Consider the following 56938-nt stretch of genomic DNA (forward strand, 5'->3'; position numbering starts at 1 on the left):
GGTATAAAGAAGTGATTGCTACGAATGGCGGCTGCCTGAAGAAGTAATCTAACACTGGACGAATTTTTTGAGAAGATTTTGATTTAAATAGTACTGAAAGTTAATTCATTTAATGAGCAACTTTTATTGTTCTTATTTTTTTAAATGTGATGTGTAAGCTAAAAGCTACACATCACATAGTTTTATTTTTAGATTAAAATATCACCTGTAGAACTTCCTATATAGCTTGGTATGGATTTAAATTTTCCTGTGTTATTGGTAATTCTTAAAGAAGAATACCCAGCCATTAGTCTATGGCCAACCCAACGGACATCAATCACTTTTTCCTTTGATTTTTCATTCAATAAAAGAAGGTATCCCATGAAGTTTACCCATTGATTTTGAGTGAGTATTTTTGTTCCGTAGGCATGTATAGATCTACCGCTATTAAATACATTGAATACAATATTCCAGTAAGCCGATGTTTTTCTTAAGGCATCAACACTTGATGTAGATCTTTTTTTTGCTAAAAAATCTATCATTGGTAAATGGTGAACCACATCATTTATTTTAATAAGAGATAGGATAGATAGCTCCTCATCACGGCTTAGCTCTTTTATTATTCTCTCGAATGTTATTGGCGTAAGATTTTCTTTTGGTAATTCTATTACAATTCGCTTTCCATTGCTCCCAGGGGTATCTGTGTATTTACTTAAGAAGAAACTCACTCTATCGTTAGGGTTGTTTAGAAGTGGATCTATGCGTGAAATAGCAAGTATATCATTTATTGGTGTTTTTATAATGTTCATCACCATTATTTCACCTTTATTCCGGTAAGGGATTGATACAATTCTAACGCAAACTGATCTGTCATTCCAGAAATAAAGTCAATTACTAGGTGGGCCCGTAAATTCCATTCCTTAAAGTTATCATCTTTGTGCTTTTTTATCTCCGATTCATATGCTTTTAAATATTTGTCAGGTAGGGTTCGGTATAGACGTGATACAACTTTACTTAATGATTTATTTTTCTTTTTCTGAATAAGGGATTGGAAATCTGAATTTTTTATTTCTAATATCGGAGCATAACAATTAAGTATTCCAGTAATAATACTGTAGCCAGATAGTTCGGTCATTTCCACTTCGGGAGCAGAGAAAATGAATTCTCGAGTAAAACTCTTCAGCTCGCAGAGAACTTTAATAACATCTTTGCTACTTTCCTCTTCGACTAATAAAGGACAGTTCCGTTTTAAATTTATTATATTTTCTAAGTCATCGAAAAACATGTTTGCAGCTTTTTCAACTAATAAGCGAGATAGAGTGGTTTTGAATTCTGTAAATTGTGATATTTTTTTGTTTTGCTGATTTCCTTTGGCGATTTCTATTAGCTTTAATATTTCTGAATTCGGGTTTGATGAATCAATTTCAATGTTTTTAATTAAATGATTATATAGTTCATCTGCTTTTACAACACCTTTCTCAATACCATCATCAATGTCACTGGTACAATAGGATATGTCATCAGCTGCTTCCATGATAAATGTTAACGGATGTCGGCTATTATTTGGGAGATGTAAAGATTTCCAAGTATCTTCTATTATATCTACTTCAGTAGAAAAATATCCAATCTTTGATGAGAGATGGTTGTCATCTATTTTTTTGTAATTAGATCCACCGTATGTGTATTCTAAGGAAGCTGCTATTTGGGTATAGGTGAAATTGAAGCCTGTAAGACCATCCTCGCCTTGAAGTTTTGTTGCAATTCTTATTGCTTGAGGATTTCCATCAAAAGCAGTGAAATCGGTCAAACATAGTTTTTCTTTTATTTTATTGCTCAGCTCTTTAGTTTCATTTTCTACTATTTCGGCTTTCAATAAAATATCTAGGATACGTTTGTCGTTGTTAAACCACTCGGATATTGTTGACTCACCAAAGTGACCAAATGGTGGGTTTCCAATATCATGCATTAAGCATGTGGTTTCAACAATGGAATTAATTGATTTTTCATTGTCTATCCAGAATTTATTATTCTCATTGTCTTGGAGAGAGGATGATTTTATTTTTTTTGTAATGGCATGCGTAATGTAGGCGCCAATATGTGCTACTTCTAATGAATGAGATAAACGGCTCCTTACAGCTGAGTTACTCTCTAAAGAAAAGACTTGTGCTTTTTGTTGCATTCTTCGAAATGGTGCGGAATAAATCAATCTACCCTTGTCACTTAAAAAAGCATCTTCTAAATCATACTTTGAACGCATATCAACTTTGTCAGCACTAATCATATTGCGAAGTAAATTCATTTTCATTCCTTAAGTATTAACTTATTGATTTTTTAAATAAAAATCGCCTGATAAAATGGGAGTTATTTTCTATATTAGTTTATAAATATTTTCTTATATTATAAGAAAGATACTAGTGAGCAAAAGGATATCGGTAAAGTTGATACTGCAATAGTAACCAAATAACTCGATGTCATAGTAAACATATGAGGTCGGAAATCAAGCACTAACGACTTAGTGCCTTACTTAGGAGGGAAAACATGTTTGCCCTCTGTTAAACCACATTCACCAGCCGCTGAATAAACCCGCGCAGCCACATCAGCGCGGCGTCGCTGTTATGGCGCTGATGCCACAATAAAGCGACCTCAAACGGCGGAACGTCAACCGGAACCGGGCTTGCGGTCAAACCCCAGGTTTTCTGCCAGCCGGCTGACAGTCCTGCCGGGACGGTAGCCAGTGTCGGCATCTGCATTAGCAGACCCGGTAGTGCCGCAAAATGCGGTGTTGTGTAGCTAATGTGGCGCGTTTGCCCGAGTTTCGCCAGGAGAGTGTCTATCTGGCTGCTGTTGGCTTCGCGATAGCTGACCAGCACGTGCTGGTGGGCGGCATACTCTTCCAGCGACAGCGGGACGCTGGCCTCAATGTGCTGCGGGTGCCAGAGCGTCACAAAATTCATGCTGGTCAACACTTCACGCTCCAGCCAGCGGGCGCTTTGGTTCGCCACGCTGATCGCCATATCCAGCTCGCCGCCTTCCAGCCTTTGGGCGTCGGTAAACGGGTCGCTGGCGACAACGTTAATGCGCATCCCCGGTGCGTCCTGCTTCAGCGCGGGGATGAGTTTTGGCATCAGCCACATTTCCACCCAATCGGTCATGCCGATGGTCACGGTCGCTTTGGCGCTGGCCGGGCAAAACTCGGCCTGCTGGAAAAGCGCGCTTTGCAGCTGCTCCAGCAGAGGCATCAGCTCGGTATGCAGTTCACTTGCGCGCGCGGTGGGCTGCATGCGGTGGCCGCTGCGAATAAACAGCGGGTCGTCGAACATATCCCGCAATCTTGCCAGCGCGCCGCTGACCGCAGGCTGCCCGAGGTGCAGTTTGTCGGCCGCCAGCGAGACGCTTTGCTCGCGGAACAGCACGGCAAAAGCGATCAGCAGATTGAGATCGATTTTGCGGAAATCATTTTCTTTGATAGTCATTATTTCTCCAATCAATTGGCGTGATGATACGCCCGACGGGATACTGGCGGCAAGTTGAACACCTGCCTGGAGAATAAAATGAAAACTTTGCTCATGCTGCTAACGCTTTTAGGCGGCACAATATCCGTTTCTGTCCTGGCCACGCCGCAGGCTATAACTCAGCAGCAATCGCCTGGATATTACCGCATGATGCTGGGGGACTGGCAAATTACGGCGGTGTCGGACGGCACCGTAGTGGTACCGCTGGATAAATTGCTGACGCACATTACGCCGCAGAAACTGCGCCAGCGTATGGCGGCGGACGCAATGACGCCCGCCGCAGAAACGTCGATCAATGCCTTTGTTATCAATACGGGGCGCGAATTGATTCTGGTTGATACAGGCGCCGGGGAATTATTTGGCTCTGCCGGTGGGCACCTGCTGGAGAATCTACGGGCGGCAGGTATTGCCCCTGAAGATATTTCTCTGGTGCTGCTAACCCATATTCATGCCGATCATTCCGGCGGGGTGGAATACCGCGGTAAGCCTGCTTTCCCCAAGGCGACGGTTCGCGTGGAACAGAAAGACGTCGATTTCTGGCTCAACCCCGCTCACCTCAGCGACGTTGAGCCTGGGCAGCGGCATACCTTTGCTGAATCTGAACGTTCGCTGCGCCCGGTGATTGATGCCGGTAAGCTCACCACTTTTCATGCTCCGACAGAAATTCTGCCTGGCATAGAAGCCATTCCTGCTGCAGGGCACACGCCGGGCAGCGTGATTTATCGTGTTAGCCGGGGCGGCCAAAATATGCTGATGTGGGGCGATATCATTCATGCTAAAGCGGTGCAGATGCCCGATCCGGAAGTGGCGATTCATTTCGATGTTAACCAGCAGCAGGCGGTTGCCACGCGTGAGAAGGTGTTAAAACTGGCGGCCCAGGAAGGCGACTGGGTTGCGGCGGCGCACATTGCTTTCCCGGGGATTGGTCATGTAAAAGAAGAAGGCAAAGCCTGGCGCTGGGTGCCGGTAAACTACAGTAGCCGAGCGAATTGAGAGCGAAAGGCGCCACATAAACGTGGCGCCAGGCGTTTTTAAAAGATCATTTTGAATACGCCGGTCACCACCAGCAGCCCGATGAGGAAGATAATCAGAATGGCCCATAAAATAATTTTCATTAGCGCTCCTTACCTTTTGGTTGGCTCTTGTTGAGTATAGGCAAGGATCAGTGGACGGGGGAGTTGCCTCCCCGTAGACGGAATAATTGAGAAAAAGAATGCTACTTAGATTTAACGCTGGGGTTTAGCTGCCGCGAGCAGGAAGATCATTGGCCGTTCGGCCTCTTCTGCCAGTGCGGGGTTGAGGGCAATTTGTTCGGCCTCGGGGCCCCATTCGTCGAGCTTTTCAATCACAAAGCCGCTTTCAATCAGGGCGTTAATCCAGGTGGCCAGCTTGCGGTGCTGTTTCTTCACGCCTTCGGCAAACCAGTTGCTGAGGCGCTCACCTTCCTGCTGATAATGATTCACTGGCCAACTGCGTTGCCCGGTCTGATCCTGCAGCCACGTCTGCGCCGCAGGAGCGGTGTAGATCGGGTGCTCGGCGGTAAAGACCAGCTTGCCTCCCGGCACCAGAGCCTGTTCAAGCGTGGCAAACAGCGGGCGAATGTCATCCAGGTAATGAAGCGCCAGAGAGCTGTAGGCCAGATCGATACTGTTCGCTGGCAGTTGCAGAGTGGAAAGATCTTCCTGGCGGTAGTCGATGCCTGGACCTTCGGTCATTTCACGAGCTTTGGCGAGCATGCGCGTCGATACATCCAGCCCGACCGTTTTTGCCGCACCAGCATCTCTTGCGTAGCGGCAAAACCAGCCGTAGCCGCAGCCTAAATCCAGCACCTGCTTGCCAGCCAGCGGCGGCAGCATCGCCTGAACTTTTGCCCATTCAGGCGCGCCATCCAGACCTTTTACAGAGCGGTCCAGCGTGGCATAACCGGCAAAAAAGGCCGGATCGTCATAGATATTTTGCGTCATAAATCCTCCGCGTTTATCAGGCCATCATTGGCCAGCAGGAATTTTAGACGCGACGCCGCCGGAAAGAAAACCGGCTCCGACGGCAAAACCGTTAAAAACCGAAATGACTCAGCTCGGGATGATCGTCCGGGCGGCGGCCCAGCGGCCAGAAGAAGGCTCGCTCGCTCTCTTTGATCGGCGTGTCGTTGATACAGGCGTGGCGGTTAATCATCAGGCCCTGCTCGTCAAACTCCCAGTTTTCGTTGCCGAAGCTGCGGAACCAGTTGCCAGAATCATCGTGCCATTCATAGGCGAAGCGCACCGCAATACGGTTCCCGTCGTGCGCCCAGATCTCTTTGATCAGCCGGTAGTCCAGCTCTCGCTGCCACTTGCGAGTTAAAAAGCCGACGACGGCTTCGCGGCCATCAACAAACTCAGCCCGGTTACGCCAGTGGGTATTCAGGGCGTAAACCTGCGAGACGCGTTCGGGATCGCGGCTGTTCCAGGCGTCTTCCGCCAGGCGAACTTTTTGTTTTGCCGTCTCGAGCGTAAATGGGGGAACCGGGGGTTTTACTGTCATGGTCTGCTCCTGTGAATGTGTAGACAGGTCTGTCTACATCTCTAAGCTAGCCTGGGTAGACAGATTTGTCTACATGCGTCATGATAGTTTTTTAACAGGAGAAATCATGCCTACTGCAGCGACCCCCGGCGCCCGCGATCGTATTCTGCACACCGCGCACGATTTGTTTTACCGTGACGGCATTCGCGCCACCGGCATAGACAGAATCATCAAAGAAGCCAGCGTCACCAAAGTGACCTTCTACCGGCATTTTCCGGCCAAAGACGACCTGATCCGTGCTTTTCTGGATTATCGCCATCAGCGCTGGATGGTGTGGTTTAGCCGCATGCTGGAAGCGCAAACCGGCGAAGGGAAAGGGCTGGCGGAAGCGTTAAGGGCTACCTTGCAAAACTGGTTTGACGATGAGGCGTTTCGCGGCTGTGCATTTATTAATTCGGCGGTAGAAATGGCCGAGGCGCTGCCGGACACGCTGCCGATTGCCCGCGCTCACAAGCAGGCGATGGTGGAATGTCTGGCCGGTTATTTGCCCGATAATGCAGGTGGCAGGCAGCAGGCAGAAATGCTGGCGCTGGTGATTGACGGCGCGATAGTTAAAGCCCAGCGCGATGGTAGCGGCGAAGAGGCGCTTCTGCTGCTGCGGGCGTGGCTGGCGTTGCTGCCCGCAGCCGAGGATTAATCCTCTTTTTGCCGGTGCTTAAACCACAGGCGGACGGCCACGACCAGCACCACGGCAACAATAAGCCAAATCCAGTGGCGTAGGTGAGTATCCAGGCTGTGCAGCCACGGGCCGACGACTTCGCCGCCAAGATAGCCAAGCGTCGTAAACAGCGTGGCCCACAGAATGGCTCCGCAGATATTCAGCGGAATAAACAGCTTTGGCGGAAGTTTGCTGGCGCCGATGATAATCGGCCCGACGATGCGAAACCCGTACATAAAGCGGCTGCCAATCACGAACAAATACGGATGGCGGTTGATCAGCGCCTGCGCTTTGGCCACTTTCTTTTGATGCTTCTTAAAGCGAGCCAGCAGGGCGCTGCCGAAGTGCCTGCCGACCAGGAACAGCACCTGATCGCCAATCATGCCGCCGAGCGCGACAGACAGGACGACTAATGGGAAGGTTAAAAGCCCCTGATGCGCGGCCACGCCGCCTAACAGGGTAATGGTTTCCCCCTCTGCCATACTGCCGATAATCAGCGCGGCGTAGCCATACTGTTCTATTAAGCCATTGATATCCATTAAGCTGGACTCTCCTCCATGTAAAATGCCTCCCTAAAGCATACAACTCATCGCCGCCAGGCCTGTACAGAATCGGAGATATTTTTCACCTGGTTAAATAATAACCTGAAGGTGAATTATACTTGGAGTATCGCAAGTATTTGCGCCGCAGGTCCGGAGGTTGTATGAGCCATGTCTGGGGATTGTTTTCCCATCCTAATCGGGAAATGCAGGAAATTAAGCGCGAGAACGAGTCCGTCTCGCATCACTACACTCACCATGTGCTGTTGATGGCGGCTATTCCCGTCATCTGCGCGTTTATCGGCACCACGCAAATTGGCTGGAACTTCGGGGACGGCACTTACGTTCAGCTCTCTATGTTTACCGGCCTGTATCTGGGCATTCTTTTCTACGCCCTGATGCTGGGCGGCGTCGCGGTGATGGGGCGGGTTATCTGGTGGATGGCGCGTAACTATCCGCAGCGTCCGTCGCTTGCCCGCTGTATGGTCTTCGCAGGCTACGTGGCCACGCCGCTGTTCTTAAGCGGGATTGTAGCGCTTTATCCGCTGGTCTGGCTGTGCGTGGCGGTGGGCGCTCTGGCGCTGGTCTACACCGGCTATCTGCTCTACGTCGGCGTGCCGGACTTCCTCGGCATCGACAAAGAAGAGGGGATGAGTTTTTCCAGCTCAACCCTGGCCATTGGCGTGCTGGTACTGGAAGTGTTGCTGGCCGTCGCGGTGATTCTGTGGGGTTATGGCTACCGTTTGTTCTGACGGGGCGAATTAACAGAAAGTTTTGATATAACGTTACGATTCTTAACTGGCAGTCAAGCGGGGCGGCGGAGTATGATTCCGGCGCCCCGCATGTTTATGTCATCCCGATGACGCTTAGCGGTGAGCCTCTACTTTTCCGGAATCATTACAGAAGTGTCACCATGCCGACAAAAATCCGTTTATCGTTGTTCAGCCTTGCGCTGATGATGACTGTGCCTTTTGCCCCGCAGGCAGAGGCCAGTAAGGTCGCCACCCACGCGGCCAGCGCCGGTCAGGAGATTGCCTCCGGCAGCGCCATGATTGTCGATCTGCAAACCAACAAGATTCTCTATTCCAGCCATCCGGATCTGGTTCGTCCTATTGCCTCCATCACCAAACTGATGACCGCGATGGTGGTGCTGGACGCCCATCTGCCGATGGATGAAATGCTGAAAGTGGACATCAGCCATACGCCTGAAATGAAGGGCGTATACTCTCGCGTTCGCCTGAACAGCGAAATCAGCCGCAAAAACATGATGCTGCTCGCGCTGATGTCGTCAGAAAACCGCGCGGCGGCAAGCCTGGCGCACCACTATCCTGGTGGCTACGACGCGTTTATTCGTGCGATGAATGCGAAGGCGAAGTCCCTCGGCATGACCCACACCCGCTATGTGGAGCCGACCGGCCTGTCGATTGAGAACGTCTCAACCGCGAGCGATCTGGCCAAGCTGCTGGTGGCGACGCAGAAATACCCGCTGCTGGGCCAGCTCAGCACCACGCATGAAGATATGGCCACCTTCCGCAACCCGGCTTACACGCTGCCGTTCCGCAACACCAACCATTTGGTGTACCGCGAAAACTGGAATATTCAGCTGACGAAGACCGGTTTTACCAATAACGCGGGCCACTGCCTGGTAATGCGCACTGTCATCAACGGCCGCCCTGTGGCGCTGGTGGTGCTGGACGCGTTCGGGAAATACACCCACTTCGCGGATGCTAACCGCCTGCGAAACTGGATGGAAACCGGCAAAGTGACCCCGGTTCCGGCGGCAGCGTTAAGCTACAAGCGCTCTAAAGCGGCGCAAATGGCGAACAACACCGCCGCAGGTTCGGAAGAAGAGTAATCAGTCCGGCAGCGTCCCGTCTCCGCCGTTGAGGGGGCGCTGCATCATGAGTGTGTCCCGCCAGTCACCCAGCTTAAAGCCAACGCTTCGCAAACATCCGACGGTTTCAAACCCGTGCTGACTGTGTAATTTGCACGATCCGGTATTATTTTCCCCGTCGCCAATCACCGCAATCATTTGCCGCCACGGCCCTTTTTCACACAGTACGATGAGCTGGCTCAACAGGGCTTTTCCAATGCCGCGTCCGGTCATAGCAGCGTCGATATACACCGAATCTTCTACCGTGTAGCGGTAGCCGGGGCGAGGGCGGTACACCGTAGCGTAGCAGTAGCCCACCACTTGATTATCAATCACCGCGACCAGCCACGGCAGGCCATGAGCGCGAACCGCCGCCAGCCGCTCGGTCATCTGTTTTCCATCCGGCGGGATTTCTTCAAACGATCCTTTGCCGTGCAGCACGTGCCAGGCATAAATCGTTGTCATAGCGGGGATATCGTCGGGGGTGGCTTCCCTGATGAGTACGGCAGGGAAAGGCAACGTTTCTACTGCGGACATCTTTCGCTCCTTGGGCAGAAAAAGGGTGAAGATAGCCTTCACCCTGCTTTATTAATCTATGCCCAAAAAAGCGTGAAACATAGTTTGCCCGTCATAGGAGAAACTTATCTCCGTCAGCCGTGCTCCTGCTCGCTATGGTCCTCAGCCCAGCCTTTACGCCGGGTCGTTTTGCCAATCCCCGGGTTCATGCTGTTGGTCGGGTCGTTGGCCTTGTAGAACTGCTTCAGCGTTTCCGGCGCTTTGTAGAGATGGCCGACGTTATGTTCGGCGGGGTACTGCGCCCCGCGTTCGTGCAACAGCGCCAGCATCTGCTCTTTCAGCTCGTGCACGTCCACGCCTTTTTTGACGATGTAATCCTGATGGAAGACATGGCACATAAAGTGGCCGTAATAGAGGCGATGGATCAGCTTATCGCCGATCTCCGGCGGCAGCTCTTCGAACCAGTCTTCGTCGTTGCGGCGCAGCGCGATATCCAGCGCCAGAATATCCTCCACTTCATCCGCATGCACGGCGTGGTAGCGAATGGCGGCCCCGGCGGCGGCAAAGCGGTGCAGGAAGGCTTTGCTGCCTTCTTCCGCAGTACAAACGAAGAAGTCACCTTCGGCGGTTTTAAAATATTCGCTCAGCCACGCTTTGGCCTCATCGATCCCGTCCCCGGCCATTTTCAGCAGCAGGTGGTGAGGGTATTTATCCCGCCAGGTTTTCATGCGCTCCGGCAGGTGCGCCGGGAAAACGCCGCCGAGCTTCTGCATAAAGCGGTCGGTAAAGTGCGGCTTAAACAGCGACACTTTATCGAGCATCGCGTCGGTGCGCCCCTTCATGGTGAAAAAGAACGGCATTTTGTCGGTGCCGAGCTTGTCGATCATCAGGAACGTGTCTTTGCCGTACTTCTCCGCGATGTCGTAAATATCGCGGTGCATATACTCCCCGGCGACCGGCAGATTTTCGAAGTTGGCCAGAATATGGCGACGAATCTCGGTGAGTACATTGGGCTGGTTGGTGCCGATGTAAAACACCTGCTGGCGCTTTTCCGCCGGGAAGGTGTCGAGGCGGACGGCGAAGACCGCCAGCTTGCCCGCGCAGCCTGAAGATTCAAACAGGCGGTCGGGGTCAGCGTTATAACGTGCGGGCGTGTCGGCCTCAACGTCGCGTACTCGGGATACATAATCGTGGTCGTGAGCGTGGCGACCATCGTGCTGCACGTCGCTGTCTTTCACACGCTCATCGTCGAGCGCGCTAAGAATTTGTTCCGGCGTGGTGCCGAGGTTAATCCCCAGATGGTTTACCAACTGCAGCTTGCCGCGTTCATCAATACGCGCGAAAAGCGACATCTCGGTGTATGCTGGGCCGCGCTGCACCAGCGACCCGCCGGAGTTATTGCAAATGCCGCCGATAACCGAAGCGCCAATACAGGATGAGCCAATCACCGAATGCGGCTCGCGCCCGAGCGGCTTCAGCGCTTTTTCCAGCGAGTAAAGCGTGGTACCCGGGTAGGCCAGCACCTGCTCGCCCTTATCCAGCAGATGCAGCTTGTCGAGGCGCAGCGTGCTGATGATCACAATATCGCGATCGTAGTCGCTGCCGCTTGGCGTCGAGCCTTCGGTCAGGCCGGTGTTGGCGGCCTGCATAATAATGATTTTATCCGCCTCGACGCAGGCGCTTAATACGCGCCACAGCTCCAGCAGAGAGCCGGGGAACACCACGGCCAGCGCTTCCCCCTGGCCGGAGCGGAAGCCTTTGCGGTAGCGAGCCGTTTTGGCTGGATCGGTTAAAACATGGTGCGAGCCAACGTGGCGAGAGAGTTCGTTTATCAGCGTTTTATTATCAGAAGTCATCAAAACAGACATGGATCCACTCCTTGTGGTGGCATCAAAAAGCTTGCCGTTAAGCATAGCGCCGAAAAACGTGAGCGTAACGAGGAAATCTCCGCGAAATCAGCAGCCAGGCTTTGCTACGCTCTTCTTACCGTGGTGGCGATGTGGCAAACTGCACGCCTTAACAAAAGCTTGTGAGAGTGAATCCGATGAAATGGCTCTGTTCTGTAGGGATTGCCGTAAGCCTGGCGCTGCAGCCTGCGTTGGCCGACGAAATGTTTGGCCCGCACCCTTTAACGCCGGAAGCGCGTGATGCCTACGTCACCGACCTGCTGAAAAAAATGACTACCGATGAAAAAATCGGTCAGCTACGGTTGATAAGCGTCGGCCCGGATAACCCGAAAGAAGCTATCCGTGAAATGATCAAAGCCGGGCAGGTGGGGGCCATTTTCAACACGGTCACCCGCCAGGATATCCGTACCATGCAGGACCAGGTGATGCAGCTCAGCCGCCTGAAAATTCCTCTCTTCTTTGCCTACGATGTGGTTCACGGCCAGCGCACCGTTTTCCCGATAAGCCTCGGCCTGGCGTCCTCTTTCAACCTTGATGCGGTCAAAACCGTGGGGCGTATTTCCGCCTATGAAGCCGCCGACGATGGCCTGAACATGACCTGGGCGCCGATGGTCGATGTCTCGCGCGATCCGCGCTGGGGCCGCGTGTCCGAGGGCTTTGGGGAAGACACTTATCTGACCTCCATTATGGGGCGCACCATGGTGGAAGCGATGCAGGGCAAAAGCCCGGCGGATCGCTACTCGGTGATGACTAGCGTGAAACACTTCGCCGCGTATGGCGCGGTAGAAGGCGGGAAAGAGTACAACACCGTAGACATGAGCCCACAGCGCCTGTTCAACGACTACATGCCGCCTTATAAAGCCGCGCTGGACGCGGGCAGCGGCGGAGTAATGGTGGCGCTGAACTCCCTGAACGGTACGCCGGCCTCCGCGGACAGCTGGCTGCTGAAAGATTTGCTGCGTGACGAGTGGAAATTCAAAGGCATCACCATCTCCGATCACGGCGCGATTAAAGAGCTTATCAAACACGGCGTAGCCAGCGATCCGAAAGACGCGGTACGTATTGCGCTCAACTCCGGCATCAACATGAGCATGAGCGACGAATACTACAGCAAGTACCTGCCGGAGCTGGTGAAAAGCGGCGCAGTGCCGATGAAAGAGCTGGATGACGCCACACGTCACGTGCTGAACGTGAAATACGACATGGGGCTGTTCAACGATCCGTACAGCCACCTCGGGCCGAAAGACTCTGACCCGGTAGACACTAACGCCGAAAGCCGTCTGCACCGCAAAGAAGCGCGTGAAGTGGCGCGTGAAAGCATGGTGCTGCTGAAAAACCGCCTGCAGACTCTGCCGCTGAAAAAGACCTCTACCATCGCGGTGATTGGTCCCCTGGCGGACAGCAAGCGTGACGCCATGGGCAGCTGGTCTGCCGCAGGCGTGGCCGCGCAGTCCGTCAACCCGCTGGAGGGCATCAAAAATGCCGTGGGCCAGCAGGGCAAAGTGGTGTTTGCCAAAGGCGCGAACGTGACGGATGAAAAAGACATTGTTGCGTTCCTGAACCAGTACGAACCGGCAGTCACCGTTGACCCACGCTCCCCGAAAGCGATGATCGACGAAGCGGTGAATACGGCGAAAAACGCCGACGTGGTGGTGGCCGTGGTCGGTGAAGCCCAGGGCATGGCGCATGAAGCCTCCAGCCGCACCAACCTGACGCTACCGCAAAGCCAGCGTGACCTGATTGCCGCGCTGAAGGCTACGGGTAAACCGCTGGTGCTGGTGTTGATGAACGGCCGTCCTCTGGCGCTGGTGAAAGAAGATCAGCAGGCGGACGCGCTGCTTGAAGCTTGGTACGGCGGCACGGAAGGTGGTAACGCCGTCGCTGACATTCTGTTCGGCGACTACAATCCGTCCGGCAAACTGCCGATGTCCTTCCCGCGTTCCGTGGGGCAAATTCCGACGTACTACAGCCACCTGAATACCGGTCGCCCGTACGATCCTGAAAAACCAAACAAATACACCTCTCGCTACTTCGATGAAGCCAACGGGCCGCTGTATCCGTTTGGCTACGGGCTGAGCTACACCACCTTCAAAGTGGGTGACGTGAAGCTTTCCGCCCCAAGCATGAAGCGCGACGGCAAAGTTGAAACCTCCGTCACCGTCACCAACACCGGCGATCGCGCAGGGGAAACCGTGGTGCAGATGTACCTTCAGGACGTGACTGCTTCCATGAGCCGCCCGGTGAAAGAGCTGAAAGGCTTTAAGAAAGTGGCGCTGAAAGCGGGTGAAAGCCAGACGGTCAGCTTCCCAATCGACATCAGCGCCCTGAAGTTCTGGAACGCGAAGATGAAGTACGATGCGGAGCCGGGCAAGTTCAACGTGTTTATTGGGCTGGATTCTGCACGCGTACAGCAGGGTGAATTTGAGCTGAAATAAACAGCGGATATTTGAAAAAAAAGCCACCTTTCGGGGTGGCTCAGTTTTATGGGGCGTATAATATTGTGTATGTCGTTATTAAGACTTACGCTGTCGCCCTTTCATTCCAGGCATCAGTATATTGAATATTGCCATCAACGTACTTCCATGTGATTTTTTCGTATCGAAGTTCGATTCGTTCCATGTGGTTGCATTTTTCGACGGTTTTTGTGTTGTACATTACAGGTGTCACAGCGACGACTTTAACGCCTTCAAGGTACATGTTGAAGTATTCAACCTCCAGACCTGCATCACTAATTTTATACCATTTTATTTCAGCACTTTTAAGTGATTGGCCTGTTGATACAGCCTTGTAAAGATATGGCGTTGAGCTATCGAATTCCTTTTCAATTATCATCGGAGCATGAATACGTGTTCCAGTGATTTTTCCTGTATTATTATCAGTTGGAATGTGCATTCCATGTCCAAACCCAATAATTTCTATACTAGCTTCTCGATCCTGAACATCGCATGAACCTTTAATAAGTGCTCCGCCATCATCTTTAAGCCATAAATGAGCTGGTATTGCCATATCATAATATCCTTATAGGTTAGTTATAAATCCAGTAGCCAGCCTTAGCAGATTCCACAAGCATTCTTAGCGTTAATGGTTCAGGCTCAATCCACTTCCATTTTTTTTCTTTAGAACGCAGGAAATTAAGTGGGAGAAAGACTTCTTCATTAGGCCAATGTTTGATAAAAGAAAACCCCTCTTTATTAACATTAAAGTGGGTGAAGTAGTCTTCAAGTATTTCTTCAGCATCTTCGCAAGACCAGGGGTATTTTCCGGTTGAAAGGCTGGTGTCCAGACTGATGCGTTGTTTTCTGAAAAAAGGAAAGACTCTTACATTCCATTTTTCCTGATACCAGTTCAAGACCTGTTGTTCAACATCGTCTGAATTATGCATGTGTCACTCACCATAAACGATCTGATTGGCGGGCTATGATGTTGTATTTGCTTATCGTTTTATAAGTTATAGATGAAACATCGGACGCAAATATAACCCATCCTATGACAGGTATCGTTCTGCCCACAAATGTACCTAATCTTTTAGTCATGATCATATTCACCTTTGGTGGAAATCCTACCCAGGTAGGCAAACCGATAGGTAACATTCTGTCCCTGAATAGTTTCCTGGAATATATTGACGCAACTGATGTACCTGGAGTTGCTCCCGCGAACTTACCAGCAACGGTTATGCTGTTCGAACCAAGATAAACCCCTGTAATTGCTGCTATGTCAGATATTCCAAAATGATCTAATGTTTCATCAATCATAATCCAGAAGAACAGTTCTCCTGCACTTAAATTAGAGGAACCATTATAAAAGTACGTGCCATTCAGTTCTTCTACCGTGTCCACTATCACCTCCTTGTAGTGAAATATTGGCATTGACCATATTATTTTTGTGGTTTTTGTGCAATGAGTTTATCGTGAGATAAAACCTAAAATACAAGACGTTACTCATACGAGTAGCGGAAATTTTAACATGTATCGGCCTGGATTCTGCACGCGTACAGCAGGGTGAATTTGAGCTGAAATAAAACTGAGTACTATAAGAATGCAGCCACCTTTAAAGGTGGCTGTTTTTTTAGGTGTAATTAATATCCCGCTGAAAGCTAGCGTATTCCCTGATTATTTTCGCTGGCAAGATTGAGCTCGTTTAATACTGGCGCAACAGAATAGAATGAGCCGCAGACGACAATTACATCGTCGGCAGTGGCGTCATCTTTGGCCGCTTCCCAACCGGATAAAATATCCGGGAAGTTTTTTGCCTGCGGTAAATACTGAGCAATATCTTCAGCTTTAGAGCTTCTGGGGCCCGCCTGAATACCGCAGCAATACCATGCACCGTTGAGGTCTTTTAACTGTTCAATAGTGCCGTTGATGTCTTTATTAATAAGCATGCCGATCACAAAAAGGTACTTTCCCTTTTTGGGGAAGTTGCGCAATCTTTCCGCTAAATATGCCGCAGCATGCGGGTTGTGCGCCACATCTAAAATTACCGTCGGTTGATGGTTAATGACTTGAAAACGACCCGGCAAATTGGCCTTGTCAATGACTTCGTCCAACGCGGTAAGATCAAATTTAAGCCCGCTGACGCGTAGGGCCGCGACGGCGGTAGCCACGTTATCCCGAGGCATTTTAGGCTGACTCAGCGGCACTATTTCGCCGAAGCTATCGCTAAACGCCCATGCCTCTCCACGGTCTGTTACTTGCCAGTTGGTCCCGCGTTGATGGGTCATTGCGCCAATCTGTGCCGCATAACGGAGCAATGACGCCGGGGCCTGAACTTGCCCAATCACCGCCGGACGACCGGGGCGGAAGATGCCCGCTTTGATTTCGCCGATGGCTTCGGTGCCTTTCCCCAGCCAGTCTTCATGATCCAGTGCCACGTTGGTAATCACAGAGACATCCGGCGTGAGAATGTTGGTCGCATCATCCCGGCCGCCCATGCCGACCTCAATGATTGCGACATCAACCTGAGCCCATTTCATCAGGCAAAATGCGCCTAGCGTATTGAACTCGAAAGGCGTGAGCGTCGTGGCCTCGCGTGCTTTTTCAATTTCAACAAAAGCAGCAATATGGGCGGCATCCGACAGCTCCTGGCCCTGAATGCGCACGGTCTCTTTATAATGAATCATGTGGGGTGAGCTGAAGACGCCCACTTTGTGCCCTGACAGCATCAGCACTTTCTCGAGGGTATGGCAGGTGGTGCCTTTCCCGTTGGTCCCGCCAACCAAAAAGACAAAAGGCGCAGGCTGTAAGACATTCAGTTTGGTGGCCACGTCCTTGATTCTGTCCAGGCCCATATCAATGACCTGCGAATGAAGGCTGTCGATGTAGGCCAGCCAGTGGGGTAAGTCTGATGTGAGATCGGGTATGTTTGCACGGTTGCTCATCAAATATTCCTTGGATAAAACTACAATCTGCGGGGTGGGGGTGCCGCTTTAGCTGATCGGGTTCAGGACGAAATTGAAGTCCAGGGTGCAGAATGATTGCGGGCAAAATGTCCCGTCAGGCGCAATGCCCGGCGCGTGTTTAACCCAGTCGGCAATCAATGAGGCTCTTACGCCAAATACGCTGTCCGAATTGAGGTATTCATCCTCTTTATTGAAGACATGCGTAATTAAACGCTGGTATCCCTCGGCATTGATCATGAAGTGCAGATGCGCCGGGCGCCACGCGGCCCTCCCCTGGGCGGCGAGCAGGCTGCCAACCGGGCCGTCGCTGGGGATCTCGTAAGCCTCAGGGACAACGGTTCTAAAAAAGAAATTTCCCTGTGAATCCGCTTTCATGACGCCGCGGCATCGAAGTCCGTGAATATCCGCGGCCTGCACATCGTATTGACCCTCGCCGTCGGCATGCCATATATCAATCGTTGCATTGGCAACGGTTTCCCCGCCGATCCCGGTTACTTTGCCTGTTACAAACCACGGCGTGCCCGGTGCACCCTGTGAAAAATCGTCTCCCGGTTCAAGCAGTGGGGCTTCCGCAACATGAAAAGGTCCAAATACGGTGGATTCCGTGCATCCGGCGGGTTTGCGATTATTTTGCGCAATGACCAGAGAAGATAATCCCAGCACATCGGAAAGCAAAATAAACTCCTGGCGTTCGGGGCTGCAATATTTTCCAACCAGGGTAAGAAATTCAATGCCTTTCTCCCACTCCTGCTCCGTCAGCTGAACTTCCCGGGCAAAAGAATGCAAATGCTCGATCAGGCCAGTAAAAATTGTATGCATACGGTCGTCGGTGGGGATTGAAATTCTGGAGAGCACTGCCTGGGTAATATTTTTATCGTCGATGTTTAACATTTTATTATGTCTCGCTGCCACGAGGAGTAGGGTGAGGGACCCACAATGTGACACTGACTTTTTAAATTTTAAATATCTTCTTCTGGAATTAATGTAATCAAGTGTATTAATTTTGGTTTAATTGTTTTTGTGTGGTTATTAAGATGTTAGACGTCTAACTTCACTGGCTTGTCTGGTTTTTATAGTTTTTCGCATCAACAAAAAATTAATAAAAATAAATATGAATAAAATACGGGAGTGAAACGTTAGCTGAGTATGTCCGCTACCGGAAATACTCCATGCTGCGTATTCTTCTGAAAATAATCCTTGGCCTGTCGTTCAGTCCCTGGCTGTATGCCGCGCCGGAAAGCTACAGCATCCTCACGCCGCAAACCGCGATAGAACTTTCATGGCGCGCGTTTGGCGGGACTTCTCAGGCGCACCTCGACGGTGTCACTGGCTCACTTTTGCTGGATGCAGGGAACGATATGCACGACAGCATCAGCGTGCGCATCCCCGTCGCGACGCTTCAGGCTTCAAACAGCCTGCTGACGTATCAACTGCAGGGCGGGCTATTCTTTGATACCGCACATTATCCGATGCTCACGTTTACCAGCACCAGGGTTGTGGCCCATGGCAACGGGCGTTACCGGATTTTTGGCCTGCTGCAGGTAAAGAATGTTCAGCGTCCGGTGGTTTTGGAGGCGAGTCTGGATAACGCACCCGCATTAACTTCAGGCTCAAATGCTCTCTCTTTACGTGCAACAACGGTTATCTCCCGCGCCGCCTTTAATATGGATAAATTTGAGGCCGTGGTTGATGACAGCATTGTGATTGAGATTAGAATTCGCGCGAGGGTTGGATAGGGGTATATCTGCTGTGATAGGGCAATCCCCCCTCACCCCGGCCCTCTCCCCAAGGGGGAGAGGGGGAAAATAACAGGGCAAAGCAGTGCACAATCTATTCCCTCTCCGGAACGTACACAGGGTGAAAACAATAGTGCAGAGCAGCACACAATCTATCCCCTCTCCCTTCCAGGGAGAGGGTTAGGGTGAGGGTAAAAACCAGCCCTTCATGGAGCGTATGTGTGGCTCAGTTCCTGCCCGGAAACCATTAATACAAATTCTGCGGCGTAAAAATCCCGTGGTGAGACGCGCGGAAAGGGATCACCGTCGCAGGCGCCGGGGCAGGCTCAGCGCTCAGTGAATCAAGAAAAGCTCTGGCCCACCACTGGCTGTCGTATCTTTCCACTTTGGCCATCAGCTGCTGGTGACGGCGTTTGCGCTCGTGCAGCGGCATCGTCAGCGCGGAATAGAGCGCATGGCTTGCTTCGTTGGCATCGTAGGGATTGATCAACACCGCATCGGTCAGCTGTTCCGCCGTGCCGGTCAGGGCCGACAGCATCAGCACGCCGGGGTCTTCGGCATCCTGCGCGAGAACAAAGGCTTTTGCCTCCAGGCTCATCCCCTCAGAAAGCGGGGTGAACATCGCCACGTGGGCGTTACGGTAAAACGCGTAAATCAAATCGGAATGGCACAGATGGTTGCGAATATAGTTGATGGGGTACCAGCCTGAATCCCCAAAGCGGGCGTTAATTTCCGCGCACTGGTGTTCAAGCTGGTCGCAGAGATCCCGTGCCGACCACGAATAGCCCCTTGAGGCGTCAGAAATTTGCAGCAGGCTGACGTCACGCAGGTACTCTGGGTGCGTGCTCAGAAACGTTTCCATCGTATTCAGGTGGCAATGCACGCCGCTGATATCGCTGATCGTGTCGTTGCTGATCACTATCTGGCGAGGGTAGTTCCGCACCGCTTCGGCGTTGGTGTGCGAAAGCGGCGGCAGGGTTTTATCCACGCCGCAGGGGAAAATCCCCAGCCGGATGATGTGCCCGTTAAGCTGAATAAGATTATCCGCCAGCCGCTCCACGCGGTAAAACCGCAGCGCATAGGCGAGGAAATTATTCACATCTCCGCTCGACTGGAAGCCGAGCAGATCGTAGCTGAATAACGCCTGCATCAGGCTGTCGTGTTCAGGCACCGATCGCAGCACATCGCCCGGTGGGAAGGGCTGATGCAGGAAGAAGCCACAGCGGTTGGTGTAGCCATCCTCTTTGAGCATCTTGCCGGTGAACAGCAGATGGTAGTCCTGCACCCAGACCAGGTCGTCAGGCTCAATTTTGGCGGTCACCCGAGCTTTCACATCATGGTTATAGTTTTTCCAGGTGGTGAAATACTCTTTTTTATAGTGGATCAGGTCCGGGCGATTATGAAAAACCGGCCACAGCACCTGATGAATATAGCCCTGGTAAAAGTTGTCATACTCGTTGGGCGTCAGCGCCCAGCTGTATTGCTGGTAGCCCGGCTGGCTGAAAAAACGCTCTTTTCTTTGCTTATTTCCTGCGGCTATTTCACCGTTCCAGCCAAACCACAGGCCCGAATGTTTCTTCATAACGGCATGAAGGACCGGAAGCAGAGGATCGCCGCGCTGCCCGCGTTCTGGTTCGCAGCGATTAGACAGCATAATAAGACGAGACATACATCACCTCAGGTTAGCTTCAGGTTGATAGTTCACGGGCGTTAGCGGGACAGCGCCGCTTCTTCCTGGGTCACGATAGTTTCAAACCACGCCAGTTCCGACAGTTTGTGGGTCACCCACTGGCGGGAGAACGCTTCCCCCAGGCTTTCGGTCATGTAATGGCTTTGCTGAAATTCTTCGATTGCAACGTGCTGGAACAGCGGCAGCTCAGGGGCAAACAGCGCCGAATTTTTCAGGGTATCGCTGTCGATATTTTCCAGCCCGTAAAGCATGCCGGTCAGAATGGCGGCCATCGCCAGATACGGGTTCACGTCGGCCCCGGCCAGGCGGTATTCAATGCGGCGGTTGCTGTCGTCGGAGCAGGGGATGCGCAAGGCGGCGCTGCGCTTGTTGTAGCCCCAGGAGCTGAACAGCGGCTCGTTAAGATTTTTACGCAGCCGCCTGAAAGAGTTAACGTGCGGGGCGATAACGGCCACGGCGGCGGGCATGGTTTGCAGCATCCCCGCCAGGCAGAGCTGGGTCATTTCGTTCAGGTTTTCCGCCGGGGAGGCAAAAACGTTGTCGCCTTTACGGTCATTCAGGCTGATATGAAAATGCAGGCCGTTTCCGGCCAGGTGCGAAAACGGCTTCGCCATAAAGTTGGCCTGATAGCCAAACTTATCGGCCACGATGCTGGTCAGGCGGCGCAGCGCCAGCACGCTTTCGCACACGCCAACGATGTCTTTGCCATGCTTCAGGTTCAGCTCAAACTGCCCGGCTTCCGCTTCGCAGACGATACCGCTCAGCGGCAGTTTCTGATCGGCGGCGGCCTGCTCCAGCGCTTCAATAAAAGCGGTGTAGTCGGAAGGGACGGGCATATAAAAACAGCCCTGGGCCGGGACGTCCTGCTGGGCTTTGCTGACCAGATAAAACTCTATTTCCGGCGCGGCGACCGGGTACAGGCCGTGGTAATGAAACTTCTGCAGGACATTTTCCAGCACCACTCTGGGTTCCAGCGCGTAGCCGCTGCCGTCGCTCTGCTTCATGGTCAACAGCAGCTGCGCGTTGTGCTTCGGGTCGTGGGCGCAGGGCCGCAGTGTCCCCGCCACTGGCAGGCAAAGCCCGTCGGGCTCGTCGTATTCCTCGCTGGCCGATGTCTGGCTAAACGGCTTGCCCTCGTGATCCATCGCGTAAACGGACTGCGGGAAATAACAGCCGGCAGAGAGCGACAGCAGGCTGTCTACCGCGATGCGTTTACCGCGAAAAGCCCCGTTGACGTCATTGAGGTAAATATCAACGTGCTTTGTCTCTGGGTGACGCTGCAGGTAGCGCTGCACTTCTTCGGCAAACTCTTTAGCTCGCTCCGCCGCTGGCTTTTGCCGCGCTGACTGGCCGACGGATTCTTCATTGGATGAGGCCTGCGGAAAAGCGAAAAGCGTAAAAATATTTTTAACGAGTGAGTGGTGAATGAGTGAGTTCATGGCGGTCTTTTTCTAAGCCTCTCGGCGACGAAAAGAGCATATTCACTGGCGTATAAAAAGAAGGTAAAAAAGCTCAGGAGGCGGGTAAAAAAAATATAAATGGCAATAAGTGTAGGGCTTTAGCCCGAGCGTTGAGGTGTTGATGATGGCGCTTGCGGCGGCCTGCCTGTCCAAACGAGTTCGCATATCATATACCGCTTAGTGCTTTCCCCAGCCGATTCAAACTCGGCTATTCTTTGTTTACTGCATGATTTTTAAGTAAAGAACAACGAGGAATAACTATGAACATATCAACACGTTGGGGTTTGGCAGGGTTAGTGATGTTGGCGGCAGGTGCACAGGCGGCTGAACCGGTGAAAGTCGGCTCGAAAATTGACACCGAAGGATCTTTGCTCGGCAATATTATTTTGCAGGTGCTGGAAAGCCATGACGTAAAAACCGTCAACAAAGTCCAGCTCGGAACAACCCCGGTTGTGCGCGGGGCTATTACCTCCGGTGAGCTGGATATTTACCCGGAATATACAGGCAACGGTGCGTTCTTCTTTAAAACTGAAAACGATCCGGCCTGGAAAGATGCCCAGAAGGGCTATGAAAAAGTTAAGCAACTGGATTACGACAAAAACCATCTGGTCTGGCTGACGCCGGCCCCGGCCAATAACACTTACACCATCGCGGTACGTAAGGATTTGGCGGAGAAAAACCACCTGGTTTCCCTGGCCGACCTCAGCGAATACCTGAAAAAGGGAGGCACCTTTAAGCTTGCGGCTTCCGCCGAGTTTATCGAGCGATCCGACGCGCTGCCTGCTTTCGAAAAAGCTTACGGCTTTAAACTGGAACAAAGCCAGTTGCTTTCCCTGGCCGGCGGCGACACGGCGGTAACTATTAAAGCAGCCGCGCAGCAAACTTCCGGCGTTAATGCCGCGATGGCTTACGGCACTGACGGCCCGGTTGCGGCCCTGGGTCTGGAAACGCTCACCGACCCGAAAGGCGTGCAGGCCGTTTCTGCGCCAACCGCCGTGGTGCGTGAAGCCGTGCTGAAAGAGTACCCACAAATTGGCGACTGGTTGAAACCGGTCTTTACTTCCCTCGACCAGAAAACCCTGCAGCAGTTGAACGCGAAAATTGCAGTGGAAGGTCAGGATGCCAAAAAAGTGGCCGCTGATTACTTAAAGCAAAAAGGTTTTGTTAAATAGCCTGCTGGCGGCGTGCTTCGTGCTTCAAAGCCCGAAATGCACGTCGTTATCTGGTCTGCCTCAAACAGTCGAAAACGCCGGTTTTCGGCTGTTTGTCATCAATCTGCTGGAATGACGTTTGCTAAAAATTCATAACAGGGTACTGCTGCTGCTGGTGTTACTGCTGGCGGCCGCCTTGATGTTACTCCCGATCATCAACAACGCGCCTAACCGCCTGGTTTCCGGCGAGCCGCTGGGCATCACTCAATTGCCCGGCACGCTGCATTACTGGCTGGCGATTCCTTTTCTGATGCTGGCTGGCCTGACGCTGGCACCCGCACGCGCCCTCACTCAGCTGGTGATTATTGCCACCGGTGAACTGCTGTTTATCGGCCTGCTGTTACTGCTGGGGCACACCGCGAGCCAGCTTGCCCTTGAGGGCAGTTCCCTCGCGCGTACTTCTCCCGGCAGCGGCCTGTGGCTGATGCTGGCGGTTTGCCTGCTGCTGTGCGCCGATGCGGCTAACCGCCTCACAGCCAGCCCTTTGTGGCGGCTCTTGCTGAATCTCCAGGTCTGGGTCGTCCCCGTCGCGCTGCTGGCTACCGGCTACTTCAGCGATCTTTCGCTGATGAAGGAGTACGTCAACCGCCAGGATGTGTTTGACGATGCCCTGAGCCGCCATCTGGCCCTGCTGGCCGGTACGCTGGTTCCGGCGCTGCTGATTGGCGTCCCGCTGGGACTCCTGTGCTATCGCCGCCCGGCCTGGCAATCCGGCGTGTTTTCTCTGCTCAACGTCATTCAGACGGTGCCGTCCGTGGCGCTGTTCGGCCTGCTTATTGCGCCGCTGGCGGGTCTTGCCGCCTGGCTGCCGTGGCTGGGGAAAATTGGCGTGAGCGGAATTGGCGTCGCGCCTGCGCTGATTGCGCTGGTGCTTTATGCGCTACTGCCGCTGGTGCGCGGCGTGGTGGCGGGTTTGCAGCAGGTGCCGCGCAACATCGTGGAAAGCGCGCTGGGCATGGGCATGTCGCGGGCGCAAATTTTCTGGCGAGCGGAAGTGCCGCTGGCGTTGCCGGTGCTGCTCCGCAGCCTGCGTGTGGTCTGCGTGCAGACTATCGGTATGGCCGTGATCGCCGCGCTGATTGGCGCGGGTGGATTTGGCTCGATTATTTTTCAGGGGCTGTTGAGCAGCGCGCTGGATCTGGTTCTGCTTGGCGTGATGCCGGTTATCGCCCTGGCGGTGATCGTCGATGCGCTGTTTAAGCTGTTTATTTCTCTGCTGGAGGCAAAATAATGATCGAGTTCGATCGCGTCAGCAAATACTTCCACGGCGAAGCGGCGGTCAGTGATTTGACGCTGAACATCCGTGAAGGGCAATTCACCGTGCTGATTGGCACCTCCGGCTCAGGTAAGTCCACCACGCTGAAGATGATCAACCGGCTGGTGGAACACGACGAAGGGCGCATTCGTTTTGCCGGGGAAGAAATCCGCAGCTTTGACCCGAAAGTGCTTCGCCGCCGCATGGGCTACGCCATCCAGTCCATCGGCCTGTTCCCGCACTGGACGGTGGCGCAGAACATTGCCACGGTGCCTGAGCTGCTGAAATGGCCGAAAGCGAGGGTGGCTGAACGTATTGACGAGCTGCTGGAGTTGTTAGGCCTGGACGCCGCGCAGTTCCGCGACCGTTATCCGCACCAGCTTTCCGGCGGGCAGCAGCAGCGCGTGGGCGTGGCCCGTGCGCTGGCGGCCGACCCCGAAGTGCTGCTGATGGACGAGCCTTTTGGGGCGTTGGATCCGGTCACCCGCGCGACGCTGCAGCAGGAGATGATCCGCATTCATCAGCTGTTGGGGCGTACCATTGTGCTGGTGACGCACGACATTGACGAGGCTTTAACGCTTGCCGACAACATTGTGCTGATGGACGGTGGCAAAGTTATCCAGCAGGGCACACCGCTGGAGCTGCTGACTAACCCGGCCAACGATTTTGTTCGTGATTTCTTTGGCCGCAGCGAGCTGGGCGTCCGGCTGCTTTCGCTGCGTCACGTCGCGGACAGCATTCGCGCCGATGAGCGTCTGGAAGGTGAGCCTATCCGGGCCGACATGACGCTGCGCGAAGCGCTCTCGCTGTTTATCGACCGCCAGTGCGAAAAACTGCCGGTGGTGGATGCGCAGAATCAGCCCTGCGGCGTGCTGCACTTTAGCGACCTGGTCAGGAGGAGAGAACATGCGCCTGCTGCGTGATCCTCTGCTGTGGCTTATCGCACTTTTTGCTGCGCTGCTGGTGCTGCTGCCCTACACCAGCGGGCTGTTTAGCTGGCTGTTCCCGCAGCTGACGAGGCCGATGTACCAGCAGGACAGCTTTGTCTCTCTGGCGCTGGCGCACTTAACGCTGGTGGGGATTTCCAGCGTGGTTGCGGTGGTAATTGGCGTGGGGCTGGGGATTCTGGTCACTCGTCCAGCGGGGGAGGAGTTTCGTTCGCTGGTGGAGACCATTACCGCCGCCGGACAAACTTTTCCGCCGGTGGCCGTATTAGCCGTGGCGGTGCCGGTGATGGGGTTTGGGCAAGAGCCGGCGATCATCGCGCTGGTGATTTACGGCCTGCTGCCGATTTTACAGGGGACGCTGGCGGGGATTGGTGCGGTGCCGGAATCCGCGCGCGAGATTGCGCTTGGCATCGGCATGAGCCGCGGGCAAATGCTGCGTAAGGTGGAACTGCCGCTCGCCGCGCCGGTCATTCTGGCGGGCATCAGGACATCGGTGATCATTAATATCGGCACCGCGACGATAGCGTCTACCGTGGGCGCCAACACGCTGGGATCGCCGATTATTATCGGGCTAAGCGGCTTTAATACCGCCTATGTGATTCAGGGCGCGGTGCTGGTGGCGCTGGCGGCAATTGTCACTGACCGCCTGTTTGAGCGCCTCGAAAGTTACGTCACGCGCCATGCAAAATAACGATGTAGCCGACCAGCATCACGCCGCCAATGCCGCCGATCGCCATAACCAGCATTCCGCCCACAAGGGCCATTTTTGACAGTTTCATCCGTTGCTCCGTTTGTTAACGAAGCGATTATAAAGGGAAGCGGGGTTGTTAATGAACCTTTGATTGTGGCGAAGAGGGAAAAAGCCGATTTTCCCTCTTTATCGCCGTCACTCTTTAGTCTGTCTGCGTTCGATATTGCCCAGCACAAATACCGGCAGCCCTGCGCTACGCCATGATTCTATCTGGTCTATTTGCCGTTCTCCGGGGCAGTCACCGCACCAGACCAGCAGCGTTTGCCGGTCAAAAAGCTCCGGTTTCAGGTTGCTCAGCGAATTAGCCAGCACATCGACCCGCCAGCCTTGCTGGCTGGCAATCCACGCCGCCATCCACAGGCGCGTTGTGTCCTGCACGTTCCAGCCCACCACTAAAGCATCTCTGCCATTTTGCTTGCGCGCGGTGGCAATACACATCGCAATGTAGTTGATCAGGGCGCCATCCAGCAGGCTAAGCAGCGCGCACAGCGCAATCTGTTGCCCGTAAAGGCGGCGACGCAGCGGAAGATAGAGATGTTGCACCAGGGTGTGCGCCGGATAGATACGCCCAATGTCGGCGATCCAAGAGCGGAGCAGGTTAGGGTTACCGCTTTGCAGATGGCGCAGCAGCGTCTCCTGTCGCTCTCCCCAGGCGTGCTCTTTTTCGCGGTTTTCGCCGCTGAGCAGCCTTTTGACTTTGCTGACCTGTACGCCTTGCTCGATCCAGGTTTGGATCTCGCGAATCCGCTCGATGTCGGCGGAGTCAAACAAGCGATGCCCGCCGTCGCTTCGCTTAGGTTTGAGCAACCCGTAACGCCGCTGCCAGGCCCGGAGGGTTACCGGATTAATATTGCAAAGCGCAGCCACTTCTCCGATGGAATAAAGCGCCATATCGTCACCTGATACCTTAAGGGGAGGCCCTTACTAACTGTAGTAAGTTCTGGTGAGTTTGGCTTCTTATGGTGGGATTTCTTGGGGGATTGGCGTTGTTGCTTAGTCACCTTTTGCTTTCAAATCTTCCCCTCACCCCGGCCCTCTCCCCAAAGGGGCGAGGGAGAAAACATATAACGGGATGCATTGTTTATTCCCTCTTCCTTTAGGGAGAGGGTTAGGGCGAGGGAGAAAACATATAACGGGATGCATTGTTTATTCCCTCTTCCTTTAGGGAGAGGGTTAGGGCGAGGGAGAAAACATATAACGGGATGCATTGTTTATTCCCTCTTCCTTTAGGGAGAGGGTTAGGGCGAGGGAGAAAACATATAACGGGATGCATTGTTTATTCCCTCTTCCTTTAGGGAGAGGGTTAGGGCGAGGGAGAAAACATATAACGGGATGCATTGTTTATCCCCTCTCCCTTTTAGGGAGAGGGTTAGGGTGAGGGTAAAACAGCCCGCGACGTTGTGCCTGGGGAAATGTTAATCGTAAAGCGAGGCACGGTTCCGGCTTAAATCGCCTTAGTTTTCTCTCCGATTAGCCAGGTTTCAGACGGGCAAACTTAATCTTCGAAGTACCAGTATCCCTGGTTAATCAGCGCCGTCAGCTGGCGGATAAATTCGTCATCCTCCACGGCAGCACCCAGCTCCGTTTTGGTCAGCCGGGTGTAGCGGCACATAGCCACGGCGGCTGCCTGATGGTTAACATCCAGCGGTTCGCTGTTGACGAAGAAACTCTCGCCAACCTGCAGAGCTCGCAGCCCGCTCAGGCGAATCAGCTCTTCTCCGCCAGCCAGCGCAGCGGCCACTTCTTCGGGCTCGTAAGGCGGCTCTGCAGAAGCAATATCCAGCTCGTGCCGCGGCGTGGTCACAAAGCTGCCGAACCACTGGTTGAACGCTTCCGGCTGGCTAATCAACGCCGTCATCATGCCGCGCAGGCGTTCCAGCTCGTAGTTTTCTACTTTGCCAGGGTTTGCCCGGCAGGTGAGATCCGGGTCGCTGTAGTGATCGCCGCCGAGATCATTTTCCAGCACGTAATCGGCAAAGCTGCTGATTAAATCGCGGCTGTTTGGCCCGCGGAAGCCGACGGAATAGTTCAGGGCCGTTTCATGGGTGAAGCCGTCGTGCGGGAAGCCCGGCGGAATGTAGAGGATATCTCCGGGGGCTAAATCTTCGTCGATGATCGGCGTGAACGGCTCTACGTGCAGCAGCGCCGGGTGCGGGCAAAACTGCTTCAGCGGCAGCTTATCGCCTACGCGCCAGCGGCGGCTGCCCATGCCCTGGATAATAAACACGTCATAGTTGTCGATATGCGGGCCAACGCCGCCGCCCGGCACGGAAAACGAGATCATCAGATCGTCCAGCCGCCAGTCCGGCAGCACACGGAAAGGGCGCACCAGCGCGGCGGCGGGTTCGTGCCAGTGGTTAACGGCCTGGGCCAGCAGCGACCAGCCGGTCTCACCGAGATTATCAAAGTGTTCAAAGGGGCCATTGCTGGCGTGCCATTTCCCCTCTTTAAAACTGACCAGCCTGCTGTCGACTTCATTTTCCATTGCCAGGCCGGCAAGTTCGTCGGGCGTGATAGGGTCGACAAAATCAGGCAGCGCATTTTTGAGCACTACCGGCTTTTTCTGCCAGTACGTTTCCATAAACTCTGGCCAGTTGAAATTAAGTTGATAATCCACGGTTATTTACCCCTGTGCGGAAGGAGGCCGATTATAGGGAGCGGCGTCCGCTGCCGACCTTGTCATGGGTCAATCTGCCGCAACATTCCCGCTTTTTCTCCGGTCAGAAAACGCCGGGGCTATCGGTTTTTTCTGATTTTATTTAAGCGTTTAACCGGGCAGCAGCCCTTGCTGTGGCTGGTTTTGTCTGGTTTTACACAGAGTTAAAGAAAATTTAGCCTGGAACCGGAACTGAATTCTTACCACTGACTAAGCGGAGAACGTGTTTGACTGTTAAGGGGTAACAGCATGGGATTAGGAATATCGGCTTTTATCAAGCCAGGGCGAGCCATAAGCGACCGGGAAATTACCGATTTACAGCAGGGGCGGTCACGCGCCTCCGCGATAAAACAAGGCAAGGCGGCACCCACGCAAACCGCGTCCGGGTCACTGCATGCCGAAGCGGGCGCTACACTGCCCCCTGGAGGGTTAAGGCAGAGCGCGACAACTACTCAGACGCCGCAAAAAGGCATGTTCAGCCGTTTTTTAGGACGGCATCGCGGTGGACAAGAAGCCGCGCAAATCACGATCCCCGCCACGGCAAGCGCTTCGCGCGCCAGCAGCCCAAGTCTCTATAGCCAGGCCAGCGCCAATGCTTCTCGCGCCACTAGTCCAAGCCTCTACAGCCAGCCCAGCGCCAGCTCCGCCAGCGTTTACAGCCAGCCGGATGTGTCTGACCCGAACGCCATCCCCAGTAATGAAGTGGGGACGCCCGGCAGCCACTTTGCCGAACTGCCGCCGGAGATTGAGCCAGAAAAAAACATGCTGCTGGAAACCCGGCTGTCGCTCGATAAAAAAGGGCGGCTTGAGATTGATACGCCCGCGACCTCTGCGCCTCTTCACGCTTTGATGGAAAAAACCATCGGCCACGACCGGCTGCGTTATCAAAACCATCTGGCCAGCGACGATGGCCATCAGCATGTTTTGCTGGATAAAGAAGGGCGACTGATGACGCTGCGCAGCCAGCCTGGCGCGTTTATTGCCATCAGCCACAGCCAGCAAAAAATAGAGTGGCGAGAAGTACACCAGCCTCATCGGGGATTTATGCGCCGCCCAAGCCTGGAGCCTGCCGGGCAGCATCTTTCCTGGCACGATCGCCAGACCGTCGAGATTGGCGGTGAGAAAGTGCGCCTGCCGGAAACGGGCATTCGCGACCGCCTGACGGACAGTGTTACCGACGGCGACGGCACACGCTACCGCCTGCACGACAAGAAACTCTATAGCTTTGACAGCGCCGCCAACGCCTGGCAATCGCTCTCCGGCGAGGACGATAAACTCTCCTCCCTGTCGCGCCAGAGTGACGGCATGCTGTGGCGGGTGAATGACGACAAACAGCTTGGCAGCGCCGTGGGTGACACGATCAAGGTCAATTTTGAGCACAAAATCGATCACTATGCGGTAGGCCCGAAGCGCGATGCTCTGGTGCTGCTGAGCGACGACGATAAAAAGCCGCAGGTGGCCTATGTGGCCAACCTGGCGTCGACCGATCCCCAGCCCAAAATGCTGACGCTGCCCGAGAACATGACGCTGAAAAAAACGGCGTTACATGGCCCGCTGCTGTTTGCGCTGGACAACAATGGCCGCCTGCACTGCGGCGACAAACCTGATGAGCAAAGTACGGCGCTGACCTTTGGGGAAGCCCGGCACAAGCCGCTGCTGGATAACATCACGCAATACGTAACCGCAACCGTTGAGGATGGCGCGCGAATTGAAGATATGCTGGCCGATGAAACCGATCGCCTGCACCTTATCGTGAAGGATAAGTACGACCAGAAGCACGCCATTACCTTCCACTGGCACGGCGGCGATCTCAAGCCGCAGAGCAGCTGGAACCTCAGCGACAGCCTGGTGCTGGACTACCAAAAAGGGCTGCCGCAGGTCACGCCTGCCGCCCATGATGTGGTGGATCTTGGGCGGCTCGGCAAACTGGCTTTGCACGACGGCAAAGTGCACTACTTCAACGAAACCACCGGCCTGTGGGCTGCTTCCGACGAAAAAGCGGACAAGCTGCAGTGCGGCCTGGACGGCCAGCCGTGGCTGATGAAAGACGGCGAGCTGAAGCGCCTCAAGGTGAACCTGAGCAGCAACAAAGTCGACCACGGCAGCAACGTTTTTGCACTACCGCAGGTGACGAAAAGTGTGAGCGCCGATCTGGCCACGGCCGGGCTGGACAAAGCCGAAAAAGCGCAGGCGTTCACAGCTATCGACAGCCGCCGCTATCTGGCGGTGAACGAAAAAGGGGATATTGGCTTCCACCACATAGACACCACCACTCGCCGCAATCAGCGCGCCACCCAGACGCTAAGCCAGACAACACTGAAAGAGCAAATTGAGAAGCTGGTGCCCGGCAGCGCGGGGAAAGAGGATGCGGCAAAAGTCAGCGATCTCGCCCTCGGTGAAGACAAGCAGCTTTGGCTGTTAAGCAAAGAAGGGAGCCTGTTCAGCCTGCCGGAAAACGCCTGGAACAGCGGCAAAGCCGACGGATTAGCGAAGGCTGTTTTGCCAGCCAATGAAGACGGTAGCCAGCCTGAGCTCACCGCGCTGCAAACTTCGGCTAAAGGGCAAATCAGCGCGCTGGATAAACAGGGGAATACGTTTGTCTTCAAAGCCGGGGCCTGGGAAAAAGGCGACCCGGTGACCGCGCCAGTGGCGGAACCCAACATGGCAGCCCAGAACTACGAGCGCCTGACTAAAGCGTCAAAAGACTGGCGCCTGCCGGGCACCGGGATCACCTTCAAACGCGAAGTGAACTTCCTCGGCCAGACCGGGCAGGACGGCAAGCAGGTTCGGACCTCGTTCCGCACTCGCCTGAGCACGTTTGTCTTCCGCCCGTCGCTGGAATGGCCGCGCCCGATAAAAACCGCCGCCTATTCTATTCAGCACCGCTACGCCGGGCGCGAAGGGCTGAAAGACGTTTACCAGCAGCAAGGGGATTTGACCCAGCGGCTGAAGGCGCTCTCGCAGCAGCCGGGCAGAGCGGCCCCGCGCCCTGGCTTAAGCCAGCGCCTCGAGATCATGAGCGGGGAAACGGCGCGCCAGTGGCAGCCGCAGGAAAAAGCGCTGCTGGAAGAGATGAGCAGCTTTGCGCGCCAGCTTTCCGACAGCAGCACGCATTACTGCGAGCAAATCGGCCAGCACTATGGCGTGCGTGACGAACGTCGACAAGAGGCAAAGCCGTCTCGTTTTGGTCTGAACCACAGCCAAAGCGGGGCGCTGAACCCGTCGAGCAGCCGTCAGGATAACCTGACCGGGCAACTGAACGAATTGCTACGGCGCTACCCGGCCGATAAAAGCAACCATGCGGGGGCGATTATTGCCGAGCTGGAGGCGCGGCAGATCACCCTTAACCACCAGAAAGAACAGGTCCCGATGGGGCGGCAACGTGATATCCATGACGACATCGGGCTGGTGAAATCCAGGGTGATGCTGGACGTGCTGGCGCTGAAATCCCTGCATGATTCGGTGGATGAACTGCAGCAGGCCTCGCTGCTGAGTGAACCTCAGCGTTCGGCCAAAATGACGGAAATTGCCGCCAACGTAGCCCGGCTGAGGGACAGCGAATGGGGCGGGAACGTGATTAAAACGGTCACCACCCAGGGCTTCGGTAACCACAAGTCGCTGGAGGCTAACTACGACGCCATCAAAGCAATGACCAAGGCGTTCAGCAAAGAAAACCACGGCGTTAACATCAACACCAAAACCGTGATGCAGGCGGAAAGCCAGCGCGAAATGCAGGACAAAATGGTCTCCACCGTGCTCTCGCTGGAGAGCGGCGAGAACCTGGCGTTCAGCCGCACCTATGGGGCGTCCGCTACCGCCACAGTGGCACCGGGCACTCAGGTTGTTGCGGGCGTTGGCGGCAAAGTGGGCGCAGATCGTGGCTACACCATGAGTTTTTCTCGCGGCGACACGGGGATTAACGTCAGCTTCGGGCGCACCGGTGCCGTGTCGGCAACCGGCATTGTGGGCGTGGGCTACAACGTGCTGACCGACTACAACAAAACCCACAAAGTTTATCTCGACGGCGAGCATAAGCACCCGCTGTCGCAGGGCGTTCGCCTGGGCGGCGGCGTCACGCTGGGCGGGCAGCTTCAGTCCCAGCACGGCGTCTCGTTTGAACTGGCGGAGCACGAAATTCCTGGTTTCATCGAACAGTTGAGCAGCGGCACGCTGGATCCGCTGGAGTTTTTAAACCGGGGGGCTAACCACAGCGTAAAAAGTGGGGCAACCCAGAGCTTCAGCGTGGACATCAACGCCGCCGCGCTGGCGAGCGTCGGCTTCCCGTTTACCGACAGCCACGAGAAAGATTTCCCGACCAGCGCCCGCCTGGGCGGCGGCGTCTATGCCAACACCAACCTGCTGGCGGGCAGTCGCGAGCGGACTGACTCCCGCAACGCCGAAGGGCAGGGGGTCAGCCACAGCGACCATCGCCTGAGGGCGTTTAACCAGATGAACGCCGGGGCCAACATCGCCATTCCGGTCAGCACCACCATTCAGCCGAAGCACAAAGATCCCTTCTCGGTGGGCGTCGGCGTCGGGGCCAGCGTGCAGCTGTCGATCAACAACCGGACGACGCACAGCCTCACCGTGGACTTAAAAAATGCCCAGCCGGTGGAGGGCGTTCACCTGGAAAAACTGATGACCACGTTGGGCAAGCAGTTTACCGACAGCGCATCCACTCAACTGCTGGCCAAACTAAAAGAGGAGCCAAAAGAAGGCGAATTGCCGATCTCCGTGGCCGACAAGCTCAGCCAACTGGATGCCCATTTTACGCGCTGGTATCCGCCTGCCGATAACGCGAAGACTCGCCGCCCGTTGCTCGACACGCTGCAGCAGCTTACCGCCCGGCAGCAGCAGGCCGACTCGCTTTCCGTGCAGAATACCCAGCCGGAACCGACCAATGCCGAGGTGGATGCGCTTATCACCGGGCTGCGCGGCGAGTTTACCGACCTCGCCAGCCGCCAGCTTCTGGATGAACTCACGCCGGTGGAAGGGGCTCCACGCCTGCCGGTATCAGCCGGAGAGCGGCTGGGCAAACTGGAAAATCACTTTGCCCGCTTTATTCCGCCGTCGCGGCACCACGAGCTGACGGGCAATGGCCCGCAGGCGGCGCTCCAGTCGCTGCAGCAAACCGTGCGCCAGCAAAATGCGGTGCTTAACCAGCAGCAACTGGTGAACAAGGCGGAGTACCAGTCCACCTATAAGAACCTTTCGCGCATCGACAACAACGGCTTGTTCCACTTTATGCGCCACTTTATGGAAGGTGAGATGTCACCGAGTAACGCCGACCGTATCACCGAGATGATGGGTGAGGATTACCGGCTGAAAGCGCTCCTGCGCGGGCTGCAGGATAACAGCAGTTCCCAGGCGGTGGTCTCCCTTGAACTGAAAACCAAGCCGCGTGAGAAGCTGGCCGACCAGTGGGCAAACCACACGGTCACCCAGGACTCGATTGTCGACCTGCTAAAAGATCGCGACAAACTGCGCCTGAAATCTATCGCGTTTACCAAAACGCAGAGTAAATCTGATGGGTTCTCCACGCCGTCATTTTTACTCGGCGGCTCAAACGGCGTGTCGCTGTCGATGAACGAAAACCTGGGCACCATCAACTTTAGCTACGGCGACGACGACAGCGCGCCGCTCAGCTACACCGTGGACGGGGGCGTGGCCCAGGCAGAAAAAGAAGTGAAATCGGCGCTGAAAGACGCCGCCGAGGCAGGATTTATGGTGAAAGGAGGATAAGACAATGACGATGCAACAGCAGCTTCAACAGTGGCTTGATGCCTGGGGAAAACAGCATAAGATCTCGCTTCGTCTCGAGGAAGGCGTGTGCCTGCTGACGGATGCGCAGCAGCAAGAGGCGGCGGTGATAGAGCTGCCGCCGGAGAGCAGCGCCGTGGTGCTGCACTGCCGGGTGGGGGAATTAACCGGGCAGGATACGGCGCTGCTGCCGAACCTGCTGGCGATGAACTTTGAAATGAACGCGATGCGCGGCTGCTGGCTGGCGCTCGATGGGGAGAATGCTATTCGACTTTGCACTCAGTGTGAAATGTTTGCCCTGGACGCCGAGCGGTTTGCTGGCTGGCTAAACGCCTTTATCAGCCAGAGTGGGGAGGTCAGGGCATTTATTGCCGAGCTGCCTTCGCTGCTGGAGGCGGCGGTGCCGCGCTGATATTGGTATATATAAAAAAACCGGGGAATATCCGCGTTACCTGCCGTTTAAGGGGCGGATGATCGGTCAGGTAGTTGCAGTAAAAAGGGTTCGTGCTGAGCATGAACCCTTTTTTATATGGTTACTCTCTTTTCTAAACATATTTTAAAACGTCTCAATGTGTTTTATTAAAGTATAATTTTGCTAAATAAATTACCTTTGATAACTACCTGCATTCCTTGTTTTTGCTTTGATTTAAGGATCATGTTTTGCTTCTTTGTTATTGGTAATCATTTCTAAAAGTAATCGTTTAATCATAAGTTAAATTCAAAAATATAAATAAAGAGAAAGCGTTACCTGAACCGGTAAAAGTAAATTTCTTTTTATTCAAATTAAATATCGGCTAATATCCCGCCCGAAAATAACCATACAGTAATTATGGAATTGATGCACGAGCAAGATCGTGCCAGGCACATCTACAGGGACTGGAGAGCGCACTGATGGGGGCAATGGGGTTTTATCTGCGAGTGGGGGACGCCACGACTTGCGGAGGCAGGATACTGACAGGGGATGAGACGATCAGCTGGTATGGCGTGGCCGGCGCGCTCGAAGGCGATCTTGTGACGTGCGGCAGGCATCCTGGAACCTATAAAATTCTGGGTGGCACATCTGATACATGGGATGAGGGACGCAGGTTTGCCGGGACACTTGATAGCGTGAGTTCCTGCCCGTGCCGGGCAAGGTTTATTCAGTCCATTCCGGACGGCTATATCAGGGACGATACGCCAGAAGAGCGGGCAGAAAAAGAGCGTTTGTCCGCGCTTATACGACAAAAAGAGATGGAAAAAAAGCAGGAAGAAGCGGCAAAGACACTGGCAGAAGAGCGCGACTGCAACCGGGTATTTGCCAAATCCTGCCTGCGAGAAAACGGCTGCAATGACGCCGGGACGGAGCCTGAACCCCACACCAATTTTCCCCGAATGGCATTTTACCAGGCCTTACCTACGGAAGAGCCATCGGACGAGAATGATGTCCCCCAGCATGCCCAGGCCGCGAAGAAACAGAGCGCCGCAGAAGAGATCCCGAAGCCGAAGAAGCGAAGCGCCCTGTATAAATGGTGGCACGGCAACCACGAGGAAATGGATTATCAGGCCGCCAGGGCTGCAGCCGCGAGTGCCGCTCATGTGCAAATGGCGGTGGAAGGTGCTAGCGTCCTTGGCCTGATTGGCGGCAGTGCAATTACGTCGGGCACGTGGGCAGTAAAACTGGGGGAAATGGCGACCGGGCTTGGAAGAGTTGCCACGAGCGGCCCCGGAGCCCCCATCGTCGCCGTGCTGGTGGGGATGATGCCCGGCAGGCTGAATGACGGGGAGCAGGACTTTATCGACCGCATGCGGCTGGAGCAGATGCGGGAAGCCCCCAGCCGGGTGCGCTATACTTGGGAAACCGACGGCCAGGGCAGATCGGTGCCGCATGGCTGGCATACGCCGCCGGGTAAAGATGCGGTGCGCGTGCGTAAAATGGCGTGGGATAATGGGCGGCAGGCGTATACCTTCACCACGGAAGAAGATCCGCGTATAACGATCATCTGGACGCCGGACAGTTCAGGCGTGAATGCGCCGTCCAATACCGGGAACCAGACGCCGGTCAGGATCCCGAATCCGGTCATCGTTGATCCGCTGCCGGAAGAGACGCGTCTGGAGGCAACCACCAGCCCGGCACCGGAAGAGAAGACGTTTGCGGATTATATTCTTATCCTGCCGTTGCCGAATATTCCGCCGATTTATGTTTATCTTAGTAAGCCACCGGTGGAGTTTTTGGAGGTTGAGTTGTACAGCGATTTTGTTCGGCGCTCTCGCCAGGGAATGTATGAAGCGGATCATATACCATCAAGAGCAGCAGTAGAGGTTTATCTATTGAGGCTGGATCCAACGTTGAATGATGCTCAGTTAGAAAAATACTCAGATGAAGTTGCAGCAATTGTCATTCCAAAGAAAGTTCATCAGAAGATTAGTGAAACCTATGGGAAACGTAATGCAACGCGGATTGAATCCGATTCAAGAAATCTAAAATCTGCTGCTGATAGTAATATTGACGCGATTAAACCAGCATTAAAAGAACATGGTGCAACTGAAGAACAAGTTGAAGCGGCAAGAGCTAAAATTCATAAATTAAATTCAGACATAGGATTATACTAATGGCCGTAAATATTGATGTTTTGATTACGTACCTTGGTAAAAGTTATAAAGATATACGTGAAGCCAATCTTATACCTTATAGCACTGAACCAAAGGGGCATTCAGGCTCCCCGACAATAAGTTTAGACATGGTAAAAGAAGGTGTATTTCTATCATTTTTACGTAGAAATAAAATTCTGAAAGAAATTACGCTATATATTCAGAGAGATGATGACAGTGATTGGCTTTTCCCAAATGATTTGCCTGCGCCACTACAGCACAAAATGTCGAGAGAATGGATTATGACCACATTTGGGCAACCAGCAGGAAGTGTAGGGCCAAGAAAAATTCTTAGACATTCATTAGGGTGGGTTGATAAATATCAATTAAATAATACGGATATCCCAATTACTATGCAAATTAATTATGATCTTAGTAACTTTGTCATAGAAGTTTCTTATATCATTACATCTGAACTACGCTGGTAGCTATTTTACAAATGTAAAGCCATGGGGTTTATTTTTGTGTGGTGCTTTATTTCTTATTGTTGTGGGGTTAATAAAAGGGATTTTTATGATAAAGCTGATAAGATTTTTGCATTTACTGATCTATGTAACTCAGACTTGTTTTTTTATTTATGTTGTGTCTTTTTTAGATCTAAGAGGTGGCATTGGCGTCCTTATATTACTTGGTGTTTATCTCTTAATATATTTATGGCTAGTTGGGAAAACGGCAATAGTTGTGCGAGGTATAATACGTTATTATCGTAGTAGGTCTCGATTGCATAAATAAAAATACCATAACATTAATAATGTTGAACGTCCTTTTTCAAGGCGTTTTAGAAATTTTGTGTCATTCCAATAATATGCAGTCTAAAAGGAATGGCACATGCCTCTTCGATTTCGACAAAGCACTTCCAGAATACATGCATCTATAAATTATCACCCTCTGAAATTATTCTTTAATTTCAGAGGGACGCTGAATAAAGTTATTCTTTGCGCTGCCGATAAATATCGTACCCCTATAAACGGAGCTTTAAAATGAAAAAACTCCTGCTTATTCCACTGATCTTTAGTTCCTCCGTATATGCAGCAGATATTGATGTCGGCCAAATTTGCAAAGCTTCAGCGGCGGCTATGTTTGGTCGCGATCACAAAATCATGAAGCTGGATAAAGTTGAGTCAGGCATTGCCTATGTGCATTACTTCAGGCAGAACGATAACACCCGCTGGGGTATCAAGTGCAAACTGATTGGCAACCAAGTAATGTGGGCGTCGGATAATCCTGACAGTATTGGCCGCTGGCGTGACGATCCTTTAGATAGCGTCGTAACGTATTCAGTTGAAGGAAAGAAATTAACTATCACCGAAACCTATGGTGATGGTTCTGCCAGCAAAAACTCATACCCAATAAAACAGCTTTAATAAATCACTCATGCTTTCTCAAAGAAGAATTATTCCCTGACGAGAAAGCCTGCATACGGATATTTTATCCCTTAGCAGCCTCGTTGCTGGCAAACAGATCTTCTTCGCGCCGCGAGGGCTGCTGCTTTTGCAGGATCTTGTAGATACGCTGGACGTCATCGGCATAGCGCTGGCGAAGCTGGTGGCGCTTTTCCGACGGGCCGGTATTGTACATGCCGACAGTATTCCAGGAGCGGCCATACTGACGGAACAGTCCGTGTAAAACCCATGCGCCGGTGGCGATGCAGGTACAGGGATCGTGCAGCAGGTTGTCACGCGTCACGCCCAGTTGCTTCAGCCGCCCAAAATGCACGCTGTTCACCTGCATCATGCACACATCTTCGGTGTGGTTTGAATTAGCGGCGTTCACCGACGAGAGGCTAAATTTCGACTCTTTCCAGGCGATGGCCTCCAGCAATGCCGGGGCAATCCCAAAGGCATGTCCCACTCGGGTAAAGCATTCGGCCTGCGCGAGGGCCGGAAGGCTGAGCAGTAAAAGTCCCCAGCGCCACTGTTTGGTCTGCATCGCGTTATCTCCTCTGGTTCTTACAGGCAATGTGTGGCGAAAAGCGCGCCTGGGTTCCCATTTTTTGCCACATAAGGAACTCTTTGACCCTGGCTCTCACTCAGTTGGACATCCCGGACGTGGGTAAAACTAAGCGTCATTGCGCGGTTAAGCGGCGGCCGGTTATTGCTACTGGGTATCACTTAGGGGAGTGTGTTGTATGCAGATATCATCAGGACCGGGTGGGTTCTCACCTCTTTTGCCGGAAAACCAATTTCCAGGCCTGGACGGGGCGTCACCTGACTCACAGAACGGCAGTAACAGCATTACCGCCAAACTGCTGCTGAATAACGGCGGGAACACGCTGGCTATCCCGCTGGCGCTGAACTTTGCCAACACGGGTGCGGCGGACAAGCCTTCGGCGATTAACTTTGGCGACTCACCGGCCAGTAATAACAGCCCGGCAACGAACCCGGCGAATGCTTCATCAAGCAGCGGCAGCGGTTCCGCCGACAGCATGATGCAGGAACTCCAGCAGATGCTGCAGCAGTTCCTGAAAGAGCTGATGCAGCTCTTCCACATGAACACCGGGCAAAGTAAAGGCGACGATGATTCCTCTTCACCGGCGAGCGGTATTGGTTCCGGCTCAGGCTCAGGTTCTGGTATGGACAGCGGCAGCAGCGATGGTGCTGGCGATGCTGGCCGCCCGCTGAATAACCTTGCGGCCGCGCCTTCCGGCGGTCCGTCTGGTGCATCGGGGCCGTCTGCGGATAGCCTGCCGCCGGGCGACACCAGCCTGAAAACAAGCGATCCAACGCTGCAGAAAATTGTTTCCCAGTTCGGCGGGGAATATGAAAAAGCCTCCGCAGAAACCGGCGTTCCGGCCAAGCTTCTGGCTGCGCTGACGATGCAGGAGTCCGGTGGGGACGTAAACGCCAAATCCACCAACCCGGGCAACGGCCTGACCGACAGCGGCATGAACCAGATCAACCCGGACACTTACCGGGCGATGCAAAGCAAATACCCGGACAAGCTCGGCAGCGACATGAACTCACCGGCCAACCAGATCATGTGCTCAGCGCTGATGCTTAAAGAAGGCAAAGAGAAATTCGGCAGCTATGATGCCGCGCTGCGCGCCTATAACTCCGGCGACGATCAGGTGAACCTGCACAACCTGTCCAGCGTCTCTTTAGGCGACCCTAACTATGTGAATGAAGTGAACAGCCATATGGCGAAATTCGCCTGATTGTGGAGCGTTAATTTTTACCCGTTGCTTTACAAAATGGGGTAATTCAGTGGCCACTTCTTCAAAGAGTAGTGGCTGCTTTTTTTAGTTACAAAGCAGTTTATTTCTTTGACAAGCTAAATTGGCGTGATTAATCGCAGTAAGTGCGTCCAGGAATGTTCCCAATTAAACATAAATACTAAAAGTGAAATATATTTCAAAAAGAAAAGGGTGTTTCCATAGCGATCCCTCAATGTAAATAATCGTAAATATATGTTATCGCCTTTGCGGATTGTGAGGAAACCCTGTCGGAGAATCCGTCGGGCGTCATGCGTGAGATGGGCAAAAATTCATTTTTTGGTCGCAACGGGGAAAAAAATTAACGACCTGTCTGTATTTAATTAATTTATTCATTAAAATCATTTAGTTAATTTAATAATGATATATTTAGATTCTTATTAATACATTTGGAAATATTCAGTAAACCTCACATTTTTTTTCAGTCGGCCTCACGGAATTAATCTCAATAAACGTTCTCGGCGGAAGATTTTATGACGCCAAAAAAGACCTGCTATCCAGACATCGGAACAGTTGAATCTGTATTCCGCTGTAGGGATATTCCTACATGGGGCTAAAATTTTGTCTGATTGTGAAACCGCGGCTCGGTGATAGGTTGTTCCTGCTTCTCATAAACAAAACTCATTTATTTAGCGTGCTACCGTATTTTGCTCACGGCGGCAGGCGGCAATTATTTTGTGGTTCACGTTTATGGTTCATAAGTGGGACTCATACGCCAGACCTTGAATAAGCCAGGCAGCGGGGGATTTATGAAAGAAAACAGTTCGAATCATTGGGAGATAAAGCATATTCCGGTCGATATCGATTTGAATATGCCGCGGTCCGCAGCCGCATTACCCGCGTCTGAAAATGTGCACGACGGGCTGGATATTTGGCTGCAAACGTTAGCCCCTCTGAAGGTTGATTTGGTGCTGGAAGGCGAAACGGGCACCGGGAAAGACACCTTTGCGCGTCGTATATACGACCATTCTGGCTGTCGGGGTGCTTTTGTGCCGATTAACTGCGCGGCGATCCCCGAAACCCTGGCAGAGAGTGAACTGTTTGGCGTGACGGCGGGGGCCTACACCGGCGCGACGCACTCGCGTGCCGGCTATATTGAAAGCGCCAATAATGGCGTCCTGTTTCTGGATGAAATTGACAGCATGTCGCTGAGCCTGCAGGCCAAGCTGCTGCGGGTATTAGAAACCCGTACCGTGGGGCGCCTTGGCAGCACGCAGTCTATTTCGCTTAATCTGCGGGTGATTGTGGCCTCGCAAAAGCCCCTTGCCCAGCTTATGGAGCAAAAGCTGTTCCGCCAGGATCTCTTCTTCCGCCTGACGACGGTCAAAATTTCGCTTCCGGCGCTGCGTGAGCGCGTGGAATGCATTATTCCCCTGTTCCGCCGCTTTGCGCAGGAGTCTGCTATTCGTCTGAATCGCCCGATGCCGCCGATGCCGCAGCACCTCAGCGAAGCGCTGTTGATGCACCGCTGGCCGGGGAATATTCGTGAATTAAAAGGCGCTGCCGAACGGTTTGTGCTGGGGCTGCCGGCCCTGGGGCAGGTCGCGCACCCGGAGATGCGTTCCGTACGGCTGCGCGAACGGCTGCGGCGGATAGAATACAGCCTGATAGAGGATTGCCTCTCGCGGCATGAAAATCGGGTTGTCAGCGCCGCACATGAATTGGGGATTCCAAGAAGAACGCTGTATCAGAGAATTAAGTCTTTGACCGAAAAGGAAAATTAATTTTTTAAATTTCTTTGGAACTGCCGCTTACGCCGCGCCACTTAATCCGTGAATGACACAACATTTGCTGTTTAATTAACGAGGAGTAAACATCATGGCATCAGTAAACACCGGTAACAACGCGGGCGCAAGCAGCAGCCTGGCAGATAGCTTCCAGTCTCAGATGGACTCTATCGAAAACAAATCCATGCAGGATTCTCTGGACAAAGCTGAACGTGACCGTAAGAACGCCTACGTGTCCGGCTACCAGAACTCCGCCACCACCATGATCAGTTCTCTGGCACAGAACAAAATTTCCTTCTAATGCTAATCAGGGATTCGCCCCGGCGTGAATCCCTGATCTTCTCTTCTGCTGGCGGAAACTCTCTTATGCACATTCTTAATCCTGCGACAGGTATGCCTTTGCCAGAACCCGAGTCTCTGGGCGTTGCATCCAACCCGGCCACACAGTCTTCTATCCCGTTCGGCAACAACGTCGCGAACCAAAGCGATGCCGCTTTCTTTTCAGCCGCACTGCAACAGCCGGAAGCGGCCTCGGCAATGGGTGGCGTAGGGGGGAAACCTGCCGCGATGTTTGAAAAAGCCTCCGGCATGTTCAAGCAAATGGAAGGCGATCAGAAACAGATGAATAACGTGCTGCGTAAAGCCGCGCGCTCCACCGATCCGCTGGTGCTTAACCAGGTGGACGACCAGCTCTCGAACTATTACCTGGAGAGCATGATGAACGCGAAGATCGTCTCGAAGAGCATTTCGGGGCTCGATAAACTGACCAACCTGCAGTAATCCATCATGCAACGACGCTGGCGAAAAATCCTGCAGCCCTGGCTGCTGGTCCTGCTGCTGGCAGGCTGCGACTCACAGGTCATTCTGAATACCGGCCTGACGGAAAACGATGCCAATGACATCATTTCCGAACTCTCGAAATACAAGATTGAAGCCGACAAGCAAATTGATAAAACCGGCGTCACCGTACTGGTGGCTCAGGACAATATTGAACGCTCGGTTCGCATTCTCAACGCCAACGGGTTACCGCATAAAGCGCGGACCAACCTGGGCGAGGTGTTCCAGAAAAACGGCATTATTTCCAGCCCGCTCGAAGAGCGTGCCCGCTATATCTATGCACTGTCCCAGGAGCTGGAGTCCACGCTTTCACAAATTGACGGCGTGGTGGTGGCTCGGGTGAACGTTGTCCTGCCTGAGCGCGTGGCGCCCGGTGAACCGGTGCAGCCAGCGTCGGCGTCGGTGTTTATTAAATACACCCCGGAGATGGACCCCGACAGCATTGAGCCGAGGATCCGCCGCCTGGTTGCCGCGAGTATTCCTGGGCTTTCAGGGAAAAATGACGGAGCGCTGTCCGTGGTGTTTGTTCCCGCTGCGGCCTATCACGACCGCGTGGAACTGGTGACCTTAGGGCCTTTCCAGTTGACGCTTTCGCAGTATGCCACGGTCAGAACGCTGTTCTTCTCGCTGATGGGGCTGTTGCTGCTGCTTGGCGGGATCTTCACCCTTTTACCGAAATTAAAGGCGATGAAACGCGGCAAAAATTCAGGCTCCACTGAACTGGCCGTTGTGCCCTCCGAGCGGCGGTAACGTTGGTGGTTACCTGGGATAACGCACTGGCGGCGAACTGGCTGCGCTGGTGGCAGGAGGAATTCTGGCGGCAGGCGGATGCCAGCTGGTTCGGGCTGCCCTGGTTCAGCCTGGACGAGGCGCGACGCCAGAGCCTGATGCTCAAGTCGCCGCAGGCCGTGTCGGCTATGCTGGCGCTGGAAGACTCTCTGCCGGAAACACCTGACGCCCGCCTGCTGGCCCTGGTTTCGCTTGGCTTGGCCCAGCGCGAAACGCTTTTTGCGCTGGTGGCTGAGGTTTGCCAGCGGGGGAGTGGGGCGGGGCAGCTCTCGGAACCTCAGCGGATCTGGTGCGAACGGCTAACCCGGGGTTTACGTCCCGGCGTCTGGCTGCCCGCAAGTCTTAGTTTTAGCGAAGAGCCAAATCTCGCCGTGCTTTGCCTGCTGCGCCCGATTCTAACGCCTGCTGCCTGGCAGCGGCTGCGGCTCAGTTTCCCTCAGCCTGTCATCGCGCAATGTGAAGCGTGGGTAGCGGATGAACCTGCGCCGCCGCTAAATCGCCTGCAGGCGCTGTGGGAGGGTGCTATCTGGCAGACTCAACGGGCGTTAACGCCGGCGCTGAACGATTTTTCACGGGAGCAATAAAGCATGTGGATTGGCCGTAAACTCGCCATAGAAGAGGACGCCCAGGTTATCGAAGGCGTGCTGTTGCCTCACTCTGTTTTACAGGAGCAGCAACAGGCTCAAAGCCTGGTCGAACAGGCCATGCGCAAGAGTGAAGCCCTGCTGGAAGAGGCTCGCCAACAGGCTGAGCAGATGCTCGCCGAAGCGCAGGCCGACGCTGAACGACTGGCCATCACACGCTGTGAAGAGGCCGAGCGGAATTTCTGGCTGCGGGCCGAGCCCTTTTTTAGCGAATGGCAGGCCGAGCGGGACGCGCAAAGTGCTGAAATTGTCAGCCAGGCGCAGGCGCTCATCTCGGCCGCGTTCGAACAGCTGTTTGGCGGCCTGAGTGACCAGCAAAAACTCACGGCGCTGCTGACGCAGCTCCAGGGTTCAAGCGCCCGTGCAACGGACGTCACGCTGTATCACCCCTCACAGTATGAAGCGCCGCTGGCAAGCTGGCTGGCCGCTCGCCCTCAGTTAGGCTGGACGCGCTGCGTCGATGATGCGCTGGCGGCCGAAACGCTGCTGTTGCAAACCGCCCAGGGCGAATTCAGCATTAGCTGGGCTTCGCTCCAGCAGCATTTACTGCGCCTCACCAGCTAACCCACGATAAAAACCATCCCGCCGGGAAGTTAATTTTCCCGGGGCGGGAACTGCCGCCTTTCTACCGCCACTTATCATGCGATTTCAACGCGAGGAGAAACGTATGAGCAATTCCTTTGATATTCAGCGCAATCTCGACAGCCAGCTGTCTCGTCTGCACCACTCGGTTGCCGAGCTGGCACAGAGCACGCTCGGCCAGCCGGCACCAAGCATGGGCGACATGGTGGAATTCAAAAACGCCCTGATGAAAGAGGCGGCGGCGACTTTCACCGACAGCCAGCTGGGGTCGCTCAAGCATAGCCTGAGCAAGGAGATTATCGACTCTATCAACTAGTTATGCCGTCGACGGCTTATTCGTAAGCCGTTGTTTAACACAGTTTATCCCCCTGATGGCTAGCTCATTTGGCCGTCGATTACAGGAGAGTGAGTCGTTGAATCAGCACGTTCGTTTACTACGCTCAGCCATGTTCGCCCTGGCCGCAACCGCCGGCTGCTACAGCGCAGCCGTTAGCGCTCAAACGCCAGCCGACTGGCAAAATGGCGCCTATGCCTATTCTGCTCAGGGCACGCCGCTGCGCACCGTCTTGCAGGATTTCGCCAGCAGCCACGGCGTGAATCTGCGTTTAGGAGATGTGCCCGACAGCGTGGTGGACGGACGCCTGCGTTCCGACAGCGGCGTGGCCTTCCTCGACCGCCTGGCGCTGCAGTACCGCTTCCAGTGGTTTGTCTATAACGGCTCGCTGTTCGTCAGCCCGCAGTCGGCAGAAACCTCAAAGCGCATCAGCGTGTCAGCCGATGCCGCGCCGGATCTCAAGCAGGCGCTGCGTGATGTCGGGCTGCTGGAAGACAAATTCGGCTACGGCGAGCTGCCGGACGACGGCGTGGTGATTGTCACCGGGCCGCCGGAGTACGTCGCGCTGGTGGCGGACTTTAGCGCCAAAGACAAAGACAAAAAGCAGAATAAAGAGATGATGGCGTTCCCGCTGAAGTACGCCTCGGTGGCCGATCGCGAAATTAAATACCGCGAGAAAACGCTGCTGGTGCCCGGTGTGGCAAGCATCCTCAACGAACTGCTGGGCAAAAAGAGCAACCGTTCTTCACAAGGGATTGTGCCCGGTGGGGAAGGCAGCTCGCGTGAAGCCCTCAACAAATCATTCCAGGAACAATCGGACAACATTCTCTCCGGGCTGATTCAGGGCCAGGACAGCCGTATGCGCGGCGCAGGCGGTGATGACGAAGGGGAAATGAACCCGCTGGTTTCTGCCGATGTTCGCAACAACGCCCTGCTGGTGCGGGACGATCCCAAACGCCGGGAGCAGTATCAGGCGCTGATTTCGCAGATCGACGTGCCGCAAAAGCTGGTGGAAATCGACGCCATGATCATTGATGTCGATCGCCATGCGTTTTCGAAGTTCTCCAGCAACCTCAGCGGCACATTCGGCAACATTACCGCCGGCTCTTCCATGCTGCAGGGCGCAGGCACGCTATTCGTGACCGACTACAGCCGCTTCTTTGCCCAGATCCAGGCGATGGAAGGCGAGGGCAACGCCTCTATCGTGGCTAACCCGTCGATTCTGACGCTGGAAAACCAGCCCGCAGTGATCGACATGAGCGATACCGCTTTTATTACCGCGACCGGTGAGCGCGTGGCGACCATTGAACCAGTAACAGCCGGAACCAGCCTGCAGGTGGTGCCGCGTGCCATTGGCAGTGGGCCAACCAGCACGGTGCAGTTAGTGGTGGATGTGGAAGACGGCAAAGTCCAGGTCAACGATGACGGCGTGGCAACCGGCGCGAAGCGCGCCACGGTCAGCACTCAGGCGCTGGTGCAGCAGAACGGCTCGCTGGTCATGGGCGGCTTCCATTCACGTGAAACCGGCGACACCGACCACCGTATTCCGCTGCTGGGCGACATTCCTTACCTGGGGAAATTCTTCTCTTATACCAGCCACGAAACGTCGCAGCGCGAACGCTTGTTTATCATCACGCCGCATCTGGTGGGCGACCAGGTGGACCCGACGCGTTACATCGACGAGCAGGATCGCCAGCAGCTCTCTTCGGCAATGAATGAAGTGCAGCTCCGCCAGCGCTACAGCTCGATGAAAGGCGATATCGAAAACGCTATGCGGGATTTGGCGGAGGACAAAGTCCCGACGGGGTTCCAGGCAGGCGGAGAAGGCGTGGGCATTGGCCAGCTGTGTAACGTGGGGCCGGGGCTGTCATCAGACAGTTCTCACAGCCAGTGGTACAGCAATTCGTCGGTACAAATTAGCGTCGGGCTGATCCGCAATATCAGCGGCAAGCCGCAGCGTTTTGACGAATCCAATTGCCGCGATGATGACGTGCTGGCCGTGGCCGCCTGGCCGGGTGGAAACCTTGCCCCAGGTCAGTCGGCAGAAGTGTATATCGCTTACCGCACGCGAGGAGAAGGGCGCCGCAGCCGCCAGTCGCTGCTGACCTCTGCCTCGTCTTTGCCGGTGAATTCATCCAGATCGCGCAGCTATCTTTTGCCGCCGCGCCCTGTACTGCATTAAGGAGCCACGATGAAACCTTCGATTTTGTTACTGATGGCGGTGGCGTTTGTGCTTAGCGGCTGCGCCACCCGCAATGACAACGGCTGTGACAGCGTGGCCTGCAGGCCGCTGTCAGACAGCCACCACCTGACTATCTGGTGGCCGAACGATATGCGTAACGGCGTGCAGGATTACACGCAGATGCCGGTGCGCTGAGTGCGAGAGCGGGCGTGGCTGTTTGCACGCCTGTTTTTAAAAAATCATATTTTTTCCTGATGTTATGCAGTTTTGTGGAACCGAAGCCGGTTTCTTTTCACTTAACAGGCGTCTTAATACTGCGAACCAGCAGGGCTGGTCGCCTGTATCAACCCCGTTGTCATGGTGAGGTAATCGAATGAGTACGATTGGAAATATGCTGAATCTGGCCACTGCATTACCGCAGCTGGCGCTGAACGCAACCCCAGAAGGTATGGCCGCTAACCTGTTGAAAAACGTTGGCGATCAGATGGTGCATGACATTGCATCCAAGCTGACCAACCTGCTGTTCTCTGGCGGCATGAACGGTAACAACAATAACAACACCTTTATGTCCCCGCAGAGTCAGGGCGGCGCGAGCATGGGTAACACGCTGGCAATGAGCAACATGCAGCAGATGCTCCAGCAGGTGCTGCAGCAGATGGGCGTGAATTCCCAGAACTCTCCGTTCAACAGCCAGGCGGGTGCAGGCAACATGAATGCCTTCAACAGCGGCATGAGCAACGGCCTGCAGTCACCGTCTACAGGCATTGGCCTGGTTCAGCTGCCGCTGTCCACCACCAGCGCCAACAGCGCAAACAGCTTCAACCAGCTGGGTAACAGCATGGGCAGCCAGCTGGGCAGCAAAATGGGCTTGCAGGCGCTGGATGACGTGAAGTCAGATACCAGCGGCCTGAGTGCCATGCTGGGCGGCGGCGGTAAAGTTGACGGCGGCTCGAAAGAGACTCGCGCTGAAATCGGTAAATTCATGGATCAGCACCCGGAGATCTACGGCAAGCCGCAGAGCGCGGGCGCCGGTATGCCGGGCCTGGTGCACATTGGTAAAGGCCCATCCAGCTGGGAAGATGCGCTGAAAAACAGCAAGCCGCTGAGCGGCGATTCGCTGAAAGCCTTCCAGTCCGCGAAAAACGATCTGAAAACCTCCATGGTCGGTGGCTCTATCCCAGGTTCCGCTACGGCACCGGGCAACGGCTCTTCCAGCCTGCTGATGAACGCCGACGCACAGCTGTTTAACGGCAATATCATCAAGGATGCCATGAAGCATCACCACGGTGCGCTGATGAACCTGGCCAGCGCCGTGCTGGCTTAAGAGATTGTGTTGTAATCCACAGATGTTCTTTTTGACGCGTGGTGCAAGGTAACTTCACCACGCGTGTTTCGCGAAACTCTTCTTCGCCCTCTATTTGACCGGTTTTTCTGCGTTAATCGCGTGGGATACCGGTCTTTTTTTGGTCTCTCGAGCGCGCCCGTGCATTGCAAGCGCAGAATAATTATTCGAGTCTCTACCTAAGCGCTGTCTCTTAGTCAGAAATCCCTGCGCTTATGTAGGGTCGGCGAATATTCCGTTCACTTCCAGTCCTGTTTTATATGTCACCACCAAACTCGTGAACGGCTCGGGGGAGTCACCGTCACTCCCCCGAGACCCCGGACTCCCGGCGAAATAAATCGACCGCTGAAGCGGCAGACCTCCGTTTTATCTCCCAGTCCTGGGTCGGCTGAGATGCGTTCCCGACGCTCTCAACCTCCGGCCGTTCCCGACGGCCGGACCCTGGTCAGTCGGAGAGAAAACGGAGGCGATTTAAGCCGGAACCGTGCCTCGCTTTATGTTTAGCACTGATTTAAAACGCAGCGTCGCTTCTTACCCTCACCCTAACCCTCTCCCTGGAAGGGAGAGGGAATAAACAATGTTTCCCGTGGCTTTTGTGTCCTCCCTCGCCCCTTTGGGGAGAGGGTCGGGGTGAGGGGCAGGATTGTTCACGAATATTTAGGTGATAGCCGGAGGGGTTGCTGCTTAGCGTTTCTGAACATGCGGGAAAAAAGATCTATAGGTGAACGGAATAACTGCAAAGTGAAAGATTTCTTCTGGAGAATTCACAAGTAAAATGTGACTAAGGCAGAACCCAAAGGAAGGGGCGATCGCCGCCGCTACTCCTCAAACTCAATCGTCTCGCCCTTCAGGCGTCCCTCAAGTTTGCGCAGCAGGCGGTAAATAGCGGCCACCGCTTTTAGCGTATCGCGTGGGATATAGGCGCCTTCTTCGGTGGTGCGGTAAAGATTACGGGTAAGCCAGACGTAGCGAACCACCGGGATATTGGCGGCGTGTGCCAGTTTAATCAGCGCTTTGGCGTCTTCGTCCTGCGCTTTAAACAGCAGCACCGGCAGCGGCGTTTCGTCCGGCAGATAGCGCAGCCCCACGGCGTAGTGCGTCGGGTTCACCAGCAGCACGTCGGCTTTTTCCATCTCCTGTGGGGTGACTTTTTTTGCCGGCGCGTTGAGGATTTCGTGGGCGACGTGCTTACGGTGGCCTTTGGTATGCGGGTCACCTTCCATCTGCTTGTATTCGTTTTTCACATCCTCGTGGCTCATGCGGTTTTGCTTGAGGAAGAAATATTTCTGCAGCGCAAAGTCGGCCACCGAAAACACCAGCATCACGCCAACGATGGTGTGGGCGAGGGTTTCCAGAATCGCCACGCCCGCGTGCCAGAAACCGTCCAGCGTGCCGCCTGAAAGATTGGCCATTTGCGACAGGCGGGGTTTGATCAGCAGCCAGAACACCACCGAAAGGGTGATGGCCTTCAGCAGGCTGTTGAGGATCTGAATAAACTGCTTTACCGAAAACATCTCTTTGAATTTATTCAGCGGGTTCAGCGCCTCAAGCTTCGGGGCCAGCGCGGCGATGGCAAACAGCGGGCCAAACTGGATCCAGCCTGCGGCAATGCGCAGCAGGATCACGGTGCCCACCGTCATCATAAAAAACACCCCGACGGTCAGCAGCGCGGCGCCGCCAACTTCTCCTAACGCCTGATTGAAAGGGCTGCTGAGGCGCATCAGCGGCAGGAGCATCAGCGCCTGCAGCTTCGCCATACTGGCTTCCATCATGGAAAAAATCAGCTGCAGGACGCCGAACATGATCAGCAGTTTGGGGATGTCCTGACTCTGGCTGACCTGGCCTTTTTTACGCGCCTCCTGAAGTTTATGGGGGCTGGCCTTCTCTGTTTTTTCACTCACGGCTTGGCACCCTCCGAAGCGGCGTTACCAGGTGGTTTGACGGGCGGGCAGAATATCCGCCAGGTGCGGGATCATATCCCGCAGGCCGCTGAACTGGTGGCCTGCGAAATATTCCAGCGTGGGCAGGTAAAAGATGAAGAATAGCAGCCCGGCGATGCACTTCAGCGGCACGGTCAGCACCGTGGCCTGCAGCTGCGGGCTGTAGATGCTGAGCACGCCGACGGCAAAATCAAGAAACAGCAGGAGCAGCACCAGTGGACCGGCGTACAGAATGGTATCGATAAACATCTGCTTCACCTGGCCGAGGAACACCAGGAACCCCTGCTCGCGGAAGTCGGGTAGCCAGCTGTCCACCGGCCATAGCCGATAGCTGTCCCAGATAACCTGGGTGGCCAGCGAAAGGCCAAAGTTGACGATCAGCACCATCATCGACCATTGCAAAAGCATGTAGCCGAGCGGCGTTTCGTCTGCGCCCAGGGCCGGGTTAAGCTGGCCGCCACTGAGCGCCCCACGCTGGTTATCAAACAGCACGCCCACTGACTCAAACAGCCAGAAGGGAAGCGCCAACAGGTAACCAAGAAAAATCCCCAGCACCACTTCTTTCAGCATCATGGCGACAATGCCCCACGGCGTGTGCGGAGCGTGGGTCAACATCGGGACAATGGTCGGCGTGACAAAAAGCGCCAGCGGCACGACAACCGCCGTGCGGATCATCCCTTTCAGGGCAGAGAACGCAAACAGCGGCGTCAGTAGCACGCACGGGTAAACACGGGCGATTGCCAGCCCAAGTCCCAGCATGCCGTTGAAAATGGGCGTCAGTTCGGCGGCAATCATCGCAGGGTTCCGGACGCGGCCATCATGTTGAAGGCGGACTGCGCCAGCTCCACCATTTGCAGGCCAATCCAGCGGCCGCTCAGCGCCAGCGTGGTACCCACTGCCACCAGCTTGATGGCGAAGGGCAGGGTCTGATCCTGGAGCTGAAACACCGCCTGCAGCAGGGACACCACAATGCCCACCAGCACGGCGACCACCAACGGCGGCGCGGAGAGCACAACCACCATCAGCACCGCCTGCTTAAACATGTAGATCATGTCCATAACGTCCTCACATATAGCTGTAGAACAGGCCGTCCAGCAGGCGCGTCCAGCCGCTGACCATGACAAAAAGCAGAATTTTGAGCGGCAAAGAGATGGTCATCGGCGACACCATCTGCATCCCCAGCGCCAGCAGCACGTTGGAGACAATCAGGTCCACCACCAGAAATGGGATAAAAATTAAAAAGGCGATCTTGAAGCCGTTTTGCAGTTCGGACAGCACGAACGCCGGGATCAGGATCAGCAGGTTGTCGCGCTGGTGGACGACCTTCTCAGACAGATCTTTCGGCCACATGCGCTGGCTGTTTTCCATCAGGTGCGTTTCCAGGTCCGGGTCGCTGTTGCGCAGCATAAAGTCGGTCAGCGGCTTAATGCCGTACTGCAAGCTGTTCTCTAAGCGCTCGGCGCTGGTGGTATCGAGAGGTTTCTCTTTGAAGCGGGTTTGCATCCCGTCGAATACCGGCGCCATCACGAACAGCGTGGCGGCCAGCGCGATGCCGTAAAGCGCCATGTTGGGCGGCGTTTGCTGCACTCCGATGGCGTTTCGCGTCAGCATCAGCACCATCGAAATCTTGAGAAAGCTGGTGGTGATCATCAGCAGCAGGGGCAGCAGGGAAATTGCCCCCAGCAGGATGGCCAGCGCCAGCGGATTGAATGAGCTGATATTCTCGGCCATCACACGGGTTCCATGGCCGTACCCGCCTGGCGCAGCATGCGGGTGACCTGGAAGCCGAGCGTACCGTTAACGTCCACCAGTTCACCTTTTGCCAGCAGGCTGTTGCCGTGGCACAGCAGCGCCTCACCCGGCGTGACGTGCTGAACCAATACCGTTGATCCCGCGTCCAGCTGCTGTAGTTCGCCGAGCGTCAGCTGCAAGTTACCGCAGCGGATGGTTAAATCCAGCGACAAGTCGTCGAAACTCCCCCGTGTTGTTTGCCATTCCCCGGCGGGTACCACTTCTTCGCCGTCCTGCTGATCGTCGTACTCCAGGGGGGCGTTCGGGTAAGTCATGGTTAGCTCCTCGCTAAACGTAATGTGTAGTAAGTCTCTGTGAGTGGTTTCGCTCGCCAGTTCCAGGTGAACTTGAAATTGTCGCCGTGCCAGCGGCATAACGCCGTGTCCTTCCGGCGAGAAGAACGTCTCTGAGGGCAAAAGCAAATCTCCGCTGGCCAGGCGGCGGGCGGCACCTGAGGAAAGCTGGAGTTTGCCAACGGTCAGCGGTAACTGAAGCGGAAATTCTGGGTTGAGTGGGGCGATCAGCCGCTGCCAGGCGGGATGCCGGGCAAGCTGATGCAGCGTGTCCCAGGAGAGCGACAACAGCGTACTGGCCTGGGCTTCGCCGAGAAAAACCTCAAAGCGCAGCGTGATGTCAGGTTGTTGCCGTTCTTCGGCAGGCTGCAGAAACTCAAAGAGTTCGGCCAGTTGGGGGCTGAGCTGTTGGCTGAAATAGCGCCAGTACCAGGCATTGTTCTCGGTGGAAACGCCGGGCAGCGCCGGGCAATCGGCCATCAGTCCCAACACCGGCAGCGGGTCGCTAAAAAGCAGCGTGCCAGCCGCGCAGTGAAAAGCTTCACCCGACATGTCTGACCGGGGCTGCGTTCGGGAAGGTAAGAGGCGAAGTTCACCGGCCAGTTCTTCCCGGAAGAAAGGGAGCCGCCAGCCGCTGCCGATCCAGCGCCGCAGCCGGGCTTCGTCATGTGACTGGGCGGCAAGCATCAGGCGTTTCATACTGCCTCCCGCCGCTTAAAGCGCAGGCGAACTTTTTTCCCCAGACGGCCGCTGAGCGAGCCTTGCCCGTCCTGTTCAAAGCCGCGAACTTTGTCCCAGGCCTCGGCGGAAAAGCCGAGTGCAATATCCAGCACATCGCCATTGGCCGGGGTCACTTGCGCCACCACTTCACCTAAATCCGGTAGCAGCAGACTAAAACGCGCGGGCAGGCTTTCCTGTTGTTCAATACCTTGCACCAGGTGTGATTCCAGCATGGCGCGCAGGGCGGAAGACTGGGATTCACTGGCCTGCTGCGGCTGCTCAGCACCGCCGAGCGAGCCGTCAAACAGATTGAGCGCCAGAATGGGCATCACCGGGGCTGGTTCATCGTCGGACAGGAGATCGCTGAACTCTTTTTCATCCCGCGACAGTTTCTGGCGATCGCTGGCCCGGCTGGACGAAGACGCGCTGCGAGCGGGCATCTGCGGCATGAAGGGCGTGTTATTCCCCGGCGCGCGTGGTGTGCGAGGTGCAGGCGTTTGCGGGCTGTTTTCCGGCTGGTGGTGTGGCTGCGGAGCAGGATGAGCCTGCTGCCAAAGTTTCGGCTGCGGGTGAGCGTTTTTTAGCGCGTGGTGAATCATAAAGCGTTCCCCTGATTTTGGTTGAGCAAATACTCCATTTTTTCGATGTCCCGCTGGCAGCGCTGCACGGCTGACTGCGCGGCGGTCAGCCGTTCCTGTTGCTGTTGCACCTCTGCCTGTAGCTGGTGCGTGTGCTGAATTTGTTGAATCACCCCCGCGCGGCTGGATTTCTCAACGTCCAGCGTCTCCCGCAGGTCGTTAAGCGGCTGCGTGACGCCCGCGTGCTGCGGCACAAAATCATTGCGCAGCTGCAAATAGCCGATTTTCTTTTCTGCCAGCTGCTGTTCGCCCTGTTCGACGGCCTGCTGGCAGCGCCGGAGCTGCTGTTCGTGCTGGCGCTGCTCGCTTTCACAGCGGCGTAAGCGCCGCCGCCGGATGGGCAGCAAAAGCGTCAGCACCTGCTCGAGGGCAACCTGCTGCGGATCGGGTGAGAGCGGTGTTTCGGCCTCGCTATAACGGCGCATAAGCAATCACCTCCTGTAGCTGCTGGCGGGTGTCGACGAAGTCACTCGGGGCGTGGTTGGCCTGGCGTAAAAACGCATTGATGGCCGACTGAGATTGCACGGCGGCATCAGTCATCGGGTCATTTCCCGGTTGGTATTCGCCGAGGCGAATTAGCATTTCGACCTGCTGGTATGCCGACATCATCTGGCGCAGCGTGCTGGCTTCGGCAATATGTTCTCGTGGGACGACGTTGCTCATGGTTCGGCTCAGGCTGGCCAGCACGTCCACGGCAGGATAGTGCCCGCGCTCCGCCAGACGGCGGGTTAAGACAATGTGGCCGTCTATCAGCGAGCGGACTTCGTCGGCCACGGGATCGTTCATTGAGTCCTGTTCAATCAGCACCGAATAAAGGGCGGTGATGGAGCCGCGCGAGGTTTTCCCGGCGCGTTCAAGCAGCCCCGGCAGCAGGGTATAGACCGACGGAGGCAGTCCGCCCCGGCCTGGCGGTTCGCCAAGCGCCAGGCCAATTTCACGCTGGGCGCGGGCAAAGCGCGTCAGCGAGTCGATAATCAGCAGGACGTTTTTGCCTTTGTTACGGAAAGCCTCGGCAATGGCCGTGGCGGTAAACGCCGCGCGGGCGCGTTCCATACTGCTGCGGTCAGAGGTGGAGCACACCAGCACGGTGCGTGAGCGCAGCTCGGCGTCCAGCTCGTGGTCGAGGAATTCGCGGAGTTCGCGGCCACGTTCGCCAATCAGGCCAAACACAATGGCATCGCACGGTGTGTTGCGTGCCATTTCAGCAAGCAGGGTCGTTTTGCCGCAGCCAGCCCCGGCGAAGACGCCCACACGCTGGCCCACGCCAATCGTCAGCACACCATCGATGGAGCGAATGCCCGTCGGCAGCGGAGTATCAATCCGCGGCCTGTCCGTAGGTGGGGGCGCGTCGCCGAGCACGCCCCGGGCGTCCGGTGTTTCGCTGGCTAGTGCAAAAGCAGAAAGGCTGTCTTCGTCAATGGCGCGGCCAAAACCATCCAGCACGCTACCAAATAAGCTGTCTGATACGCTAATAGAGTGGGGCTGAAACAGCGGCGTGACGCGGGCGCCCTGGGCAATGCCGTCCAGCGGCCCCAGCGCAGAAAGTAAAGTGTGGCGCGGGTTAAAGCCGACCACTTCGGCCATCACTTCGGTATCACCGCTGCGGCTGATTAGACACAGGTCGCCGATGCGTGCCTGCGGCAAACTGCTTTCCAGCAGAATGCCGCTGATGCCGGTGATGCGCCCGTGGGCGCTGACGGCGGAAAGCTGGTTAAGCGAACGGTGGCGCTCTGCAAACCAGCTGTTGAGGTCGTTCTGATAGCGCACCATTACCATTTCACCGCGATGTTTTCCTTGCCGCCAAACTGCACGCTGTCGCCGGTAATGCCGGTCAGGCGCAGGCCGTTACGTTCGTCGCCGACAAACAAGCGCTGCCCGTCCTCGGTCACGATGTTGGCGTGCGGCCCGGCAGTAATTTGCACGATATGGAAGGGCAGCACGGCCTCGCGCACTTTGGTTTGGTTGGTCAGCATCACCTTGAGCTGATAATCGCTGCGAATGCTGTCCACCATGCGGCTGACAATCGGCAACTGGTTTTCCTGCAAATCGCCGGTGAGCGTAATCCCCTGCGGCGTGCTGGTCAGCTGCACTTTGTTATAGAGCTCCCGCTCGCGCAGATCCTGTTCCACCACGCTGCGCAGTTCGTTGCTATTGGTGATCGCCGGTTTAATTTGCGGCTCGTCGTCGCTGTTTTGCTGGGCGATGCCGGGCTGCAGTACCCAACTAAAGATGGTAAAGGTCAGCAGCATCAGGCTGGATAAGGTGAATATTTGCGCCCAGCGGGGCAGAATTCTTGCCAGCAGCGAACGGCGTGTGGCCGGAGCCGGTTTGCTTTGTGTTCCGCCGACAGGTTCGCGTATGGCGGATTCTGGCTGACTCGGGCTGACAGCAGGCAACGGCGGTGGCGGGCGGTTATCCCATTCGTCGTCAGCGGCAGCAAGCGTCAGCCAGACGCCGCCGACGGCGAAGATTTCACCGGGCTGCCAAAGCTGTTGGGCGCTCAGGCGTTCGCCGTGGCGGTGGCAAACGGTGCCCTCCATCGGCGTGAGCATCCAGCCTTCGGCGCTGCGGCTTAGCAGAGCGTGGCTGGCTTTAATACCGCCATCGTTGAGCTGCAAATCGCTGTCGGCGGCGTTACCTAACTGCCAGCGTTCGCCGCTTAACGGCAGCGCCGCGCCTTCATGTAATCCGTTTAATACTCTCAGCTCATACATGGCAGCACCCTTTATGCAGTGAAGGCGTCAAGCGCGTTTTCGTGAATATCAATGCGCCCCAGCACGTTGACCGGCAGGTTAAATTGCAGCTCGGCGAACGACAGCACCGGGACGTGATGGAATTCGTCCTGAATGAGCAGGCGCAGCGGGCTACGT

Annotated in this window: 57 protein-coding genes (2 of these 57 only partly in view); 27 read left to right on the plus strand and 30 right to left on the minus strand. The window is 54.7% G+C overall.

What is annotated here, in order from left to right; genetic code table 11:
* A protein-coding gene (locus LH23_RS11830; protein WP_039291310.1) for a glycoside hydrolase family 1 protein crosses the window boundary here: on the plus strand, positions 1-47 show its end. 1348 nt of this gene lie to the left of the window's left edge; only the last 47 of its 1395 coding nucleotides appear in the window; the start codon falls outside the window, past its left edge; the stop codon is at positions 45-47.
* Between the two features lie 141 nt (positions 48-188).
* On the opposite strand, the gene LH23_RS23080 is transcribed toward LH23_RS11830, so the two are convergent.
* The 3 genes from LH23_RS23080 to LH23_RS11845 form a co-directional block, all read right to left on the minus strand.
* Positions 189-794 carry a hypothetical protein gene (locus tag LH23_RS23080; protein ID WP_052050201.1) on the minus strand — a complete coding sequence of 202 codons (606 nt, stop codon included), beginning with the start codon at positions 792-794 and terminating at the stop codon, positions 189-191.
* Positions 794-2278 carry a dGTPase gene (gene dgt / locus LH23_RS11840; RefSeq protein WP_052050204.1) on the minus strand — a complete coding sequence of 495 codons (1485 nt, stop codon included), beginning with the start codon at positions 2276-2278 and terminating at the stop codon, positions 794-796. Before dgt ends, LH23_RS23080 begins: the two co-directional genes overlap by 1 nt.
* A gap of 253 nt (positions 2279-2531) precedes the next feature.
* Positions 2532-3452: a LysR family transcriptional regulator gene (locus LH23_RS11845; RefSeq protein ID WP_039291311.1), complete on the minus strand. Its 921-nt coding sequence runs from the start codon at positions 3450-3452 to the stop codon at positions 2532-2534.
* Positions 3453-3530: 78 nt separating this feature from the next.
* On the opposite strand from LH23_RS11845, the gene LH23_RS11850 reads away from it, so the two are divergent.
* Positions 3531-4484, plus strand: a complete 954-nt coding sequence (locus tag LH23_RS11850; protein WP_039291316.1) for an MBL fold metallo-hydrolase — start codon at positions 3531-3533, stop codon at positions 4482-4484.
* Positions 4485-4522: 38 nt separating this feature from the next.
* On the opposite strand, the gene yohP is transcribed toward LH23_RS11850, so the two are convergent.
* The 3 genes from yohP to LH23_RS11860 all read right to left on the minus strand — a co-directional run bounded on the left by yohP (position 4523) and on the right by LH23_RS11860 (position 6014).
* Positions 4523-4606 (minus strand): small membrane protein YohP, encoded by an 84-nt coding sequence (gene yohP / locus LH23_RS24360; RefSeq protein ID WP_008456306.1) that lies wholly within the window; start codon positions 4604-4606, stop codon positions 4523-4525.
* A 111-nt stretch (positions 4607-4717) separates the two neighbouring features.
* The gene (locus LH23_RS11855; protein ID WP_039291317.1) at positions 4718-5455 is read right to left on the minus strand and encodes a class I SAM-dependent methyltransferase; all 738 of its coding nucleotides are present in this window, start codon (positions 5453-5455) and stop codon (positions 4718-4720) included.
* 91 nt (positions 5456-5546) lie between these two features.
* Positions 5547-6014: a DUF1348 family protein gene (locus LH23_RS11860; protein WP_038474398.1), complete on the minus strand. Its 468-nt coding sequence runs from the start codon at positions 6012-6014 to the stop codon at positions 5547-5549.
* A gap of 106 nt (positions 6015-6120) precedes the next feature.
* Between LH23_RS11860 and LH23_RS11865 the strand changes: the two genes are divergently transcribed.
* Positions 6121-6690 carry a TetR/AcrR family transcriptional regulator gene (locus LH23_RS11865; protein WP_039291322.1) on the plus strand — a complete coding sequence of 190 codons (570 nt, stop codon included), beginning with the start codon at positions 6121-6123 and terminating at the stop codon, positions 6688-6690.
* Here the strand turns inward: LH23_RS11865 and LH23_RS11870 are convergent.
* Entirely contained in the window at positions 6687-7250 is a 564-nt protein-coding gene (locus LH23_RS11870; RefSeq protein WP_039291324.1) for a DedA family protein, read from the minus strand. The genes LH23_RS11865 and LH23_RS11870 overlap by 4 nt on opposite strands.
* A gap of 164 nt (positions 7251-7414) precedes the next feature.
* On the opposite strand from LH23_RS11870, the gene LH23_RS11875 reads away from it, so the two are divergent.
* A complete protein-coding gene (locus tag LH23_RS11875) occupies positions 7415-8002 on the plus strand; it encodes a Yip1 family protein (protein ID WP_008456316.1) in 588 nt (195 codons plus the stop codon).
* A 161-nt stretch (positions 8003-8163) separates the two neighbouring features.
* A complete protein-coding gene (gene pbpG / locus LH23_RS11880; RefSeq protein ID WP_039291326.1) occupies positions 8164-9105 on the plus strand; it encodes a D-alanyl-D-alanine endopeptidase in 942 nt (313 codons plus the stop codon).
* Here the strand turns inward: pbpG and LH23_RS11885 are convergent, their stop codons facing one another.
* Both LH23_RS11885 and dld read right to left on the minus strand, forming a co-directional pair.
* A complete protein-coding gene (locus tag LH23_RS11885) occupies positions 9106-9660 on the minus strand; it encodes a GNAT family N-acetyltransferase (protein WP_039291328.1) in 555 nt (184 codons plus the stop codon). It lies immediately after the preceding gene.
* A 113-nt stretch (positions 9661-9773) separates the two neighbouring features.
* Complete coding sequence (dld, locus tag LH23_RS11890) at positions 9774-11507, minus strand: D-lactate dehydrogenase (RefSeq protein WP_039291332.1); 1734 nt, start codon at positions 11505-11507, stop codon at positions 9774-9776.
* A 176-nt stretch (positions 11508-11683) separates the two neighbouring features.
* Here dld and bglX point away from each other — a divergent pair, with 176 nt between their 5' ends.
* Complete coding sequence (gene bglX, locus LH23_RS11895) at positions 11684-13981, plus strand: beta-glucosidase BglX (RefSeq protein ID WP_039291334.1); 2298 nt, start codon at positions 11684-11686, stop codon at positions 13979-13981.
* An 85-nt stretch (positions 13982-14066) separates the two neighbouring features.
* On the opposite strand, the gene LH23_RS11900 is transcribed toward bglX, so the two are convergent.
* From LH23_RS11900 to LH23_RS11920, 5 genes are all read right to left on the minus strand, one after another.
* Positions 14067-14552, minus strand: coding sequence for an Hcp family type VI secretion system effector (locus tag LH23_RS11900; protein ID WP_039291336.1), 486 nt, complete (start codon positions 14550-14552; stop codon positions 14067-14069).
* 19 nt (positions 14553-14571) lie between these two features.
* Entirely contained in the window at positions 14572-14928 is a 357-nt protein-coding gene (locus LH23_RS11905) for a DUF1493 family protein (RefSeq protein ID WP_039291338.1), read from the minus strand.
* 7 nt (positions 14929-14935) lie between these two features.
* A complete protein-coding gene (locus LH23_RS11910) occupies positions 14936-15382 on the minus strand; it encodes an STM2901 family protein (RefSeq protein WP_039291344.1) in 447 nt (148 codons plus the stop codon).
* Between the two features lie 257 nt (positions 15383-15639).
* On the minus strand, positions 15640-16923 hold the full coding sequence (gene folC, locus LH23_RS11915; protein WP_039291345.1) for a bifunctional tetrahydrofolate synthase/dihydrofolate synthase: 1284 nt from the start codon (positions 16921-16923) through the stop codon (positions 15640-15642).
* A 48-nt stretch (positions 16924-16971) separates the two neighbouring features.
* On the minus strand, positions 16972-17835 hold the full coding sequence (locus tag LH23_RS11920; protein ID WP_039291346.1) for a dioxygenase: 864 nt from the start codon (positions 17833-17835) through the stop codon (positions 16972-16974).
* Between the two features lie 278 nt (positions 17836-18113).
* Between LH23_RS11920 and LH23_RS11925 the strand changes: the two genes are divergently transcribed.
* Positions 18114-18680: a YceI family protein gene (locus LH23_RS11925; RefSeq protein ID WP_039291347.1), complete on the plus strand. Its 567-nt coding sequence runs from the start codon at positions 18114-18116 to the stop codon at positions 18678-18680.
* A 247-nt stretch (positions 18681-18927) separates the two neighbouring features.
* Here LH23_RS11925 and LH23_RS11930 read toward each other — a convergent pair whose 3' ends face one another.
* Both LH23_RS11930 and LH23_RS11935 read right to left on the minus strand, forming a co-directional pair.
* Positions 18928-20349, minus strand: a complete 1422-nt coding sequence (locus LH23_RS11930; RefSeq protein WP_039291349.1) for an alpha,alpha-trehalose-phosphate synthase (UDP-forming) — start codon at positions 20347-20349, stop codon at positions 18928-18930.
* Between the two features lie 41 nt (positions 20350-20390).
* Positions 20391-21809, minus strand: coding sequence for a glutamine synthetase family protein (locus LH23_RS11935; RefSeq protein ID WP_039291351.1), 1419 nt, complete (start codon positions 21807-21809; stop codon positions 20391-20393).
* Between the two features lie 281 nt (positions 21810-22090).
* Between LH23_RS11935 and LH23_RS11940 the strand changes: the two genes are divergently transcribed.
* The 4 genes from LH23_RS11940 to LH23_RS11955 all read left to right on the plus strand — a co-directional run bounded on the left by LH23_RS11940 (position 22091) and on the right by LH23_RS11955 (position 25934).
* Positions 22091-23002 carry an ABC transporter substrate-binding protein gene (locus LH23_RS11940; RefSeq protein WP_039291353.1) on the plus strand — a complete coding sequence of 304 codons (912 nt, stop codon included), beginning with the start codon at positions 22091-22093 and terminating at the stop codon, positions 23000-23002.
* Positions 23003-23120: 118 nt separating this feature from the next.
* Complete coding sequence (locus tag LH23_RS11945; protein ID WP_039291354.1) at positions 23121-24272, plus strand: ABC transporter permease; 1152 nt, start codon at positions 23121-23123, stop codon at positions 24270-24272.
* Positions 24272-25219 carry an ABC transporter ATP-binding protein gene (locus LH23_RS11950; protein WP_039291355.1) on the plus strand — a complete coding sequence of 316 codons (948 nt, stop codon included), beginning with the start codon at positions 24272-24274 and terminating at the stop codon, positions 25217-25219. Before LH23_RS11945 ends, LH23_RS11950 begins: the two co-directional genes overlap by 1 nt.
* Complete coding sequence (locus LH23_RS11955) at positions 25203-25934, plus strand: ABC transporter permease (protein ID WP_039291356.1); 732 nt, start codon at positions 25203-25205, stop codon at positions 25932-25934. Before LH23_RS11950 ends, LH23_RS11955 begins: the two co-directional genes overlap by 17 nt.
* Here the strand turns inward: LH23_RS11955 and LH23_RS24270 are convergent.
* The 3 genes from LH23_RS24270 to LH23_RS11970 form a co-directional block, all read right to left on the minus strand.
* Positions 25915-26007, minus strand: coding sequence for a hypothetical protein (locus LH23_RS24270; protein WP_409335219.1), 93 nt, complete (start codon positions 26005-26007; stop codon positions 25915-25917). The genes LH23_RS11955 and LH23_RS24270 overlap by 20 nt on opposite strands.
* A gap of 122 nt (positions 26008-26129) precedes the next feature.
* A complete protein-coding gene (locus LH23_RS11965; protein WP_039291357.1) occupies positions 26130-26885 on the minus strand; it encodes a MerR family transcriptional regulator in 756 nt (251 codons plus the stop codon).
* Between the two features lie 604 nt (positions 26886-27489).
* Positions 27490-28611, minus strand: a complete 1122-nt coding sequence (locus tag LH23_RS11970; RefSeq protein WP_039291359.1) for a cupin domain-containing protein — start codon at positions 28609-28611, stop codon at positions 27490-27492.
* Between the two features lie 288 nt (positions 28612-28899).
* Between LH23_RS11970 and LH23_RS11975 the strand changes: the two genes are divergently transcribed.
* The 5 genes from LH23_RS11975 to LH23_RS11990 all read left to right on the plus strand — a co-directional run bounded on the left by LH23_RS11975 (position 28900) and on the right by LH23_RS11990 (position 38402).
* Positions 28900-34392 carry an AvrE-family type 3 secretion system effector gene (locus tag LH23_RS11975; protein ID WP_231560116.1) on the plus strand — a complete coding sequence of 1831 codons (5493 nt, stop codon included), beginning with the start codon at positions 28900-28902 and terminating at the stop codon, positions 34390-34392.
* Positions 34393-34396: 4 nt separating this feature from the next.
* Complete coding sequence (locus tag LH23_RS11980; protein ID WP_039291363.1) at positions 34397-34822, plus strand: type III secretion system chaperone; 426 nt, start codon at positions 34397-34399, stop codon at positions 34820-34822.
* Positions 34823-35310: 488 nt separating this feature from the next.
* The gene (locus LH23_RS11985; protein WP_231560118.1) at positions 35311-36999 is read left to right on the plus strand and encodes an S-type pyocin domain-containing protein; all 1689 of its coding nucleotides are present in this window, start codon (positions 35311-35313) and stop codon (positions 36997-36999) included.
* Complete coding sequence (locus LH23_RS23445) at positions 36999-37466, plus strand: DUF6392 family protein (protein WP_071842717.1); 468 nt, start codon at positions 36999-37001, stop codon at positions 37464-37466. Before LH23_RS11985 ends, LH23_RS23445 begins: the two co-directional genes overlap by 1 nt.
* A gap of 552 nt (positions 37467-38018) precedes the next feature.
* Positions 38019-38402 (plus strand): hypothetical protein, encoded by a 384-nt coding sequence (locus LH23_RS11990; protein ID WP_039291367.1) that lies wholly within the window; start codon positions 38019-38021, stop codon positions 38400-38402.
* A gap of 64 nt (positions 38403-38466) precedes the next feature.
* On the opposite strand, the gene LH23_RS11995 is transcribed toward LH23_RS11990, so the two are convergent.
* Entirely contained in the window at positions 38467-38967 is a 501-nt protein-coding gene (locus LH23_RS11995; protein WP_039291369.1) for a lytic transglycosylase domain-containing protein, read from the minus strand.
* Positions 38968-39166: 199 nt separating this feature from the next.
* Here LH23_RS11995 and LH23_RS12000 point away from each other — a divergent pair, with 199 nt between their 5' ends.
* The 11 genes from LH23_RS12000 (at position 39167) to LH23_RS12050 (ending at position 48668) form a co-directional block, all read left to right on the plus strand.
* Positions 39167-40192, plus strand: a complete 1026-nt coding sequence (locus LH23_RS12000) for a lytic transglycosylase domain-containing protein (protein ID WP_039291371.1) — start codon at positions 39167-39169, stop codon at positions 40190-40192.
* A gap of 806 nt (positions 40193-40998) precedes the next feature.
* A complete protein-coding gene (locus LH23_RS12005) occupies positions 40999-41973 on the plus strand; it encodes a sigma 54-interacting transcriptional regulator (RefSeq protein WP_008460967.1) in 975 nt (324 codons plus the stop codon).
* A 94-nt stretch (positions 41974-42067) separates the two neighbouring features.
* Positions 42068-42277 (plus strand): hypothetical protein, encoded by a 210-nt coding sequence (locus tag LH23_RS12010; RefSeq protein ID WP_008460970.1) that lies wholly within the window; start codon positions 42068-42070, stop codon positions 42275-42277.
* Between the two features lie 65 nt (positions 42278-42342).
* Positions 42343-42756 carry an EscI/YscI/HrpB family type III secretion system inner rod protein gene (locus LH23_RS12015; RefSeq protein WP_039291373.1) on the plus strand — a complete coding sequence of 138 codons (414 nt, stop codon included), beginning with the start codon at positions 42343-42345 and terminating at the stop codon, positions 42754-42756.
* Positions 42757-42762: 6 nt separating this feature from the next.
* Positions 42763-43563 (plus strand): type III secretion system inner membrane ring lipoprotein SctJ, encoded by an 801-nt coding sequence (gene sctJ / locus LH23_RS12020; protein WP_039291374.1) that lies wholly within the window; start codon positions 42763-42765, stop codon positions 43561-43563.
* Positions 43564-43568: 5 nt separating this feature from the next.
* The gene (locus LH23_RS12025) at positions 43569-44186 is read left to right on the plus strand and encodes a hypothetical protein (RefSeq protein WP_039296613.1); all 618 of its coding nucleotides are present in this window, start codon (positions 43569-43571) and stop codon (positions 44184-44186) included.
* Positions 44187-44189: 3 nt separating this feature from the next.
* Positions 44190-44810, plus strand: coding sequence for a type III secretion system stator protein SctL (gene sctL, locus LH23_RS12030; protein WP_039291375.1), 621 nt, complete (start codon positions 44190-44192; stop codon positions 44808-44810).
* Positions 44811-44913: 103 nt separating this feature from the next.
* Positions 44914-45144, plus strand: a complete 231-nt coding sequence (locus LH23_RS12035; RefSeq protein ID WP_008460979.1) for a hypothetical protein — start codon at positions 44914-44916, stop codon at positions 45142-45144.
* 130 nt (positions 45145-45274) lie between these two features.
* The gene (sctC, locus tag LH23_RS12040) at positions 45275-47344 is read left to right on the plus strand and encodes a type III secretion system outer membrane ring subunit SctC (protein WP_039296616.1); all 2070 of its coding nucleotides are present in this window, start codon (positions 45275-45277) and stop codon (positions 47342-47344) included.
* Positions 47345-47353: 9 nt separating this feature from the next.
* Positions 47354-47539 (plus strand): HrpT family type III secretion system protein, encoded by a 186-nt coding sequence (hrpT, locus tag LH23_RS12045; RefSeq protein WP_039291376.1) that lies wholly within the window; start codon positions 47354-47356, stop codon positions 47537-47539.
* Between the two features lie 178 nt (positions 47540-47717).
* Positions 47718-48668, plus strand: coding sequence for a type III secretion protein (locus LH23_RS12050; protein ID WP_039291378.1), 951 nt, complete (start codon positions 47718-47720; stop codon positions 48666-48668).
* A gap of 836 nt (positions 48669-49504) precedes the next feature.
* Here the strand turns inward: LH23_RS12050 and sctU are convergent.
* The 10 genes in view from sctU to sctV are tightly spaced (at most 24 nt apart) and all read right to left on the minus strand, a layout consistent with a single transcriptional unit that may run on beyond the window.
* On the minus strand, positions 49505-50587 hold the full coding sequence (gene sctU, locus LH23_RS12055; protein ID WP_008460983.1) for a type III secretion system export apparatus subunit SctU: 1083 nt from the start codon (positions 50585-50587) through the stop codon (positions 49505-49507).
* Positions 50588-50611: 24 nt separating this feature from the next.
* Positions 50612-51421, minus strand: coding sequence for a type III secretion system export apparatus subunit SctT (gene sctT, locus LH23_RS12060; protein WP_081946083.1), 810 nt, complete (start codon positions 51419-51421; stop codon positions 50612-50614).
* Positions 51418-51684: a type III secretion system export apparatus subunit SctS gene (sctS, locus tag LH23_RS12065; protein WP_039291380.1), complete on the minus strand. Its 267-nt coding sequence runs from the start codon at positions 51682-51684 to the stop codon at positions 51418-51420. The genes sctT and sctS overlap by 4 nt, the downstream gene beginning before the upstream one ends.
* Positions 51685-51691: 7 nt before the next feature.
* The gene (sctR, locus tag LH23_RS12070; protein WP_008460987.1) at positions 51692-52357 is read right to left on the minus strand and encodes a type III secretion system export apparatus subunit SctR; all 666 of its coding nucleotides are present in this window, start codon (positions 52355-52357) and stop codon (positions 51692-51694) included.
* Positions 52357-53409 (minus strand): FliM/FliN family flagellar motor switch protein, encoded by a 1053-nt coding sequence (locus LH23_RS12075; RefSeq protein ID WP_039291382.1) that lies wholly within the window; start codon positions 53407-53409, stop codon positions 52357-52359. The genes sctR and LH23_RS12075 overlap by 1 nt, the downstream gene beginning before the upstream one ends.
* Entirely contained in the window at positions 53406-54029 is a 624-nt protein-coding gene (locus LH23_RS12080; protein ID WP_039291384.1) for a type III secretion system HrpP C-terminal domain-containing protein, read from the minus strand. The genes LH23_RS12075 and LH23_RS12080 overlap by 4 nt, the downstream gene beginning before the upstream one ends.
* Positions 54026-54493, minus strand: a complete 468-nt coding sequence (locus LH23_RS12085; protein ID WP_039291385.1) for a hypothetical protein — start codon at positions 54491-54493, stop codon at positions 54026-54028. Before LH23_RS12085 ends, LH23_RS12080 begins: the two co-directional genes overlap by 4 nt.
* Positions 54480-55844 (minus strand): type III secretion system ATPase SctN, encoded by a 1365-nt coding sequence (gene sctN / locus LH23_RS12090; RefSeq protein WP_039291386.1) that lies wholly within the window; start codon positions 55842-55844, stop codon positions 54480-54482. The genes LH23_RS12085 and sctN overlap by 14 nt, the downstream gene beginning before the upstream one ends.
* Positions 55838-56782: an FHA domain-containing protein gene (locus tag LH23_RS12095; protein WP_039291387.1), complete on the minus strand. Its 945-nt coding sequence runs from the start codon at positions 56780-56782 to the stop codon at positions 55838-55840. The genes sctN and LH23_RS12095 overlap by 7 nt, the downstream gene beginning before the upstream one ends.
* Positions 56783-56793: 11 nt before the next feature.
* On the minus strand, positions 56794-56938 hold the 3' end of the coding sequence (gene sctV, locus LH23_RS12100) for a type III secretion system export apparatus subunit SctV (protein ID WP_039291388.1). 1952 nt of this gene lie beyond the right edge of the window; the window shows 145 of its 2097 coding nt (coding positions 1953-2097); the start codon falls outside the window, past its right edge — the gene reads right to left on this strand; the stop codon is at positions 56794-56796.

Source organism: Cedecea neteri, from assembly GCF_000758305.1.
Taxonomy (GTDB): Bacteria; Pseudomonadota; Gammaproteobacteria; order Enterobacterales; family Enterobacteriaceae; genus Cedecea; species Cedecea neteri_C.

Bases quoted from the DNA above. Each gene is read 5' to 3' on its own strand.
- LH23_RS23080 (WP_052050201.1), bottom strand. From the start codon at position 794: ATGGTGATGAACATTATAAAAACACCAATAAATGATATACTTGCTATT.
- dgt (WP_052050204.1), bottom strand. From the start codon at position 2,278: ATGAATTTACTTCGCAATATGATTAGTGCTGACAAAGTTGATATGCGT.
- LH23_RS11845 (WP_039291311.1), bottom strand. From the start codon at position 3,452: ATGACTATCAAAGAAAATGATTTCCGCAAAATCGATCTCAATCTGCTG.
- LH23_RS11850 (WP_039291316.1), top strand. From the start codon at position 3,531: ATGAAAACTTTGCTCATGCTGCTAACGCTTTTAGGCGGCACAATATCC.
- yohP (WP_008456306.1), bottom strand. From the start codon at position 4,606: ATGAAAATTATTTTATGGGCCATTCTGATTATCTTCCTCATCGGGCTG.
- LH23_RS11855 (WP_039291317.1), bottom strand. From the start codon at position 5,455: ATGACGCAAAATATCTATGACGATCCGGCCTTTTTTGCCGGTTATGCC.
- LH23_RS11860 (WP_038474398.1), bottom strand. From the start codon at position 6,014: ATGACAGTAAAACCCCCGGTTCCCCCATTTACGCTCGAGACGGCAAAA.
- LH23_RS11865 (WP_039291322.1), top strand. From the start codon at position 6,121: ATGCCTACTGCAGCGACCCCCGGCGCCCGCGATCGTATTCTGCACACC.
- LH23_RS11870 (WP_039291324.1), bottom strand. From the start codon at position 7,250: ATGGATATCAATGGCTTAATAGAACAGTATGGCTACGCCGCGCTGATT.
- LH23_RS11875 (WP_008456316.1), top strand. From the start codon at position 7,415: ATGAGCCATGTCTGGGGATTGTTTTCCCATCCTAATCGGGAAATGCAG.
- pbpG (WP_039291326.1), top strand. From the start codon at position 8,164: ATGCCGACAAAAATCCGTTTATCGTTGTTCAGCCTTGCGCTGATGATG.
- LH23_RS11885 (WP_039291328.1), bottom strand. From the start codon at position 9,660: ATGTCCGCAGTAGAAACGTTGCCTTTCCCTGCCGTACTCATCAGGGAA.
- dld (WP_039291332.1), bottom strand. From the start codon at position 11,507: ATGTCTGTTTTGATGACTTCTGATAATAAAACGCTGATAAACGAACTC.
- bglX (WP_039291334.1), top strand. From the start codon at position 11,684: ATGAAATGGCTCTGTTCTGTAGGGATTGCCGTAAGCCTGGCGCTGCAG.
- LH23_RS11900 (WP_039291336.1), bottom strand. From the start codon at position 14,552: ATGGCAATACCAGCTCATTTATGGCTTAAAGATGATGGCGGAGCACTT.
- LH23_RS11905 (WP_039291338.1), bottom strand. From the start codon at position 14,928: ATGCATAATTCAGACGATGTTGAACAACAGGTCTTGAACTGGTATCAG.
- folC (WP_039291345.1), bottom strand. From the start codon at position 16,923: ATGAGCAACCGTGCAAACATACCCGATCTCACATCAGACTTACCCCAC.
- LH23_RS11920 (WP_039291346.1), bottom strand. From the start codon at position 17,835: ATGTTAAACATCGACGATAAAAATATTACCCAGGCAGTGCTCTCCAGA.
- LH23_RS11925 (WP_039291347.1), top strand. From the start codon at position 18,114: ATGCTGCGTATTCTTCTGAAAATAATCCTTGGCCTGTCGTTCAGTCCC.
- LH23_RS11930 (WP_039291349.1), bottom strand. From the start codon at position 20,349: ATGTCTCGTCTTATTATGCTGTCTAATCGCTGCGAACCAGAACGCGGG.
- LH23_RS11935 (WP_039291351.1), bottom strand. From the start codon at position 21,809: ATGAACTCACTCATTCACCACTCACTCGTTAAAAATATTTTTACGCTT.
- LH23_RS11940 (WP_039291353.1), top strand. From the start codon at position 22,091: ATGAACATATCAACACGTTGGGGTTTGGCAGGGTTAGTGATGTTGGCG.
- LH23_RS11950 (WP_039291355.1), top strand. From the start codon at position 24,272: ATGATCGAGTTCGATCGCGTCAGCAAATACTTCCACGGCGAAGCGGCG.
- LH23_RS11955 (WP_039291356.1), top strand. From the start codon at position 25,203: ATGCGCCTGCTGCGTGATCCTCTGCTGTGGCTTATCGCACTTTTTGCT.
- LH23_RS24270 (WP_409335219.1), bottom strand. From the start codon at position 26,007: ATGGCCCTTGTGGGCGGAATGCTGGTTATGGCGATCGGCGGCATTGGC.
- LH23_RS11965 (WP_039291357.1), bottom strand. From the start codon at position 26,885: ATGGCGCTTTATTCCATCGGAGAAGTGGCTGCGCTTTGCAATATTAAT.
- LH23_RS11975 (WP_231560116.1), top strand. From the start codon at position 28,900: ATGGGATTAGGAATATCGGCTTTTATCAAGCCAGGGCGAGCCATAAGC.
- LH23_RS11980 (WP_039291363.1), top strand. From the start codon at position 34,397: ATGACGATGCAACAGCAGCTTCAACAGTGGCTTGATGCCTGGGGAAAA.
- LH23_RS11985 (WP_231560118.1), top strand. From the start codon at position 35,311: ATGGGGTTTTATCTGCGAGTGGGGGACGCCACGACTTGCGGAGGCAGG.
- LH23_RS23445 (WP_071842717.1), top strand. From the start codon at position 36,999: ATGGCCGTAAATATTGATGTTTTGATTACGTACCTTGGTAAAAGTTAT.
- LH23_RS11990 (WP_039291367.1), top strand. From the start codon at position 38,019: ATGAAAAAACTCCTGCTTATTCCACTGATCTTTAGTTCCTCCGTATAT.
- LH23_RS11995 (WP_039291369.1), bottom strand. From the start codon at position 38,967: ATGCAGACCAAACAGTGGCGCTGGGGACTTTTACTGCTCAGCCTTCCG.
- LH23_RS12000 (WP_039291371.1), top strand. From the start codon at position 39,167: ATGCAGATATCATCAGGACCGGGTGGGTTCTCACCTCTTTTGCCGGAA.
- LH23_RS12005 (WP_008460967.1), top strand. From the start codon at position 40,999: ATGAAAGAAAACAGTTCGAATCATTGGGAGATAAAGCATATTCCGGTC.
- LH23_RS12010 (WP_008460970.1), top strand. From the start codon at position 42,068: ATGGCATCAGTAAACACCGGTAACAACGCGGGCGCAAGCAGCAGCCTG.
- LH23_RS12015 (WP_039291373.1), top strand. From the start codon at position 42,343: ATGCACATTCTTAATCCTGCGACAGGTATGCCTTTGCCAGAACCCGAG.
- sctJ (WP_039291374.1), top strand. From the start codon at position 42,763: ATGCAACGACGCTGGCGAAAAATCCTGCAGCCCTGGCTGCTGGTCCTG.
- sctL (WP_039291375.1), top strand. From the start codon at position 44,190: ATGTGGATTGGCCGTAAACTCGCCATAGAAGAGGACGCCCAGGTTATC.
- LH23_RS12035 (WP_008460979.1), top strand. From the start codon at position 44,914: ATGAGCAATTCCTTTGATATTCAGCGCAATCTCGACAGCCAGCTGTCT.
- sctC (WP_039296616.1), top strand. From the start codon at position 45,275: ATGTTCGCCCTGGCCGCAACCGCCGGCTGCTACAGCGCAGCCGTTAGC.
- hrpT (WP_039291376.1), top strand. From the start codon at position 47,354: ATGAAACCTTCGATTTTGTTACTGATGGCGGTGGCGTTTGTGCTTAGC.
- LH23_RS12050 (WP_039291378.1), top strand. From the start codon at position 47,718: ATGAGTACGATTGGAAATATGCTGAATCTGGCCACTGCATTACCGCAG.
- sctT (WP_081946083.1), bottom strand. From the start codon at position 51,421: ATGATTGCCGCCGAACTGACGCCCATTTTCAACGGCATGCTGGGACTT.
- sctS (WP_039291380.1), bottom strand. From the start codon at position 51,684: ATGGACATGATCTACATGTTTAAGCAGGCGGTGCTGATGGTGGTTGTG.
- sctR (WP_008460987.1), bottom strand. From the start codon at position 52,357: ATGGCCGAGAATATCAGCTCATTCAATCCGCTGGCGCTGGCCATCCTG.
- LH23_RS12075 (WP_039291382.1), bottom strand. From the start codon at position 53,409: ATGAAACGCCTGATGCTTGCCGCCCAGTCACATGACGAAGCCCGGCTG.
- LH23_RS12080 (WP_039291384.1), bottom strand. From the start codon at position 54,029: ATGATTCACCACGCGCTAAAAAACGCTCACCCGCAGCCGAAACTTTGG.
- LH23_RS12085 (WP_039291385.1), bottom strand. From the start codon at position 54,493: ATGCGCCGTTATAGCGAGGCCGAAACACCGCTCTCACCCGATCCGCAG.
- sctN (WP_039291386.1), bottom strand. From the start codon at position 55,844: ATGGTAATGGTGCGCTATCAGAACGACCTCAACAGCTGGTTTGCAGAG.
- LH23_RS12095 (WP_039291387.1), bottom strand. From the start codon at position 56,782: ATGTATGAGCTGAGAGTATTAAACGGATTACATGAAGGCGCGGCGCTG.